The following is a 56,493-nucleotide window of genomic DNA, read 5'->3' as shown; positions in this document are numbered from 1 at the left end:
GAAAAAATATATCCGGTTGTGGGCATTTATCCTTTTTCTATTCTGAATGATTTAAAGAAAACCATCGAAAACGGAAACCTCAGAATGACGAGCTTTCTGGAACAACAAAACGCTCATTACATAGATTTTGAAGACAGTTTTGAGCATCAACTTTTAAATATAAATACGCCGGAAAATTTTAAAACTGCGGAAAAAATTATTAAATCTAAATTAAAATGAAACTAAAAATATTTGGAAAACTGGCCGATATTTTCCACGGAAACGAATACGATTTGGATTCTGAAAACGTAAAGTCTGTTTCAGAATTAAAAGTAAAACTCTTCGAAAAATTCCCGGAATTGAAAGAATCAACTTTTTTAATTATCGTAAACGGCGTGAAAGCAAACGATAGCAAAATCATTTCCATATCATCAGAAATTGCCTTGTTACCGCCATATTCGGGAGGATAAAATTTAAAATTATGATGAATTTAGAAAGATACAACAGACAAATCATCCTTCCGGATTTTGGAATTTCTTCGCAAGAAAAATTGTTGAATTCTTCTGTGTTGGTGGTTGGTTCGGGAGGTTTAGGTTGTCCTGCGCTTCAGATTTTGGTTTCTTCGGGAATCGGGAAAATCGGGATTGTAGATTTTGATGTGGTTGAAATTCAAAATCTACATCGCCAGTTTTTGTTTGATGAAAAAGATATTGGTTTCCCCAAAGTTATCGTTGCCGAAAAACATCTGAAAAACAGAAATTCCGAAACCGAAATTGAAATTTTTAATGAAAAAATAACGACCAAAAATGTCATTCATTTAATTGAAAATTATGACGTTATCGCAGATTGTACCGATAATTTTGCAACCCGATATTTGCTGAATGACGCTTGCTCTTTGATGAAAAAACCATTGGTCTATGCATCTCTTTTTCGAGATGAAGGTCAGGTTTCGGTCTTCAATGTGGAGAAGGAAGATCAAATGACCAATTATAGAGATTTATTTCCGGTTCCGCCCAATCAGAGTGAAGTTCCAAATTGTAATGAAGCGGGAGTTTTGCCTACGCATTCGGCTGTTATCGGAACTTTTCAGGCGAATGAAGTCATCAAGTTATTAAGCGGTTCAGCCGAGACTTTGATTCATCAGTTACTGATTTTTAATACCAAAAATTATCAATCAATGAAAATTAAATTTAATGAAAATCAAGAAAAAGCGGGACCAAAAACCATCGAAGAATTTCAAAATTTTGATTATGAAGAATTCTGTAGTCTTAATAAAAATGATGAAATAAATTCATTTTCAGAACTTCAATCGTTTTTAAATCATGACAAAAGCATTTTGATCGATGTAAGAGAAGAGGACGAACAGCCTAAAATTTCTGCAATGAAGATTTTAGAACTTCCATTTGGCACACTTGAAGAAAATTTAGAAAGATTGAATGGCTATACATCGATCTGTTTTGTATGTGTTTCAGGAAGCAGGAGTCAGAAAGCGGTAAAACTTTTAAAAAGTCATTTTCCGGATAAAGAAATAAAACATTTTAAATCAGGCATAAAATCAATTTTACAATGAAAAAAATCAAAGATATTTTTATCGAAGGTCCTATCAATCCAATATTCGTTGCTGAAAGCATTACCAAGCATACGGTCAAAACCACGATTGGCGGACACAGTATTTTTCTTGGTCAGATCCGCGAAGATATGATTGACAAGAAAAAAGTTCAAGCAATACATTTTACAGCTTACAAAGAAATGGCTCTTGAAAAGGCACATGAGATCCGTGAAGAGATTATTGCAAAATATGGGTTAACCTGTGCACATATTTACCATTCGTTGGGGGAAATCAAGGTGGGTGAAATCTGCCTCTTCGTTTTCACTTCAGCTGCGCATCGTAAGGAAGCCATCAACGCCTGTAATGAAATGGTTGATAGAATTAAGAAAGAAGTTCCTTTATGGGGCAAAGAAATACTGGAAGATAACTCTCACACTTGGAAAGAAAATAAACAATAAGTATATGGTTAATATTACTCATAAAAATAATACCCTCAGAAAAGCTATGGCTGAGGCTGTACTGAGCGTTAGTTCACAAGAAACGATTGATGCGATTGTCAACAATTCTGTTCCGAAGGGCAATGTTTTCGAGATGTCAAAAACGGCAGGATTATTTGCCGCTAAAAAAACCAGCGATATGATTCCCGATTGTCATCCGCTTCCTGTCGAATATGCTTCAATTCAGTTTGAAATCAGGAATCTGGAAGTTTATATCACATCTGAAATTCATACCATTTACAAAACCGGAGTAGAAGTAGAAGCGATGCATTCGGCTTCTGTAGTGGCTTTGACGATGTACGATATGCTGAAACCGATTGATAAAAATATCGAAATAAGAAACATCAGACTCATCGAGAAAAAAGGTGGGAAATCTGACCTCAAAGATTCTGGAGAAAGAATTAATGCTTCTGTGATTGTTTGCTCAGACAGTATTTTTGCCGGAAAAAAAGAAGATAAGGCAGGGAAAGCCATTATTTCATCTTTAGAAAAGAATAGTGTAACAATAAACGATTATGTCATCATTCCTGATGAAATTTCTGAAATTCAAAACAAAATAAAATTTGACATCGAAAACGGAATTTCATTAATTATGATTACCGGCGGAACCGGACTTTCAAAACGTGATGTCACTCCGGAAGCTGTACGACCGCTGTTGGACAGAGAAATTCCTGGCGTTGCCGAAGCCATCAGAAGTTACGGGCAATTGCGTACACCATATTCTATGCTTTCCAGAAGCGTTGCAGGAATGATTGGCGACACTTTGGTCATCGCACTTCCCGGTTCTACAAAAGGCGCGGAAGAATCGATGGATGCAGTGTTTCCCGGGATTTTACATATTTATAAAATTTTGAATGGTGGGAAGCATTAATTTGAACTGATTAATATCAGATTAATAAAATACTAAAACATCTTTTATTTGAATTTCAAACCTTAAATTTGTCAATCTAAAAAGGAAAAGAGAAAACCAAAACACTTTGGTTTTCTTTATTAAAATAAAAGACAAAAAGATATTAATATTTTATTAAAATTAGAATGGATAAAAATCAATTGAAGGCGGGGCATCCAGTTCATACGTATTTGGTGGAAGAGGAGCTGATTATTTCTTTGTTAGAAGAACTTACCAATACAAATCCTAACGAAGAATTTCAGAAATTTTATAATCTGTTTAATCATTTAGCGACGGTAGAAAGACGATTTGAAAGAAAAGAAAATCAGCTGTTTCCGTTTTTAGAACAAAAAGGCTGGACAGGACCTTCCCGAAATATGTGGTCTTTCCACGATACGATTCGGGATATTTTTAGAATTATTAGAAAGAATATTGATGAAAAAGATTTAGATTCCGCCAAACAAAATGTAGAATACGCTGGTCAGAATTTGAAAAACCTGATGGATGTTGAAAAACGGGTTTTGTTCCCAAATGCAATGGATATTCTTACAGACGAAGAATGGATAAAAATGCGTGAGGGCGAAGATGAAATCGGCTGGATGCTGAGCGAATCGCCTGCAAAATATCCCGAAGAAAGCCAATATGTACATCCTTCGGAAGACACCACTGTGAGAACTGACGTGGTTTATGATGAAAATGCATCACATTTTGACGAAGGTTATATGACGATTGAGCAAGTCAATCTTTTGTTTAGAACTTTGCCACTCGATTTGACCTATGTTGATGAAAATGACCGGGTTATTTTCTATAACCGAGGCGAAGAGCGCGTTTTCCCGAGAAGTGCAGGAATCATCGGTAGAGAAGTGCGTTTTTGCCATCCACCGAAAAGTGTAGATACCGTTTTGAAAATTTTGGAAGAATTTCGAAAAGGCACACAGAATGAAGCTTCGTTTTGGTTCAATTATCGGGATAAACTGATTTATGTGAGATATTTTGCAGTTCGGGATTCCGAAAAAAATTACCGAGGGGTGATTGAGATGTCTCAAGATATTTCCGAAACCAAAAAAATTGAAGGCGAAAGAAGACTTTTGGAGTGGGAATGATAATTGTCATTTAAAATAAAATACTAATTTGTCTTTTATTTCAAATTAGATTTATATCTTTGCTATATAAAAATAACAAATGTTTTCTAAAACCTGCGAGTACGCCATCCGAGCTTTGATTTTCATCGCACAGAAGACCAAGGACGGAAGTAGAATAGGAATCAAAGATATTTCATCGGGGATAGATTCTCCGGAATACTTTATCGCCAAAATATTACAAGATCTAAGTAGAAAGGGATTTGTACAGTCAGCAAAAGGTCCGAACGGCGGTTTTTATATGGAAGGGAAAAATCTTCAGCAATCTGTTGCAGATATCGTGAGAGAAATAGATGGAGACAAGCTTTTTACAGGTTGTGGTCTTGGTCTCAAAGAATGTTCAGAAGACCATCCTTGTCCTATTCATAACGATTTTAAGCATATTCGACAGGAAATAAAAGATATGCTCGACAATTCTAAAATCGAAATGTTTGTCAAGAATTTAGATTTAAAACTCACATTTCTAAAAAAATAAAATCAATATTATTGAATTAAAATATTTGAAAACAATAAAATTTCATTATAATAAAATATCTTTATTAAAATATTTTTGAAATTAAAACCAACTAAAAATCGTAAAAATTCTGAAAAAATGAAAAAATCACTCTTCCTTGCAGCTGTTTTGTCTGCGTTCATCGGGTTGAATTCCTGCAAACAAAACAATTCTACAAGCTCTGAAAATAATTCAGATACAGAGAAAATTAAAACGGATGGCTCCGTAGAAGAGCAAAAATCTGTAGCACCGCCCAATGTGCCGGCTCCTGTTGGAGATCGAGCAGCAAAGAAAGTTGTCGTTCGTCTCGAAACTATCGAGAAGACTGGCGAATTGGCAGACGGTACGCAATATAATTTCTGGACTTTCAACGGAACGGTTCCGGGAAGTTTTATCCGTGCAAGGGTAGGCGATGAAATCGAACTTCACTTAAAAAATAATGAAAACAATACATTCCCTCACAACATCGACCTCCACGCTGTTAATGGTCCCGGTGGCGGTGCAGAAGCCACTTTCGTAGCGCCGGGAACGGAAAAAGTTTTCAATTTTAAAGCACTGAATCCCGGACTTTACGTTTACCACTGTGCCACAGCTCCTGTAGGAATGCACATTGCCAACGGAATGTACGGTCTTATCCTCATAGAACCGGAAGGCGGACTGCCAAAAGTGGACAAAGAATACTACATTATGCAGGGCGATTTCTACACCAAAGGGAAATTTGGTGACAAAGGTCTTCAGGAATTCGATATGGATAAAGCCATTTCAGAACATCCGGAGTATGTAGTATTTAACGGAAAAACCGGAGCTCTTTTGGGCGATGGCGAATTGCAGGCAAAAGTAGGTGAAACTGTACGTTTTTTCGTAGGAAACGGTGGCCCGAACCTTACGTCTTCTTTCCACGTGATCGGGGAAATCTTCGACAGAGTGTATATGGAAGGCGGCAGCAAAATCAATGAAAATGTACAGACCACGGTTATTCCTCCTGGTGGAGCGTCTATTGTAGAGTTCAAAGCAACCGTTCCCGGTGAATATGTGATTGTTGACCACGCAATGTTCAGAGCTTTCAACAAAGGAGCTTTAGGCAAAATTAAAGTTACAGGACCGGATAATCCTGCAGTTTATAAAAAGAATCCATAATTTTTTTTCTTGTTTCATTGAGGTTTAGCAAATACAAAGCAATGAGAGTTTTTGTCATCATTTGTGCAGTCATCCTGAATTTGGGTTTAGCTTCCTGTTCAGAATCTCCCAAAAGTCATCAGAGTACGTCTGTAGCAGATCATCAGTTAGAATTCATTTCCAGTTCAAAAAAAATGATGAAAATAGACAGCGGATCGTACAGAGCTTTTATCGGAAAAGATTCTAACAATATTATTAAAGTAAAATCTTTTTATATTGATAACAGCCCGGTGACCAATGCAGAATATCTCACATTTCTGAAAGCTAATCCTCAATGGACCAGAAGCAAAGTGCTTCGGTTATACGCAGACAGCACTTACCTCAAACATTGGAAAGGCGATTATCAGCTTCCGGAAAAAATAAATCCCGACGCTCCCGTAACCAATGTTTCCTGGTTTGCAGCAGAAGCGTATGCCAAAAGTGTGGGCAAAAGGCTTCCAACAATAGAAGAATGGGAATATGTAGGACTTGCAGACCGCAGTTCTAAAAATGCTTCTGATAAACCTCATTTTACAGATTTTATACTTAGAGAATACCAACAGCGGAAAAGCAATATGAATAAAGTTGTAAGACAAGGTGAACCCAATTTTTACGGCGTTTACGATATGTACGGAATGGTTTGGGAATGGACGTACGATTTCAATTCGGTGATGATGAGCGGAGAATCCAGAAAAGACAATACCACCAACGAGTCTTTGTTTTGTGCCGGTGGTGCCATTACCGCTTCGGATCTTAGAAATTATGCTGCCTTTGTGCGTTATGCACTTCGCGGAAGTATCAAAGCTAACAACTGTCTCAACAATCTCGGTTTCCGATGTGCAAGAGATTTTAAAAATTAAAAAAAATGAAAAACTTACTTTATATTTTGTTGGCAATGGCAAGTTTGTCCTGCAGCAAAAAAAACGAAGAAATAAGTCCGGATTCCATTTATAATGTCAGTTCCAAATGGGAGAAACAGGACGGTAAAACCATTACGTTTTCTGATATGAAAGGGAAAGTTCTGGTTACTGCAATGATTTTTACATCGTGTAAAACCGCTTGCCCGAGACTCACTGCCGAGATGAGAACCATCTCCCAAAAAGTAGGAAAAACCAATCCGGAAGACATCCAGTATGTTTTGATTTCCATTGATCCGAAAAACGATACACCGCAGGTAATGAAAGCTTATCTGGATACCAATAAATTCGATGAAAAACAATGGACATTTATCCGCAGCAACGAGGATGATACGCGGGAACTCGCCAACGTAATGGCTGTTAAATACAAAGAAATTTCGCCGATAGAGTTTTCGCACTCCAATATCATCAGTGTCTATTCCAAAAAAGGAACTTTAGCTTATCAAAAAGAAGGTCTGGACTCCGGCGATGATGACCTTGTAAAAGAAATTAAAAAACAAATAGAATTATAATCCATAAAAATCTTTAGTAATGAAAAACTTATTTTTTACAGCAATTTTGCTCTCTCTTACCATCACTTCTTGCTCAGAAAAAAAAGACCAAGTAGCAGAACAGCAGCCCACAACAGAATCCAATACAATGATGGAGGAACCAAAACCTGCAGCATCTGCTGATACTGCTTCAACAACAGCCGCAGCAAAGCCCGAAGACGAAGGCAAAGCTCTTGTAGAAGGCGCAGACTGCCTGTCTTGTCACAAGGTAGATTCTAAATTGGTGGGACCGTCTTATCAGGACGTAGCAGCAAAATATACCGATGCCGATATCGACCATCTTGCACAAAAAGTGATTGATGGCGGAAAAGGTGTTTGGGGCGATGTACCGATGACGCCGCACGCCGGACTCAGTAAAGAGAATGCACAGAAAATGGTTAAATATATTCTGTCACTTAAAAAATAAGAAACCTGAGTATTCTTAACAAATAGATACTCAAAAAAAAATTAAAATAATAAAAGATAAAAAAGTATTTAATTATGAATATCAAGACAGATTTTATAGGAGAGATTGTAGCTGAAGATTTCAGAACGGCAGCTATTTTCAAAAAAAATGGTATCGATTTTTGCTGCAAAGGCGGAAGAACCATAGAAGATGCCTGCGAAAACAAAATGCTGGACGCCAACTCAATTTATGCAGAAATTGAAAATCTTCCTCAGGATAATGGCGGCTCCATCGATTTTAAAAGCTGGCCGTTGGATTTGCTGGCAGATTATGTAGAGAAAACCCATCACCGCTACGTGTATGAAAAAACGCCAGTTCTTCAACAATTTTTAGATAAGTTATGCAAAGTTCACGGGGGAAGTCATCCTGAATTGTTTGAGATCAAACAGCTTTTTGATGGATGTGCCCAAGATTTGGCTTCACACATGAAAAAAGAAGAATTGATGCTTTTCCCATTTATTAAAAATATGGTCAAAGCTAAAATTTCAAACGAAGCTATTCCGCAACCACCTTTTGGATCTGTAGAAAATCCCGTCAATATGATGAAGCACGAGCATACCATTGAAGGAGAACGATTGAGAAAAATCGCAGATATTACAAACGAATATACGCCTCCTGCAGATGCCTGTAATACGTATAAAGTGACATTCGCAATGCTTCAGGATTTTGAAAATGATCTGCATAAACATATTCATTTAGAAAATAATATTCTCTTTCCAAAAGCGATTCAATTAGAAAAAGAATTTTCAGTAGAACACTAAATTGAGAAAAGTATGACCACCAAAAAATTATGGACCTGGCTTGCAGCCGTCATCATAGGTTCTTTTGCCGTACTGATCTACTATGGCGTAGATATTTATAGGAAAATCCCGCCTGTCCCGGATAAGGTTGTTACTACTGACGGAGCAGTAATAGCTACCGGGCAGGACATCAAAGACGGTCAGAATGTTTGGCAATCTATCGGCGGACAGACTGTCGGTAGTATTTGGGGACACGGAGCCTATATTGCACCCGATTGGAGTGCCGATTATCTCCATCGTGAATCTTTGCTTCTTCTGGAAGAACTGGCTAAAAAAGAGGGGAAAGTCTATAAAGATTTACCGGATGACGAGCAGGCAAAATATCAGGTATTACTGAAAAAAGAACTTCGTAAAAATACCTTAGACGAAGCCACCAATACAATTGTGATTTCTCCTGAAAGAGCAAAAGTACAGGCAGAACTGGCAGATTACTACGCTAAAATATTTATGAATGCTCCGGAAATGGCAAAACTGAGAGATCAGTACGCCATCCCGAAAAATACGGTAAAAACTCCGGAAAGAATGGCAAAAATGAATGCCTTTTTCTCTTGGGCAGCCTGGGTTTGCATCACGGATCGTCCTGGTGACGATGTAACGTACACCAACAACTGGCCACACGATGAACTGATTGGAAATATTCCGCCGCCATCATTGCACCTTTGGTCGGGTTTCAGTGTATTAATGTTATTGGGCTGTGTTGGATTATTGGTTTTCTATCATGCTAAAAATAAAGAAGAAGAGATAAGCGAGATGCTGCCTTTGGAAGATCCGCTCAGAAATATGAAACCAACACCTTCTATGAGAGCAACGCTGAAATACATTTGGGTTGTCGCATTGTTAATTTTAGTACAAATGTTTGCGGGTGTCATCACAGCGCACTACGGAGTCGAGGGAAGTGGATTCTATGGTTTTCCTTTGGATGAATTTTTACCACAATCAATATCCCGAAGTTGGCACGTACAATTAGCCATTTTCTGGATTGCAACATCTTGGTTAGCCACTGGATTGTACATTGCTCCCGCAGTTTCAGGCTATGAGCCGAAGTATCAGGTTTTAGGTGTCAATATTTTATTTGGAGCATTACTGATTGTTGTTTTCGGTTCTTTAGCGGGACAATGGTTAGGAGTAATGCAGAAATTAGGATATGTAGATAATTTTCTTTGGGGACATTCGGGTTACGAATATGTAGAACTGGGTAGAATTTGGCAGATCTTATTGTTAGTAGGATTAATTCTTTGGTTAATTCTTATGGTAAGAGCACTTTTACCCGCATTGAAAAAGAAAGATGGTGACAGACATTTACTATTATTGTTCACACTTTCCGCAGTAGCAATTGCCCTATTCTATGGAGCCGGATTGATGTACGGAAGACAAACCCATATGGCCATTGCAGAATACTGGAGATGGTGGGTGGTTCACCTTTGGGTAGAAGGATTCTTCGAAGTTTTTGCAACCGTTGTAGCAGCCTTTTTATTTACAAGATTGGGATTATTAAGATTAAAGGCAGCAACTCATGCTGTATTATTTTCAACCATTATTTTCCTAGCGGGAGGTATTTTGGGAACGTTCCACCACTTGTATTTCAGTGCGACGCCAACAGCAGTTTTGGCTTTGGGAGCTACATTCAGCGCACTTGAAATTGTTCCTTTGGTTTTAATTGGGTTTGAAGCTTATCAAAATTATCAGATCAGTAAATCTACCAAATGGATCAAAGCATACAAATGGCCGATCTACTGTTTCATCGCCATGTGTTTTTGGAATTTCCTTGGTGCAGGTATTTTCGGGTTTGCCATCAATCCACCGATTGCATTGTACTATATTCAAGGACTCAATACAACCGCAGTTCACGGCCACGCCGCACTGTTCGGAGTGTATGGAATCTTGGGAATTGGTTTAATGATGTTTATGTTGAGAGGATTATATCCTGACAGAGAATGGAATGATAAACTCATCGGCTGGGCATTTTGGCTAACAAATATCGGATTGTTAGTAATGGTAACCATCAGTTTGTTGCCGATAGGAATTATGCAATCCGTAGCCTCTATTAAAGAAGGATATTGGTACGCTCGTTCCGCAGAATTTATGCAGACCGATATGATGCATACTTTACGTTGGCTGCGTGTTCCCGGTGACATTTTACTGGCGCTAGGAGAGATGCTGTTGGTAATTTTCATTATCGGACTGAAAACCGGCTGGTCGCTTAAAGAGAAAAGATAATCAATTATTTAATCATGAGAACTGTCATTGCTTTTGTAATGGCAGTTCTTTTTAAATTTTAAGTTATGAAAAGAAACGAAAATTTAATCCTGCTTTCCAGAGACCATCATTTTGGTTTGCTTTGTTGCTGGAAAATCCGTCAGGGCATCAAAAAAGAGGTTTCTTACGAACGCATCAAGAATTACATTAATTATTATTGGGAAAAGAATCTTCATAACCATTTCAAGACTGAAGATGATGTGCTTCCGGAATTGTCGAACGAGGGTTTACAGAACCAAATGGAGAAAGAACATCGCGAAATTAGCCGTTTAATTGGAAGTATCAATCAATCAAATAACCAACAGCTGCTATCAGATTTTGCTGATGCTTTATACAAACATATCCGTTTTGAGGAAAGAAGTGTTTTTCCTTATCTTGAAGAACATCTTTCCGATGAACAGATGGATACAATAGGTTTAGAATTAAGCCAACATCATCACAAAGAAGAAGATGACTATGCGGATGAGTTTTGGAAATGATCATCAATTTTAAAAAATAAATCAATGGAAATCGTATTAAAAAGAGTGTACGAAGATGCTTCTCCCGAAGATGGTTACCGTGTTTTGGTAGATCGGATTTGGCCAAGAGGAATCTCAAAAGAAAAAGCTGCTTTGGATGAATGGGACAAAGATCTTGCACCATCAACAGCGCTCCGGGAGTGGTTTCATCACGATCCTTTGCTTTGGGACGAGTTTTCCCGGAAATATAAAGAAGAGCTTTTGGAGCAAAATCCCGGAAAACCTTTCCTGGAAAAAAATGGACAACAGGAAAAAATCACGCTGGTTTATGCAGCAAGGGACGAAAAACATTGTCATCCTTTGGTTTTGAAAGACTATCTGGAACAATTGCTCAACAACAAATCAAAAAAATAACTTTGATATTAAATTAAAAACTTTAACTGAAATGAATCATACTTTAGGAGAATATCTTTATTTGGCGATGGGTAATTGCAACGGTCACAAAGTAGTTATGGCAGTCGGCTACACCTACGATTATGCCGACAAAAAAGCAAAACAGTTTGAAAAAGCCAGCTCCGGAACTGTAAAATATTTGGACGTTTCAGTGGTGAAAACTGGTGATAAAGAAAAATGCAAGACTTTAGAAAGACAAGTTTAAATCTTCATTTTTCGATCATTTGTTTTTGGATTTTCAATCGATAATCATACCTTTGAAAAGGATAAGAAAGTCTTATTTTGAATCTTTCTTTTCTCGTAATTTATGAGCAATTGGATTCATTTAAAACTGTTAGTCTGTACAATTTTAATGTCAGTTATGATGTTGAATTGTAAAAAAAAAGAACCAAATTCATCTGAAAAATCCACTCAAAATTCTTTCATTTCCGTTGCGGCGGCAGCTAATCTTAGGGACGTTTTAGAAGATTTAAAACAAATTTACATCAAAGAAAATCCTGATAAAAAAGTAGAAATTACTTTTGGTTCTTCTGGTTTGCTGGTTCAGCAGATCTTAAATGGTGCACCTTTCGATTTGTTTTTATCTGCCGATACTCAATTTCCGGAAAAATTAAAAAGTGCTGGAAAAAATTATGGAAATCCGAAAATTTACGCTTATGGAAAGGTCGTTTTGTGGAGCTTGAAAAAGAACGTTTCTAAAGGTTTGGATTTGTTGCAAAATCTAGAAATAAATAAAATTGCCATCGCAAATCCTGAGCTCGCACCATATGGAAAAAATACAGTCGAAGCTTTAAAAAAATCAGGATTATATTCCAAAATTGAGAACAAAATCGTTTGGGCAGAAAACATCAGTCAAGTCGCACAATTTGCGTCGACAGGAAACGCAGATGTAGGTTTCATCGCACTTTCCAATGCTAAAAATAAAGAAATGATGAGGCGAGGAAATTTCTATGAATTATCTGAAAAAGAATGCGCGCCGATTGCCCAAAGCGGAATCGTTTTGAAAGGCAAAAGCCAAACTGAAGCTCAAGATTTTTTTGATTTCATCAATTCGGAAAAAGCAAATGAAATTTGGAAACGTTACGGTTATCAAACCAAAATTTCAAAATAAATGCTCGACCAAGACTTCATTTACACCTTGCTCCTCACTGGAAAATTAGCGCTAATTACCACGGTAATTCTCATTCTCATTGGAATTCCGGTTGCGTATTGGCTTTCCTATTCTCGGTTTAAACTGAAATTCATTGCAGAAACTTTAATTTCAATGCCGATGGTTTTGCCACCAACAGTGATGGGATATTATCTTTTGGTAGCCTTCAGTCCGGAAAATGCTTTCGGGGATTTTCTTCAAAAATATTGTGATGTTCGGCTCGCTTTTTCGTTCCAGGGAATTGTGATTGCAAGTATCATTGCCAATCTTCCGTTTATGATTCAGCCATTGCAGAACGGGTTTTCGGCTTTGAATGATGATTTGCGACAAGCTTCCTACACAATGGGAAAATCGAAAATAGTTACTTTATTCAAAGTCCTTATTCCAAATATTAAAAAATCTGTTATCACTGGAATTGCGCTCACTTTTGCCCACTGTATCGGCGAATTTGGCATCGTGATTATGGTTGGCGGAAATATTCCCAAAGAAACCAGGATCGCTTCAGTTGCGATTTACGACCAGGTTCAGGCGCTCAATTTTGAGGCTGCTAACCGTTATGCATTCGTGCTTTTCATCCTTTCGTTTCTTATTTTATTGTTGATTTACAGCATTAACCGAAAAACTAATTTTACCACATTCCGATGATTGAAATTCAGATAAGACATCAAATTTTTACTTCGTCAGGAAATAAATTTCTTGAGGTTGATGAGCGGATTTCAGAAGGAAGTTTTGTGCACGTTTCCGGCGATTCCGGGATTGGAAAAACCACTTTTTTCAAAGTACTTTCGGGATTGGTTGTTCCGGATTTTGGTTTCATTAAATTAAATGATAAAATCTTGCTGGATACTGCCAATAAAATATTTCTACCACCTCAAAAACGAAATATTTCATTGATGTTTCAGAATTACGCCTTGTTCCCAAATATGACTGTGAAACAAAATATCGCTTTCGCACAAACGGAAAAAGACGAAAATATCGTTGATGAATTACTAGAAAAGTTTGCCCTCAAAACCTTCGAGAATACATCGCCTTCTAAACTTTCTGGCGGACAACAGCAAAGGGTTGCATTGGCAAGAACTTTAGCCCAAAATGCTGAAATTGTTTTGCTCGATGAACCATTTTCTGCAGTAGATATTGCAATGCGAAAAGTGATGTTAAATGAATTATTGGAGTTTAATAAAAACAATAATTCCACATTTTTTGTCATCAGTCATAGTGAAGAGGAATTTGAAAGTTTTTCAACATACAATTTGAATATCATTTAATTAAAATCATAATTTTCAGCTTTAGATTCCATTAAAAATCCAAGGATTTTAACAAAATTAATTGTTAAAAATTAAAATAATACAAAAATGTCTTATTTGTGATTTCTATCACGTCATTATTTTTATTCAGTATAAATAAAAACTATTTCTTTGTAAAAAAAATTTTTACTTATGAAAGTAAAATCACTTGTAGCTCTTGTATTGGGCTTATTCATTTTTAGTTCTTGTAACAGTAGTGATGATAGTGAAGAAGACATTGTAACAGCAGGAGAAATCAAAACGCATCAGGTTTTAGATGCCAGATCTTATACCAATTGGGTTTATTTTTCATTTTCAAAAAATGAAATTGTAACCGTTACCGATGTTCAAGCTGACAAAAATTGGGACATTATCGCTTACGAATTGGAAAATGGAGAAATTATTTATATCCCTGAGTAATTAATGAAGAATTTTAGTATTTGGTTAAAACTTTGCGTTTTCAATTTCTTTGTTGTGTCGGTTGTCGGCGTGATGATGAGGTACAATATGGCTTTTTCTTTACCAGGATTAACGCACAAATTTACGCAGGAAGCGCACTCGCATTTTGCTTTTTATGGCTGGGTTTCAGCAAGTATTTATCTTTTTGTTACGAAATATTTGAGTGAAATTTCCGAAAAAATAAACTTCAAAAAATACCAATATTTAATGATTGCTAACCAAATCGGTTCGTACGGAATGTTGTTTACATTTTTGTACGGCGGTTACTTTTGGTTGTCGATTGTATTTTCGTCAATTGCTTTGTTCACAGGGTTTGCGTATTTTATTTTTTTATTAATTGATACAAAATCAAATAGAAATCCTGAAATAATCTGGTTAAAATCAGGTGCTTTTTTTACCACAATTTCTGCGATTGGAATTTTTGGGTTGGCTTATTTTTCTTCCCGAAAAGATGAATTTGAAGTGCTTTTTAGAGCCTCAACTTATTTTTATCTGCATTATCAGTACAACGGATTTTTTCTGTTTTCGTGTGTCGGTTTGCTTTTGATTTCATTAAAAAAGTACGGCATTCAAATCTCAGAAAAATTGAATAAAACTATATTTTTCCTTTTATTCATCGGTTGTTTTTTCGGTTACGGACTTTCAATTTTATGGACAGAAATTCCTGATTTGTTGTATGGATTTTTTACCATAGTTTCACTCATTCAACTTTTAGGAGCGTGGAAACTTTGGAGTTTTGTTTGGAAAAATCGATCGAAATTCTCAGAAAATCATTTCATTCAAAAATTATTATTGGCAGTTGTCGGATGTTCTTTTTTAATGAAGTTTATCTTGCAAATTGCTTCTGCTATCCCGTCTTTAGGCATTTATGCATTCAACAGCATCAATATTGTCATTGCGTATTTGCATTTGGTTTTACTATTGGGAATTAGCCTTTTTTTGATTTGGAAAATAGTTGATTTGAATTATTTTGAATTAAATAAAATATTGAAATTCAGTATTTTATCAATGGTTTTCGGTATTGTTTTAAATGAAATCATCTTGTCATTGGCAGCTATTTTTTCCATCTTTTATATTCCGTTTTTGAGTGCAAAATATTGGTTGCTATTTGCCTCAGTTATCATTATGATTTCAATCGGTTCTTTTATCAAATCTTTAAAAGTAGACTAACTTTTTGGTAATTTCATAATCTTTTGATTCTCATTGATGTTATCGTCAATTTTCTCATATTATTTTTATTGAATTGTCGATGGTTTTGATGGTGAAATTAGTATGATATAAATCTTTTTTTCGTGCTTAAAAAATGTTGTTATTCTTGACATAACAACCTCTGAAAATCTTAAATTTGTTAGGACTTTCAGCACGGTTATTTTCTCTTGTAACTACTATGAAATCTCGGAACTGTAACAATCAATTCAATTTATAAATAATGAACAAAAAACCTGTACACAACTTTCATATTCCTGTGATGGGACTCGCTTACACAATCGATAGTCCAATCCGTGTTGCTCAATTTGGGATTTCATCTGTTGTTTCAATTATAGATGACGAAATTGTTGAGAGAATGCGAGATTTTTACAGTAAAAAATTCAATTTCGATTTTAAAGAAATTTCAATTAAATCCGAAGACCACAGAGCGGAGAGAATCACGGCTTATCTGGATATGATGGACGATATTGTGACCAAAAAGTTTAAGGATTTCAAAGAAGAAATTTCGAAAAATACAGAAACTCTCAAACAGTTTATAGGAATGTTGCCAAGCACTTCCGGCTTGAGAGATGGTTTGCAAAATATCCTCAATAAAAAAGATAATCTGGCGGAAAGCATCAAAAATTTCGTTGATAATCATTTTAATCCAGGTGAAATAGATGTGAATATTATGACGAAAGTAGACAAGGATAATTTTGTGAAAAATGTTCAGCTTCCGACTATTTATAATGATGCACACGCTTCTTTGCGAGGTTTTGCCAATAGCAAATTGTCGTCATCCGTCATTTTTTCTGCCGGAATGAATCCAAGATTGTATAGTTATCTGGAAGAGTTTGAAGATTTTTTTCCTAATGAAAATGGCGAATTGAAAAAGAAAATCATTCTTAAAGTCAGCGATTTTCGCTCTGCGATGATTCAGGGGAATTTTCTTGCGAAAAAAGGACTTTGGGTTTCAGAATACAGAATTGAATCTGGACTAAACTGCGGTGGACACGCCTTCGCAACCGACGGACTTCTTATGGGGCCAATTATGGAAGAATTCAAACAAAAGAAAAACGAGCTTCAAGCTTCGGCTTTTGCTCTCTGGAAATCAGCCTTGGAGCAGAAAGGGAAAATGACAACTTCCGAACCTTTGGAAACCAGAATTTCTGTGCAAGGTGGTGTTGGAACTTCTGAAGAACACGAGTTTCTTTTGACCACATATAATGCGGACAGTGTGGGTTGGGGTTCGCCATTTTTGCTGGTTCCAGAGGCAACTTCTGTGGATCAGGAGACCAGGAACCTTTTGATAAATGCAAAAGAAGAAGATTATTACCTGAGCAATATGTCGCCATTGGGAGTTCCGTTTAACACAATCAGAGGCACGAGCAATGATGAAATCAAGGATATGAATATTTCAAATCAAAAATTTGGGAGTTCTTGTCCAAAGAAATTTTTGGCGCTCAGCAAAGAATTTACACCTAAAGGAACTTGTACGGCTTCCAAAAAATATCAGGATATAAAACTGAGTGAATTGAAAACTAACAGGTTAAAATTGACTGATAAACAATACGAGAAACAGAAGCAAAACATTACAGAAAAATCTTGTCTTTGTGTTGGACTTGCAAATTCTGCATATTTGGAGTTAGATATCCCGGTAAAAGGGGAGAAGCAAGGTGTTGTTATTTGTCCGGGACCGAATCTTAGTTTTTTTGATAAAGAGGTTTCACTTTCGAAAATGGTTCGTCATATTTATGGTTATGAGAATGTTTTATCAGATGATCGCCGTCCTCATTTATTCATCAATGAATTGAAACTGTATGTCGATTATTTTAAGAATGAAATTCTGGAATTCTCTGAAGAAATCACCAAATCTCAGGTGAAAAAGTGGGAGATTTTCAAAGGAAATTTGCTGAAAGGAATTGCTTATTACGAAGAACTTTTTGCCGAAACCAATTATTTCAAACCAAAATTAGATTCTATTTTTTCTGACTTAAAATCTTTCAAACTGAAATTGAATCAAATCAAAATTCCTCAATTATAATAACTGAATTCATAAATCACTTGGCACACCCATCATCTGCATCACGCTTCCAAGATCTTTTAAATCTTTGATTTTGTACTCGAACATAATCAGTACCTTTTCTTTTACTGCAACCGCAAGATGGTGGATAGGGCAAGGGTTAACTCCATTACACTGTTTAAGTCCTAAGAGGCAGGAAGTAAAAACTTCTTTTCCCTCGAAATTTTCATAAATATCTTTGATTGTCAGGTTTTCAAATTGTTCATCAGTCAGAAAAAAACCGCCCCCTTTTCCTTTTCCTGAAGAAATCAATTGTTTTTTGGTCAGCTGCTGCAAAATTTTTGAAGTAAAATAAGTGGGCGTTCCTATTTGTTCTGAAATATCAATAATTCCTATCTTTTTCCTCTCGGTTGCAAGGACTATACAGGCTTTAATTGCGTATTGACAAGTATTGGAAAATATCAACATTGATTTTAATTAATAATTTAATCTAGACCCTCAGATTTATTACTCTGAACAGAATAGAATGTAAAAATACAAAATCGTTATCTATGATTTTCCTTTTTGTTAGATATGAGTAAAGTTTTAAACCAATTGAACGAATCTTCAGCATGTTTAACATTATTTTAATTCCGCATATAATTTCGATGTTAAGAATGTGATGATAAATTTATATATGGATCTTAAATCGATATACTAGATAACAAAAAAATCAACCAAAACTTTTGGTCGATTTTTTTGTTGAAAAAAAGGAATGTAATAAAGGTTATTTCAGCCTGAAATTCGGTGCAATCTTCAAACCGATCCAAGTCCAGGTTTGTAAGTTTTTTGGTTCCGGAACATTTTTAAGAAACTTCATACTTTCTCCTGAAAACATAAACGAATGTCCTAGATTAGCTGTGATGACTTTCCCAACTTTTTGCGTGAAAACCAAATCTAATTCGGTTCCTACATAATTGGAATATTTTTCTCCCAAATTATTTAAGCCCAATTTTCCATTGGATGTAAATGCGTGAAAATTGGCTTGAAGATTAGAATTTGAGTTAAATTTATAAGTAGATTTCAGATAATAATCGTTCAAGCCAAAACTGTTGAAATAATTTGTCCCGAAATAAAAATAATCCATAAAACCATTATAAAGATGATTAGTTCCGTACAGAGGACTGAAAGATTTATTCTTGCCGGCTTCCGTATCAAAACTTCTTCCGGAAAGCCATTCTGTTCCCAAAACCACATTAAATTTCGGTATGATGATGAAGTCTGAATTTACAGAAAATTGATAAGCAGATTTACTTTGAGCGGCTGTATTTTTTCCGGTTTGATAATAAGCAGAACCAAAAAAACCGAAATTTTCAAAATATTTTTTTGAGTTAATTCCTACGGTCAACATATCGTAATGTGTACCAGACGGGTTTTGTAAAACCTGGTTCAAAGCGATTGCGGAGAACTGTAACTTGTTTTTTCCTGTGTATTGGTAATGGATGATTTGTAGAGATTTTGTGATTTCTCCGGCTTCTGTAATATTATAAACTTCTTTGTCGGGAAGGTCATTCGCGTCATTGTCGTCATTATTGTAAGTAATAACGGTTTCTAATTTTGAACTCGGAGTTAATTTGAAAATACCTTTTAAAGCATCAAAACTTCGTCCCTGCATTGCCCAATCCAATGCCCCAATTAATCGTTCGTTGTCGTAAGAAAGAATTTGCCGTCCCAATTTTAAGGCAAATCGTTCTGAAAATTGATAATTGGCCCAAGCCTCATTCAGAATGAAATTCTGATTTTTACTTGCAGTAGAAGAGGTTTCACCCCAAGTTCTTACGTCTTGTGCAGAAATGTAAACTTCCAGATTTTTATAGTAATAATCAATTCCGAAACGAGCTCTTGATACAACCGTCGTTTCTGCTGATTTTCCTTTTGGGATTAGCGTTCTTGCTCCGTTATCCAGTTCGGCTCTTGTTCTGAGGTCAATATTCATTTTCAGGCTGTCGACTTGTGCATTTGTGATTCCAAAAGCAAAGACCAGAAAGCTGATGGCGATTTTAGTTTTATACATCTTCTTATTATTTGGTGGTTATTTTATAGGTTTTATGACACGCAACACAGTTGTTGAGCAATTGATTGAGCTTTTCCTGAGTTAGTTGGCGGTCGTATTTCTTTTTTGCCATTTTTGCCATCACATCAAAAAGTTCGTGAGTTTGAAAGCCCATTTGTTTAAATTCAAACGGTAAAGATTTTACAAGACCTTGTGGCACGGCATCCACTTTGCAGGTTCCGGATTGTTGTCCGACTTTTGCAATGATTTCAGGATCATTTTTAGCAATTCCTTCGTTGATCTTTTGGACGCTTTCCAGAAAACCTCTCATTTCTGCCATAACAAACTCCCGGTTTTCTTTGGTCATTTTGATTTCAGATCTTCCATCTTTTGCAGGAACTACCTTTTCACCCTTGTAAAAAAATTGATAAATCAATCCCACATTCAGAGCGATAGATATCAACAGTAAAACTGAAGTTATTTTCTTTTGCATTACAATTTTTTAAATTAATAACCGAGCTTAAAGGAAATACTAGCAAGGTCTTTCACATCCTTTTTTTGTATAGAAATGCCAGTTGACGGCGGTTGCACAAACACATCCTACCACCAAAAACCAAAAGAATAATCTTGAATCTCCAGTCAATGCTCTGGATTGTGTGATCAAAATATTAAATACGAAAGGACCAAATGCAGCCACTGCTGCTGTCCAGCCGATAACACCTGCTGCTTTTCTCGGTGATTCTGAAAAAATAACTGGAAACTGTTTGAAAGTCGCTGCATTACCTATTCCTGTGAAGAAAAATATGGCTAATACTATGAGAAGAAATCCCTGAAATTGATCCGGTGAAGTTGGGGTCAGATAACCGCCAAGAATCAATGTGGAAATTAAAATTATCAATGATATTCCCGTGAAGTGAGTCAAATATGCACCACCTATCTTGTCTGCCACTTTCCCGAAAATCACTCTGGATGCAGAACCGATTAGGGGACCGTAAAATGCAAAATGTAAAGGGTCAATGTTCTTATCTAAGGGTGTATAGAGATTTTTTATCATCAGGGGGAAGGCCGCAGAAAATCCTGCAAAAATTCCGAAGGTCATTATGTAGGTCATCGTACAATACAAGGTGTGACGGTCTTTGAAAATATCCAGCTGCTCTTTGAAAGAAGCTTTTACGGGAATACTTTTTAATGAAAACCAAGCCCAAATTCCAACGATCAATAAAGGAATCACATAGATAAATGCAGTATTTTCCAGGTAGATCGTTTTTCCGGTTTCCACGATGATTTCACCGCCGCCTAAAAATGAGAACAGTGTAAGACTCATAATCAAAGGAGAGAGTAGCTGTACCAGACTTACCCCAAAATTACCGACACCTGCCTGGATTCCGAGTGCTGTTCCTACCTCCTTTTTAGGGAAAAATAATGAAGTAGACGGCATGAAGGATGAAAAATCTCCACCTCCAATCCCTAATAAGAATCCTATCAGCATAAAATAAGTGAATGATGTTTGGGGATTCATCACAGCAAATCCTAACATTAAAAGAGGAATTATTTTGATCAGTGAACTGATGGAAATAACTTTTCTTGTTCCGTATATGGGAATTAGAAATGTATTGACGATTCTTAGAATACCACCCGCCAGTCCGGGCATAGCGGCCATCCAGAAGAGCTGGTCATCTGTGAATTGAAAACCGATTTGCGGAAGTTTGATAACGATAACACTGTAAAGAAACCAGGTTGCGAAAGAGAAAATAAGTGCAGCTGTGGTGATGGCCAAAGTTTTCCAAGCTATCTTTTTCCCACTGCGTTTCCAAAATTCTTCATTTGACGGATCGTAGTCCGTTAACCAATTTGACTTGTTCATATTGTAGTAATTTATTCTTTTAGTTTATTTTAATCTTTGTTGTTGTTGACGTGCTCAATTCTGTCTTTAAGATGCGGTGCAGCATTGTTTGTCATTTTTTTAATAACCTGATTCATCCAGAACAATGAGATAGCGGAAATGAGAAATACGAAAATCCATGAACTGGTCCATAACCCTGAAAAATCTAATAAATATCCAAAAAGGATAGGACCAATAAATCCGCCTAGACCACCAATTAATCCAACCATTCCGCCGACAACACCGACTTCATTCGGAAAATATTCAGGGATATGTTTATAAACTGCTGCTTTACCGATTCCCCACATAATGCCGATGAGAATCACCAGGATTGAGAAAACCCAGATGTGTGCTTCAAATTTGATCAATGTGACACCTTGTGCCAAAAGCTGCTTTTTCTGTACGTGCTCGTTTTGTTTTACTAAAATTTCCTGCCATGAAAAGGATTCGGGTAATACTGAAGTTTGTTGGGGAATCTCAGGTTTTGCACTGATAGCAAATTCGGCATTATCAAGAATGATCTTTTCATTTCCAAAACTTTTTACGATTCCTGTTTTTTTTGCTGTGATGCCTTTTCCGGGAGTTAGAATCTCCATTTTCGGAAGCATCAGAAGTCCGCTTAAAATCAGTGAAGAGTATAAGACCCAGTACATCACTTTTCTAGCACCGAATTTATCTGAAAGATAACCGCCAAAAGCGCGGATAACGCCGCTGGGTAAGCTGAAGGCTGATGCCAAAAGTCCTCCTAAAACCAATGAGGTTTTGTAAACACTCACATAGTAAGGCATCAGCCACTGAGAGAAAGCGACAAATAAGCCGAATACTAAAAAATAATAAAGACCAAATCGCCAGACTCTCATGTTCGAGAGAGGTTCGAGAAGTTGTTTTGTGGACTTGTTTTGTGCGGTAACTTTCTTATTTTTCACAAAGAGTAGAAAGATGCATCCTATGATGACCAATGTAATTCCATAGAGTATGGGAAGCATTCTCCATCCATTCTCGGGGTCTTCGGCAGATAGATAATTGAGTAGAGTGGGGGCAAAAAATGTGGTTAAGGCAGCGCCTGCATTTCCCATCCCAAATATTCCCAAGGCACGTCCCTGCCATTCTTTTGGATACCAAGCTGATGTAAAGGCAATTCCTACGGCAAAACCTGTCCCAATCATTCCGAATAAGGCACTTAGCAGAAAGTAGATCCAATAGGAATCTGCAAAATAGAGTAGGAACAATGGAACACTGCAAAGAAGTAGTAGGGTTGAAAACACAGGTTTTCCACCGTATTTATCAGTTAAAATTCCCAAGGGTAATCTCATAATGGAACCCGTAAGAATGGGAATTCCGAGCAGCCAGCCAGTTTCGACGACTGACCAGTTGAAAATATTATTATCTACGAGATAAGTTACGAGAACTCCGTTCAATGTCCAGCAAGCAAAACAAATGGTAAAAGCCAGTGTATTTAATACTAGAATTTTGTGAGCGGAAGATAAATTTGCATCCATTGATTGTCTTTTTTTAGATGTTTATTATTTCTTCAGCAAAGATATTATAAATAAGACATTTTTGTCTTATTTTGATTTTTCTTTCTATTTTTGTGTCATAAATCATACTGCTCGTTATCCTACAGGAAGCTGATACAGGATTTTGTTTATTGTGTAATGTCTCCATTAAAACTTTAAATATGAAGCAAATCGTCGGAATCGAAATCATACTATATGTACAATGATCAAAAAAGAAGCACAGAATTCTATACTGCCTTATTTCGAAGGAAGCCTCATATTAATGTTCCGGGGATGACAGAATTTATCCTATCTGATCACTGCAAATTAGGATTGATGCCCAATGATGGTATTGTAAAAATCCTGAAGGATTTTATGCCTCATCCTGATAGGGGAAATGGTATTCCACGCTGTGAGCTATACCTGCGAACAACTGGTGTAACTGCCGAGTATGATAACGCTTTACAGATTGGAGCAAAGCTCATCAGTGTTGTTAAAAGTCAGAACTGGGGAGATGATGTCTGCTATTTTGCAGATCCTGACGGACTTATTATCGCATTTGCACAAACAACAAATGAGACCAGCAGGCATGAATAAATATTATACGGGTATTTTTTTGATTATGATGTTGATCTATGTTTTTTATAATAAAGAGATCTATACCGAAAAGTCTGATTATGATAATTTCAGACTTTCAGAAAAAGCCTTGAAAGGAGAGAGGCTGTGGCTTGAGAATAATTGTAATGCCTGTCATCAGCTTTACGGATTAGGAGGATACTTAGGCCCTGACCTTACCAATGTAACTTCGAATGCCGGTAAAAGCAGTGAATATCTAAAAGTGATGATGATCAGCGGTGTCAGGTCAATGCCGAAGTTTGAATTTTCACCTCTGCAACAAGATCAGATTCTTCAATTTCTAAAAGAGGTAGATAAAACAGGGTATTATCCCAACAAAAAAGCCGTGGTTAATTACAGCGGATGGGTACAATACCAGAAAAAAGTAATAAATGAAAAATAATCATTATCCTTTCTATTACATTTTAATCGGACTTATTAGCTTGGCAATGTGTCTATTGGTTGGCTTTTTATCCGGTGTACAGTATATTGTTCCTGACTTTATAAAAACGATAGTTCCGTTTACTGTTCTTCGACCTCTCCATACATTGTTTGCGCTTTCATGGATCTTTATGGCATCAATCGGCGGCATTTTCTGGTACATCAATAATGAAAAAGGTTCTAAAAATGTTATGAAATGGCAATTTTGGATCTTCACTGTTACTGGTGTATTGATTACCATTTGTTATTTGTTAAAAAAATTTGAAGGAAAAGAATATCTTGAGTTTCCGCACATTTTTTACATACCTATTGTTTTAGGATGGATCTTTTTCGGCATCTATTATTTTCAGGTTATGTGGAAAAGTTTTTTCAATTGGCCAGTTTATTATTGGATGTGGGGTACAGGTATTCTCTTGATGGTATTCCATTTTACAGAAGCTCATTTATGGATACTGCCGTATTTCAAGGAATATTATACTCAAAACCTTACGATGCAATGGAAAGCCGGGGGTGCATATGTCGGAGCGTGGAACATGCTTGTTTATGGTACTTCGATGTATGTGATGGAAAAAAGCAGTGGAACTCCTCATTACAGCCGTTCTAAAACAGCTTTCTTTTTCTTCTTTCTTGGACTTGTGAATGTCATGTTCAATTGGGCTCATCACGTTTATCCGGTTCCGAATGCAGAATGGATACGCTATGTGGCCTATTCGATCAGTATGACCGAATGGATTATTCTTTTACGAATTATTTACCTTTGGAAAAAAGATATGTCAAAAGCGAGGAAAAAGCGTTTCTCTGTTTTGTTCAGAATTCAAGTTGAGAACGAATATCTTTTTGTAAAAAAGTAGAACCAGAAATTATTTTCACCTGTTGGAGAATGTTATAAAACATTACCCGGTTCAGAAAAGATTTACGAAAAATTAGAGGTTAGACTGGATAGAAAATTTGAAACAGAAAAAGGAATTGCTAAAAATGATTTGAGAGTGTATGTAAAAGGTAAGAATGTAATAGAATTTTTTAAATGGTATGATTCAAAAGAAGATCGAGAAACTTCTCCTTGGAGAGAATTTTGTGAAGAGCTTCTTACAACGAAAATTTTACCAGGATGGGAATTCAGATATATAGATTATAAATTTAAAAAAACAATTAAAACCCCAATAATAGATTTGAATATGAAGGGGAAAGGAATGTTTGTTTATGATGTTTGATCTGGTAATTAATAATGAACAATTACCTATTTTAAAAAAACTGAAAGAAAATTCTTCCGAGAATTATATTTGGGTTACAGATGAAATTATTCAAGGTTTGGGACATGATGCAGGTGCAAAAGGATTCAAGTATGAAATTGCTCCTCACACCAAGTATGCCCAAAATCTAAAATGGAATAAATAAAACATCAACTATCATTTAAATAGAAAAACATTTAAATACTAGGTAGTGTCCTACTAACTGTGTAAGTAGAAAAGTTATTCTGAAAAATTTTGAGCCCTCAAAGCTCAAAAAATTTTTCGGAAACCTAACGAAGTGGTTCGGCGAAGCCAAATAACTTTTTACTATTTTTAAACATTATACAGTTATGACCAGTAAAGAAGATTTATTAAACAACAAGGATTTCTACAAATCCTTCAAAAACGGAGAAGATTTAACCTCGTTCTTCAAAGAACTGCACAAAAAAGCAGTAGAACATATGCTGGATGCTGAATTAGACAGCCATCTTGACAATGAAAAACACGAAAAAACCACCAATGGAAACTACCGAAACGGACACGGAACTAAGAAGATAAAATCATCATTTGGCGAATCCGAAACCTAACGAAGTGGTTCGGCGAAGCCAAATTAAAGTTCCTCGTGATAGAGAAGGGAGTTTTGAACCTGCTTTAGTTCCCAAAAGACACAATATCATCGATGGTTTGGAGAATATCATTATCTCGTTTTATGCTAAAGGAATGAGCGTTTCAGATATTGAGGAACAGATTAGGGATATGTATGATTTTGAGGTTTCTACGTCAACAATTTCTCGAATAACTAATGCTGTTGCCAGTGAAGTCGTTGCGTGGCAAAACCGACCTTTAGACGAATTGTATCTGATTGTTTGGATGGACGGAATTGTTTTTAAGGTTCGTGAGAACTCCAAAGTCATTAACAAAACCATTTATTTAGCCGTAGGCTTGAACCGTGAAGGCAAAAAAGAAGTTCTTGGAATGTGGCTTGGAAAGAACGAAAGTTCCAGCTTTTGGATGAGTGTTTTAACCGATTTAAAAGCTCGTGGTGTTGAAGATATTTTGATTACCGCTACCGATAATTTAAATGGATTTACCCAGACCATCCGCTCCGTTTTCCCTGAATCCCAAACCCAAATCTGCGTAGTCCACCAGATAAGAAATGCTTGTAAATACGTGGTTTGGAAGGACAGAAAAGCGTTTTCTGCCGATATGAAACACATTTATACTGCGCCTACAAAAGAAGCCGCCAAAGCAGCCCTGGAAGATTTTGCAACCAAATGGGAAAGTAAATATTTGTACGCCATTCAATCCTGGAGAAACAATTGGGACGAACTCACCGTATTTTTTGATTTCCCAATCGAAATCCGAAAAATCATTTACACCACCAATTTAATTGAAAACCTCAATGGAAAAATCCGAAAATACACTAAAAATAAAATGTCTTTCCCTACGGATGATGCTGTTTTAAAGTCGGTGTATCTTGCTCTAAAAGAAGCTACCAAAAAATGGACAATGCCTATCCATAATTGGGGATTGGTTTTAAACCAATTTATGCTTATTTTTGAAAAAAGGCTCAGATTATAAAATCCAAGCCTAACTTTTCTACTTACACACTTTACGGGATAGTGTCTTTTTGAGGTTCTTTAACTAAGTCAATACCTATAATTTTTCCCATATCTTGTAATATTTTATTTGTTAATACCCAGTTTTATCACTTAATTTATAATGAACTTAAGTGCTACAGCAACAATGATATCATTATGACATTTTTATTTGGTAGAAAAATGCCATATTGCCGGTTTAGGGGCTGACAATATCAATTATCCGAAAAATCCATAAGTTCATTTGTTTTAAGAATAAGTTTTTCAAAGGATTGAACATCCATATCTTGATTTACCTTATTATCTAAAATATCGTTTCTTATTTCAACCGAAACCATTGACATTTCATCTAACAAATCATCCAGGTCTTTTTCAGAAATCTTTTCATTTTTCGCCAGCCTAACAAACCGGATAACAAACTTATTGAACGCAACCAAAACATTTTCACCAGCAATAAAAATCATTCGTTGGCTTAAAAGCCTTAATTCTATTATATCCTCGTGGGTAATCTTTTCTTTACGCACAATATCTTCCAATTGCCTTATAAGTTCCTGGTAAATGGTCGTTTTTAAAGTTAAAAAACGAATACGTACCTCTTTGTTAAGCTCATTTTCGGTTTGTTTCCCCAGCAACGACCAGGTTGTTAGGGCAGTTATTGTGAAACCTATAATGGCTGCAAATATCTCGTATGTAAAAGGTTCTGTCTTTTCACTATTTAAAACCATACGCAAAATCAAATACCCAAAAAAGAGTATAAGAGCTATTATTATCAGTTTTTTAAATGTGTTCATTTAATTTGGTTGTTTTTTTTCCGCATTAATACCCTTGACGGTTTTTTGAAAGAAAGTATTATTTGGTACGTTAAAGATTCCATCATCATCTTCTAATTCAGTAAACATCAGATTTATATTTACTACTGTCGCTTGTACTTCAGGGTCATACGGCTTTATTTTCGAACCTATTTTGAAAGGATTGATTATAAAAATAAATATTCCTGAAATAATATTGCTTAAAATACTCCATACAGCAAACAACCCAATTGCTACAACAGAGAGAAAACCACCAAGATATACCCAAACATTATTTGGGTTTAACCCCCAAATGATAAGCGTTAAAAAAATCAAAGCAATCCAAAAAGCTATAGCAATCGTTTTTCTTACCAGAGATAGACGATGTGGTTCATATGAATAAATTGCAGAAAGCTTAATAAGTCGTTTTTTACTTAACGCTTTCAGAAGGAATACAACTATCACCAAAATAATGGTTAATCCCATCTTTATGAAATTTGAGTTCATGGAATTGAATAAGTCTGGGTTTAAATGGAATCCATTAACATCAGATAATTTAGTTATGAGATAATTTAGGGAGCTTATAAATGAAATTTTGTATTATCCCTATCCAAACAGAAGTTATCATCATGGTAGCAGTTATTACAGCTAAGGTCATTTGATAACTATAATCGCCTATTACCCCCAGGGAAGCAGCCGCACTAACAAGAACAAAACTAAATTCGCCAATCTGAGATAACAAAGCTCCGGCATATATACTATCATGCCATGTACTGCCCATGCCTTTAAATATCATGGCATTTATTAAACTATTAATAACCATAACTGCAAGGGTGATTAACGATATAACACCAATGTTTTGGTATGCGAAGTGCAGGTTAAGTTGCAAACCAACTGCTAAAAAGAAAAAGGCTAAAAAGAAAACTCGAAAAGGGACCAGGGCATGATCTAACCATTGGGTGGACTTATCCTGTCCGACCAATATACCTGCCAAAAGCGCCCCCAAAGCAGCCGATAACCCAAACCAATGACTTACCTGTGCCATGCCAAAACACAAAACAAAACCCAAAAATACTTGCAAGTCGTGGTCTCGTATCAAATCTTGCCTGAATGGAATTTTTATTAGTTTTTTGCGAATGGCGAAATGCATAAAAATCAATATGGCCAGACCGCCAACTACTGTTCTTGCTAACTCAATGGTCTCCAATTTACCTTTGGCCATAAAGTTTAAGGTAAGCATCATTGGTACGATGAGTATATCTTGCATGATTAATACTCCGGATGTTAACAGCCCTATTTTACTTTTAATTTGCCCAGTGTTTGATAAATATTGAAAAATAATGGCAGAACTACTTAAACTGATGACAAAACTCAAAAGTATAATTACCTGCCAGGACCAATTTAAAATTTGACCTGTTATAACCATGAAAGCAAAACTGAGCAGCAATTGCGATAATGTACCCAGTAACGGTTTTTTAAAACTTTTAGAAAAGTCGGGCAGGTTAATTTCTGCTCCGATAAAAAACATGAGTAATATTACACCAAGTTCTCCAATTTCGTTAATCGTTGGTGAATTTGAAATAACCCCGAACACCTCAGGCCCCAGAATGATTCCCGCTATGATATAGGCAATAAAATAAGGTTGTTTCGCCTTTTTTAATAAAAGTGCTAAAAATAATATCGTAAGCGATACTATAAACAGTCCGTTTAACAATCCATGATTCATTTCAAATAAAAGTTAAAGTTACCAAAGTTTTATTTTTGCACCATTTTCTGATGTTTTTTTTAATTTAAAACCCAAAAAGAAATAAGTCATTGCCGATAGAAACGCATTAATTCCAAGCAACCAACCCGAAGCCAACAATACATTTTCAGGTTGGGTTATAAACATCCAGAGGATGATAGCTCCCAATATAACTGAGAATAATCCGCTTAATATCATCCACAATTCTCCTTTGATTTCTTTGCGAAGCCGAAAGGCTGTTATTATTTCTGATATGCCAACGAATATTGACCAAAAACTAATGCTGGCCCATAAAAAGCTGGCAATTGCAACAGTGGCAATAAGTGGAGAAACAATAACAGCAATACCTGCCAGTATACTTATAATAGCGCTAAAAATAAGCCATCCCCACCGCTTTCCCTTCCTGATTTTCCGAACCGATGCAATAATGCCAAAAATACCATCAGCTAAGGCAAATGCACCAAAAACAATTGCCAGGGCAAGTATGGCTGTAGCGGGCATAATAAAAGCCAACACAGAGAATATTAGCGCAAGGAAGCCTTTAATGATGAAAGCCCACCAGTTTGAGGAAATACTTTTTATTCCCTTTTGTTCGTCTTGAAATTCATTACTAATTGTTGTCATTTTTATTGTTTTTTAGTTTAAAAGTTTGAAACTATTTATTCCCTCGAATATATTTTTAATTAGACATCTGCTTTTTAAACACTAATAATCGTCAAAATTGACTTTAGCACTTCTATTTCCGTGGAACCCTCTTGTTTATTGCCTTTGGCGAGCTCGCAAGCTCGGTTCATGTCCTTGTTGTGGACGGCAGTGCATAAGGGTTTCATTAAGAAATAAATCAGACCATTTTTTTTAACAACTCCCATTGAAAACGGCCAACTAAAGGATTGTCTGGGTCGCCATTAATCATGGTTAGGAAATACGCCGTTTTAGACATTTGCCAGTCAATCTTTAAGTTATGCGAATCGCTGTTAGAAACGTACCTTTTGCTGAAGTGCTGCTCAAGCGGAAACCCTAAATTCCTGCAAATAGCCATTGCCCGTTTAATAGCCATCCCCAACTCCTTATCTGATTCGAAAAAATGCTCCATGGATGCAGCATTGAAGTGCATTTCCAATTGTTCTATGGCTTCAATAAAAGCCCCAATATGCAACGGCACATTTTGGTTGTACGGAACTATTGTTTCTATCTTTTTCATACATTTTTATTTTTTAGTTTTGATACAATACTGAATGTGATATCATCAATGATATTTTCGACAGCTTCAATTTGCATACGCATCGATTTTGCAATCTCATTAGCAGTCATTTCATGTAGCCAGAACAGTTCAAAAGCCCGTTTAGCATTTTCATCAACATTAGCCAAAACCTCGTTTACAACGGGTTCTATTTCAATATCGGCAGGGAGTTCATTTAGCGCATCGTTGTTGAGAATCTCATTGCCTAATTTTGTGTTCTCGTAAGAAATATCATCCAAATCTTCCTGCATGATAAGTTCTCCGTCTGCATCAGCGGTAAATTTTTCTTCCATGCTTAAAAGTTCTTCTTCAGCCAGCTTATCGAACGAAATATGTGCGTTTTTTGTGTAATGCTTTGTCATAAAACTTTCCAAAGTTTCGCGGGCAATTTGAAAACTCCATGGGGAGAACTCTTTGTCATTTTTAGGTCGTTCTTCAAATCTTTCATAAAGAGCAAGGTATATCTCATCCACCAAATCATCAATTGTAAACCCGCTGGGAACTTTTGTTTTGCTATACGAAAGATACCTGGCTACAAACCCGCGGATAGCAGGCAAAAGTTGTTTTATAAGGAAGTTAAAGTGTTCTTTATCCTCTTCGTTTCTTAGCTTATTAAGTTGGGATAAATGCTTGCTTGCTATGTTAAGTCTTGTTTTTTTTTGTGAAGCTATAAATTGCCTTAAAAACCTGGATTTAAGCCGGGTCATTATCTGTTCAGCTAAGATCGCCGGTTCAGTGCCTTCAGCTTCTGCAAAAACCTGGTTAGCTCCTTGTTTTAAATAAAAAGTTGCTTTTATCCCCTTATTGGTTTCTGTTAAATAAACATCAAGTTTATTGGAATTAAGAAGAACATTCATGCGGTCAAACCATTTATTATGATTTTTTATGACCTCTCTAAACTGACTTGCCAAGTTGCTATCTTTCAATAAATGTTTGTTATGAATTGTTGTTTTCATCTTATTTCATTTTAAGGCACCGGTTTTTTTTGAAATATAAGCGGCATAACGTAGTGCTTTATCTGTGCAATCAGAAAAATCGGTAGGTACAATTATTGTTTTCATTTTAATTGGCTATTAATTTTTGATTCTTATTTGATTAAACTTTTTTCATATTTAATTTGGTCATTTTCAATCAACGATTTGTTTTCTGAACACTGTCTCTCAATTTCATAACCAGTTCTTTTTGTTCCGGGGTCAATTTATCCGGTAGCTTCACCTGAATTTTAACATATAAGTCACCATGCGAAGATGTACCATATACAGGCATACCCTTTCCTTTAAGCCTGAACTGTTTGCCGTTTTGAGTACCTTCAGGAATTTTCATGTTTATTCTGCCTGACAGGGTTTGGATTTCCATTTTGCCACCAAGTAGTGCTGTAAACAAATCCACAGGCATGTTCATATACAAGTCGTTTCCTTTGCGCTCATAATCCGGGTGAGGGGACACGTTGATGGTGATGTAGAGGTTGCCTGCCTTTCCTCCCTGGGCTTTCTCTCCTTTTCCTTTTGCGAGGAGTTTTAATCCAGAGTAAGCTCCAGGTTTTATTTTCAGCTTAATCTTTTCACCCCCCAGGTCAATAATGCGTTCGGTACCTGTGTAGGCTTCTTGTAAAGAAATAGTTATTTCTCCTGCCAAGTCGTTACCGGGTATATCTGCACCGAACCCGGAAAACCCGCCGGTTCCAGAGAATCCTTTCCCCTGTCTGGTTCCTCTTCCAAAGAGAGACTCAAAAAAGTCGGAAAAACCACTGCTACCATCTCCAAAAAACTCAGAAGGGTCGCCTTCAAACTCATGATAATATTGCCCCCCGGGTGCACCCTGTGAATATCTTGCTCTTCCACCAGCGGTTGATGGGTCATAGCCAGCATCCCGGTATTGCTTCCAATTGGAGCCCAGTTGGTCGTATAGTTTTCTTTTTTCCGGGTCACTCAATACTTCATTCGCCTCACCAATTTCCTTAAATTTTTCTTCTGCTTCCTTGTTCCCGGGATTTTTGTCCGGATGGTATTTTACCGCCAGTTTGCGATATGCCTTCTTTATTTCATCCTGAGAGGCTTTCTTATCAACACCCAGTATTTTATAGTAATCTTTGTATTCCATATTCTTAAATAGCTATTATTCATCACTATGTCCAAGCAAAGCAAAGAAATAATAGAGTAAAGTAGCAAGCAAAGACAAAGCAGCAATTATATTAGTTTAAGCTGCCGAACGCAATGCTTTTTCAGCCTTTGAGTGTGAATAATAATCGGTTATTCCGGTACATTGAATCCATGCTAATGCCCTGCTGCTTGCATCAAATTCAACTGGTAGTTTAATAAATGCAAAAAGGGTAAAAAATCCATAACATGCAACAATTATTAAAGGTGCCGTTTGCATGGAGAATAAACTTCCGAGTAAAAACAAGCAGAAAAACATTCCAATAAAAATCATATTTAAAATAGTTGCGCTGATATTTTGTAAAGGCACAAGCGCTGAACGCAGGCCTAACCAAGCATAGGCATTAGCATGTTGCGCGGCATGGCCTGCTTCGTGAGCGCCAACGGCAGCTGCCGCTACATTTGTACCATAATAAACATCTTGGCTAAGATTTACAGTTTTGGTTTGCGGATTGTACTGGTCGGTTAAAGTTCCTTGAACCGGCGTAATATTAACATCATAACAACCATGGTCGTAGAGCATTTTTCGGGCAACTTCGGCTCCGATCATGCCGTTGGCAGTAGGAATTGCTGTATATTCCCTGAATTTGGATTTTAGTCTGCTTCCCGCAATCAAAATTAAAATAAAAAATATCCCGAATATCAACCAAAGCATCATAATGTTAAAGATTTTAAGATTAAACAACTACTTTTTTCTACACAATCTGCAATTATGAAAATGTAACATTTCTATACGCTTCTTTTCACTATATTTTAATACAATTTTGTACCTTTCAGATGGTTCTTTTTACCTGATGTCATGAAACGGACATTTCTAGGCAATTTCGTCTTTTAAGGGGCAGCCGAATATTAAACCCAAAATACTATATTTGTCAATATCATCCATTTTCTCAAGAATTACAGTTATTTGATGTTTATAATCTGTAACCCTATTTACTCAGGAATACCGATTTATAGTGAAATAATGTTATTCATTCTTTCCTTTCTCAGAAAATTGTTCCATGGAAAACTTGTTTTTGATAGAGTCCATTTCCCAAAATAGTCTTTCCATTTGTTGCATATTATTCTTAAAACGTTTGTGAAAAAAGTCGTTTTTGTAAAAATCATACTTCAACAAGCTGTCTTCGGAAAACAAATCATTGAAATATGGCGTTGTTGAGAAAGAATAATTGTCTTCAAACATATTCCGGAAATTATTAAAAATACTGTCGGCAGCAATTTCATCTCCTTCAATATTTGAATAGTAATAGGTATAAGTAGAATCATAACGGATTAAATTTCCATTCTCATCGTACTCTTTATTTACCTTAATATCTTCTTTAGGTTGGTTACCCAATATTAAAGTAGTATCAGACTCATTATTATTCTTTTCCTTTTTTTATTTCCTGTACATTGCATGACGAAAAGGTTATTGAAAAAGCATTGAACAAGGCTATGTAATTCGCTTTCATGTTTGCACTGTTTTGGAATTATTAATCAACATTTTTAAACTTTCGAAATATTATTCCGGCTTTTATTGCCTAAAGGGGCTGCATGTTATTTAATATTTTACAGCCCCGGTTAATTTAATCTAAAAGTTAAGAATAAATATTGTTATGAAGCTATTCTTTTCTTAAAATCAGCAAGTTTTGTTTTAAATTTCTCAAACAATGCCTGAGAATCACCATCATCTTTCACTGATTTTTTCAATTCTTTAATGGTTTTGTTTAGTTCTTTATATTCACGGTCGCGGTCGCCATAACCAAGCTCTTCGGCCATAATTAACTGGTATTCTGCATTGTCAAGAAGTGCGAGCACCTCTTTCTTTTTGTCTTCATTGGAAGCATCATCGGTTATGGCCTGTGCGATAAGCGCCTGTGCCCTTAGTATAGGCAAAGGAATGCGTTCTTCGCTTATAACTAATGTGTTAATAGCTGTGTATAGCACTACTTTGGCTTCATCAGTTTTCCCTTTGTCAATTAAAACCGCTGCTGATTTCATGGCTTCGGGAAAAGTTGCTAAAGGTAATTCAACTTTAGTAACCTGCAATTCACTGGCCAGTTTTGCTAATTCATCGCGCAACACCTGGAAATAGTCCTCTTTTAAGGCCTGTCTTGCTGCTCTTTTTATATTCCTGATTGTTTCAAGGTCGGTCACCAGATCAACGGTTTTAACCGATACCTCAATAGGTACCAGTGCCAAATCGGGTTTACGGGCCAGTAAAATATTTAACTTGCCGGTTGATTTTTCAAGCGCTACCAGAGCTCCTTTGGTATCCTTTGCTTCGAGGGCGTCAAGCGCCACGTAAACTTGTCCGAGAGCTTCTGAGGCTTCTGCCACTATTTGGTCATTCAATGATTCAACAGCATCAATTGCCTGCTCCTGAACCTTACCTGCAAGTGAATCGGCATTCATACCCAACTCATCCGGTTTTTTCATTCGGATTTCTTCCGTTTGCGCGACACTATTTTCTTCGCTTTTGTTTTGGCTTTTATCTCCGCAACTTGTTAGTAAAACTATTGCCAGAAAACTATAAAGAATTTTATTTAATATTTTCATAATCATTTAATTCTGTGGTTACTATTTAATTTCTATTGCCTTTTTGTTTTCTTCTTTACCCTTTATTTTACCAACTTTTATTTTCAATACCCCGTTTTTCATAGAAGCATCTATATATTCAGGGTCGGCATTCTCGGGTAATTGAAACATTCGTTGGAACGAGGCATAACCATATTCACGGCGCATCCAGTTGCCTTCGTTTTCTTCTTTTTCGTATTGTTTTTCAGAAGAAACAACTAAGCAATTGTCCTTAACTTCAAGTTTAATGTCTTTTTTATCCATTCCCGGCACGGCCAAAGAAACTTCAAAGGTGTTGCCTTTATCGTTGATGTTCACTGCGGGTACGCTGGCGATTTCTTCCGAACCCGAGGCCTGGTCGTCAATTTTTTTACCAAAAAATTTCTCAACAACATTTGGAAATTTTGGTTTAATGTTTTTTGTCCATTTAATTAAGTCCATATCAGCCTATTTTTTTTTTAAGTTTTACAATTAAATTCAATAACAGGGCATCGCAATTTTTGCGATGACCTGTTATAATAAATTACGAAATTTCAATGCTTTTTGGCGGTTTAGGCTTAGCTTCTTCCTTTTTTGGAATAGTAACGGTTAAAATACCATCGTTGTAAGAAGCGCTGACTTTATCAGCATCGGCGCTATTGGGCAGGGTAAAGGAACGGGTGAAAGCCTGGTAGGCAAATTCTCTCCTGGTGTATTTTTCACCTTCGCCCTCTTTTTGTTCTTCCTGCTTTTGCGAAGAAATTGTAAGCAGGTTGTTATCAACGTTAATTTTAAAATCGCCTTTTTTCATACCCGGCGCAGCCATTTCAACTACAAACCCATTTTCGTCTTCCTTAATGTTTACTTTAGGAAGTGTGGTGTTGGTAGCCGAATAGTTTTGGTTTCTCCAATCGGCCAATTCGGTGCCAAAGAAATCATCAAAAAGATTTCCGAATAATGGAAAATTTGTTTTTACTAGTGCCATAATTTTTAAGTTTAAAGGTTAAAAAAGAATAATTTAAAATGATTCTAGTCAAAGTTATGTATTTTAGAAATGCTTTTCCTTGATTCAAATCAAGACACTGAAAAAATTTGTTCAATCGTTCATATTTGATATTTTAAATAATTTGTCTTTTCTTAAAAGTTCAATCATTCCGTTTATAGATTTAATAAGTCCGAATTCCTGAAACCTGGTTAAATACCTGCTAAGCGTTTCAGGGCTAATGTTTATTATTTTAGCCAAATCTTTTTTAGGTAAACGAATCAGGCTGTCATCATGCACAGGGCTATTTTCAGATGCCTGTTCGAGATCTAATAATAAAGTAGCCAACCGTGAATCAATTTTCTTTGAATGCAGGTTCACAATTTTTTTTTCACTGCTCCTTATCTCATTACACAACATTTGAATAATTGACCTGGTAAAATCATAGTTCTCATGTATAAGTGTGAGGAATACATTTCGGGGAAAAAAGTATAGCTCGCAATATTCTAATGCCTGGGCATTGTCAGGGTATGGTGTATCTTTTACTAAAGATACATAACCAATAAATTCGTTATGCCCAAGCATCCGCAATATAACCTCATCACCTTCATTGCCACCCCTAAATATTTTAACCCACCCATATTTCATAAAATACATACCTTTAGGCTTATTACCTTTTCTGTATATAAATTCTCCTTTTTTAAAAGTCCTTATCTCAAAGGAGCTATTTATTTCATTGCTGAAACGGTTGCGAAGCTCTGCAAAAAGTTTGTTCGATATGTTTCTTTTTTCACTCATTTTTGTTTCCTTGTTTACAACACTTTCATTGAACAGACTATTACAGAGGCGAAATTTCAAGAAAGCATTAAAATTGATAGATGCAATTTACGTATTATTATTGGCAATAATTTAAGTGTTTTCCCGCAGTAATTCTTCCAATAATAAATCAAGGTTTACCGATGCAAAAGACGATGCATAGTCACTCATGGCATAGGGGATGATGAGTTCATTGTTGTGGACGATTGCCCCGCATGTGTAAACTACATTTGGGACATAACCGGAACGTTCATTTTCGTCGGGTAATAAAGTGGTTCTTTAAATCTTCCTATAACTTTTGTAGGATCTTTCAAATTGGAATTGCAACTTAAAATAGGAGACTTTTTTATGCTGCCAATCTTTCTTTATCCAGCAGCATCTCTTCGATCTGCTTGGGGGTTTTACACCCCAGTGCAGAATGTGTTCTTTTGGTATTATAAAATCCCTCAATATATCCAAAAACCTCTAATTTAGCCGCCTGCTGATCCATGAATTTCCTCTGATAAACCATTTCCGCCTTTAACGTCTTGAAAAAGCTCTCAGCCACTGCATTGTCCCAACAATTCGCCTTCCTGCTAATGCTTTGAAGTATCTTGTTTTCTACAATTACCTCGCTGAATTCATCGCAGGCATATTGGATCCCTCTATCCGAATGGAAAATAAGCCCACCTTTGACACCCCGGTTTACAATACCCATTTTGATGGCTTCTACAGAAGTGTTTTTAGCAGTCATATCGGTACTCAAAGACCATCCGATGACTTTTCTGTCCTCAAGATCGATGACTGTTGTTAGATAGAGCCAACCTTTGCCAGTATGGATGTAAGTGATGTCTCCAACCCATTTTTGCGAGAGGGAATCCGCTGAAAAATCTCTTTGGAGGAGATTTTCAGCTATCCCATAACTATGGCTATACCAATACGGTAGCCCGTGAAGTTGCCAGCTCTGGTGTTACGGTTAATGCGATCTGTCCTGGAATCGTAGGGACAGGTATGTGGAGAGGTGAAGACGGAAGGGCAAACAGAACCAAACTGGAAGGCGAAACTGAAGAGCAATCTTGGGAAAGAAACAAAAAGTTTTACATACCTCAAGGCGTAGAGCAAACACCTGAAGACATTGCCGATGGTGTACTATATCTTGCAGGTGCCAAACATTTAACAGGACAGGCACTTGCTGTTGACGGTGGTACAACCTTATAGATTTCAATAACTTAAACAGGCAATAGGAATATTCAACGATATCCCTATTGTTTTTGGTCATCAAAAAATGAGAATAGCCATAATAAGTGAATTATTATGCATAATTTAATAAAAATTACAGTTAATTATACATTTTTAGCAGTTACCTGAGCAATCTATTGTCCAATCATCCGCATCATTTTCATGTACTGCAATTTTACTGATGATCTCGTCTGCTTCGGTGTCCGTGTAGGTCCCGTAACCATTCACAAATACACCTTTAGCCCCATCACTCTTATTGTGCATAGCGTAAAGGATGGCTTCATCATCCGGATCGTTCTGCCCGGTAAAACGGTAGATCTTATCAATGACCAGATCATTGATGTTGATGCAATGTTTGTCCGGCGTATAGGATGCGGAAACCTCCAATAGGTTGAAGTCTTCGGTATAGCCCCGCTGTCTGAGGATCTCCATAACTTCCGATAAAGTTTTCTCTGTTGTGATCATATCTGTTCGTTTTAAATTATTTGCGTTTTTTCAGCTATTCTTTTGACCGTTTTTAACGGCAGCAATTCTTTTACCTGTGCCAACCCCTTATCAACGATAAGTGCACAGTGTTCGCTTTCCACATCTTCCAAGGGTAGATAGATGATCCCAATTTTATTATCAGTTGCCATATTCTGCCTGCTTTAATTTACAATACAAAATTGGCTATAATTAGTTTTAACAAACAGTGTGGTCATAAAGTATTTAGTAACAAATTCGGGATTTCTTAATTAGTTTAACCATTTTATAAAATGGTTAAACTATACAAATATAATTAACTAGATAATACATCTGTTCACAGTTCAATCGGTTAAACTTTTTTTACCCCAAACTAGACGGTGAGTATACAGTACTGGGCGGACAAGTAATTTGATGAAAAATGGTGAAGAAAATAGAACAAATCCATTATTATTTGCAGTATATCTTCAACAAAAAAATAGCTGTAAAAACTATTCCACACATTATTGCGAATGAAGCTCCGAGCCAACAGATGGTTAGCCTATAGATGTCTCAAACTTATTTGGGAATTGGTACAGTAATGGTATTAAGAGGGGATTTCTTAAATAACAAAATGAGTTATACTAACAAATATTCGCATGCGTTCGAAGTCGTTAGCAGCATCCTGAATTTGGAGTGCATGAATTGGATTGATTTGCTGTTAATTTGTAAAGGTTTTTGTTTTGTTTTTCAGAAGGAATTCCGCAAGTATCCTGAGCCAAGCAAGCAGTCGCTTTATTTTTCAGTACAAATGTATTTCCATTGAAATCCAAATCGTATTTACCAATAGTATCGCTTTGATATTCCACTTCTATCTCCGCATCTTCAATTCCTAATTTATTTTCTGAAAGTTTAATTATACTTAATAGTTTTCCTGGTTTCAACCTGTGCTCATAATCATTGGCATTCCACAATTGAAAGTTGACTACTTTTTCCTTACGGATTACTCCGCCACAATCAATAAAATTTTTGATTATTTGTATTTAAAGGTAACTAAACTTCAAAATTGATACATTAGCATTATTAGTAATTATTGTTCGATAATTTGATTTTACAAAAGGTTTTAAAAAAAAGTATCTGCTAGTATTTGTTTTTTAATATTTATTAAGTGATGATACTTGAGCAAGTTTATTCAAATCTTCTATAAATGTGTTCGAAAAATGAACCTCCGGGGTCACTTTTTTAAGGCAAATCAATATTTATGATTTGCCTTTTTTATTGAGGTTAAAATTACGAAAAAAGGCTGTCTCACTTTGGAAACAGCCTCTTTTTGTAATATCATATTGTAATTACTCAACAATAAACTTGGTATTCAGTTCTCCTGTTTTTAGGATATACACGCCTTTTGGCAAGTTTTTAAGAATAATAGTATTCCCGTTTTGAAAAGGGTTTTCTACCGTTTGTACGTTTTGGCCGGTCATGTTGTAGATCATAGCCTTATTGAATTGTTTAAGATTATTCCCGCTGACGGTAATTGTATTTCCTTTCACTGGATTAGGTGCAATGCTAAGGTTTTTTGAAAATGAAGCATCATCCACGGCTAAAGGTGATTTGCCCCAAATTGATTCTATCCATTCCGGATGGTCGATGTATGGGTTTCTGTTTCCTTGAAACGTATAGGCTGCATTATTTCTGTCTATTTCTTTTTGAGAAACAGGATCCTGTTCGCTCCATTTCAAAAGAATATTAAGATACCAGGTCTGCAAACCTTGTCCGGTTGTCCCATTAAATGGTGAAAAACTGCCATTTGTAATAGTGGAAAATGAAGGTAATTGTGATTCATATCTTGTGATAAAATAAAGAGTCATCCTCGCCAGATCCCCTTTGAATTCATTAATAGGTTCAAAGACGGTACCATTATAACCGGGAACTTTGCTTGGGCCAATCTTAGTACCATTACTAAATAACATTGTAGACGTAGAAACTTCTCCATACGGCATATTTTCCCGACTTTTGTTGACATAATAGTCTGTAGGGATTACAAAATGTACGTCATGAGACATTGGGACCGCATTGATTCCGCCAAAGTAAACTTTAGGCAAAGAGTGCTCTCTGTTATAACAGAATCCTTCATTGTTTTGGTTAGCACTTCCACATTGATTACCGCCAACCGAAGTTTGACCCCATTTGTATTCATAGGCATCATTGCTTACACCCGATGCATTGGCAGCCGGATTTTCAGAATACATATCCAGGATGGTTCCGTCGTTTTCATAATATTTGTCAATATCCGTGGTTTTATATGCAAGCCATAAACCACCTGTACCACTTCCATAACCCATGTCTTTATGCCCGTTTGTAATAATTTGGGACAGTTTTGACTTCAAATCATAACCAGTAAGATTAGAGGTTCCGTCGTAGTAACCGTTTGGTATTTGCGCATTTACAATACTTGCAAGTGTTACAAATAATAAAATAATTTTGTTTTTCATTACTGAATAAAATTAGAGTGCAAAATTACTTCATAAAAGCGTTGATTATGAGATATTAATAAATTTTAAGTAAAATTTAAGATGTGTTAATAATAAGTACTTCTTTCTCACAGAATAGTCTAATTGCTTTCTGTTAAGTATTTTTTATTAACCTTAGAAAAGAGCCATGCGATTGTAACACCGAAAAACAGGGCGATAGCCGATACAATAAAATAATTAAGTAATTCTATCCTCACCGGGAAAGGCAAACTTTCGCTGGCTTTGAAAAGTCCAGTACGTATCTGGAGGAAGCATACTGCAGATCCAATAATAAGACCGCAGAATATACCCAGTAAAACAATCAGTATACCCGTGAAAAAGTAGATAAAACGCAGATTGGTCAGGTTAAAACCTAAGGCAATAAGAGATTTAGCCTGATCTTTTTTGTCCAGTTGCAATATGGTGATAGCGCCGGCCAGATTAAAAGTGGTGATAAAAATAACCAAACCGAAGATCAGATAAATCATGAGTTTCTCTGTATTGATCATTTTCCAGAAAGCGGCATTTTCTTCAGATTTTGTATTAATAATGATAGTTTTGCCCAGGCTCTGATAGAGGTTGTTTTTTACCAGATCTGCTTTTGCAGGATTTTTTAATTTGATAACAATCTCATAACAAGCGGTTTTTGGCAATCCCAGAAGCTGCTGTGCAAGTTCCAGTGGCGCAATGATGTAGTTGTCAAGCTGCTCGTTGCCGGGAAAAATACCACTTACATAGATGTTTTTTTTATTAAAAATATCAGTTTCCTGCTGGATAATGCCTTTGCCTGGTTTGGGCATGAGAATGGTTGCAAAATCCTGGCTTGAGTTCACTGGCAATGCGAGCCTGTTGTCCAGGCCGTTCTCCATAATCACCTCATTACTGTATTTGAAATCAGGGTATTTACCGTAAAAGATATTCTCGTTGATCGGATTCACGCTCGTGTAGGCGGAATCTACAGCGCGCAGATAGGCAATCTCGCCATTGTCTTTGTAACCCAGATAGACTTTCTCTTCTATCAGTTTAGAAAAATGAAGGATATCAGGATTGTTCTTTAGCGTTTTATCAATTTTACCAATGTCTGCCAGCACTTTTCCAGAACTGCTGCGGATGGTAAGATCTGCGTGCAGATTGGCAATCATTTCCTTATTAAGTTCCTCCAGCCCCGAGAAAACTGAAATAATGATGAACATGGCGGCTACCGCAGCTATCATAGCAAAAGCGGCCAGCCAGGTAATAAAAGTGACGGCCGTACTGCCTTTTTTGGCAATCAGGTAACGGGATGCTATGTAAAAAGCATTTTTCAAGGGCTGGATTAATTACAGGATTGGATTATCACCTTCGCCTTTCAGCTCGCGCTCTATGCGTTCTACATCATCCAGACTTGTGTCTAAATAGAAAACAAGTTGTGGGATAATGCGCACCTGTTTAGACATTTTTTGTCCCAGATAATTGCGGTAAAACGAATTATTTTCATTAATCTCCTTCATTATCGGTTGGCGCAATTCTGCAGGAAAAATACTCAGGTATATCTTGGCGATTCCCAAATCGGGTGTTACTTTAACATCTGAGACTGATACCAGAAAACTGTTTTTTTGGCTCTCTGATGCCTGCTTGCGGAAGATCTCCGCCATATCTTCCTGAATAATCTGTGCTACTTTTCTTTGTCTGTTACTTTCCATAAGTTTTGCAAATTTAGTGTTTTTGTTTTGATTTTTATCGTAGGCTTTACATTTATAAGGCCTTTGCGGTATTGTTAAAGACTATTTGACTAATTAATCCTGTTTTTAAGAAAATTTTACCTTTACAAAGACCGATTGAAATAGATATGTTTCGTAAATTTGGGACGCATTAATTGATTTCCTTCAGAAGAAATCTAATTTAAAAATTATATTTGTAATGACAACAAAATACGAGCAAATCCCCAATTCACTTTTCGTGAAAAACAGGAAAAAATTTGCAGAACAGCTTTTACCAAAATCCTTAGCGGTTTTTAACTCCAACGATATTTATCCTATCAGTGCAGATTCCACGATCCCATTTCAACAGCACCGTGATATTTTTTATCTAAGTGGTGTAGATCAGGAGGAAAGTGTGCTTGTTATCTTCCCTGATGCTTATCTGGAGGAGAACCGGGAGATTTTGTTCCTGAGAGAAACCAACGAGCATATCGCAGTTTGGGAAGGGGAGAAGCTTTCCAAAGATCAGGCTTGCCAGGTTTCCGGAATCAAAACAGTTTATTGGCTAAGCGATTTTGACAAAGTTTTTAATGCGTTGATGTATGAGGCGGAGAACGTTTACCTCAACAAAAATGAGCATTACAGAAACTCTGTGGAAACCGAAACCCGCGAAGACCGTTTTATCAAAAAAGTTCAGGCCGATTTCCCGATGCATACTTATAAAAGAAGCAATCCTATTTTGCAACGTTTGAGAAGCATCAAGGAGCCCGAAGAATTAGCACTCATTCAGACCGCCTGCAATATTACGGAAAAAGGGATCAGAAGACTGTTAAAGTTCGTAAAACCCAATGTCTGGGAATATGAGATAGAGGCAGAACTGATTCATGAGTTTCTGATGAACCGAAGCCAGGGCTTTGCTTACACGCCAATTATTGCCAGCGGAAAAAATGCCAATGTGCTGCATTATATTGCTAATAATCAGCAATGTAAAGAAGGTGAAGTCATATTGCTGGATGTAGGAGCAGAATATGCAAATTATTCCAGTGATCTTTCCAGGACCATTCCCGTAAGCGGAACATATACTGAAAGACAGAAGGAAGTTTACAATTCGGTACTCAGATGCAAAAGAGAGGCGGAAGACCGCTTGGTTGCAGGAAATAACTGGTATCAATTCCATAAAGATATGGGTGATGTTTACACCGCAGAATTATTGCAGTTGGGTCTAATTGATAAAGCGGATGTACAGAACCAGGATCCAAAATGGCCGGCTTACAAAAAGTATATGATGCACGGGACTTCCCACCACATGGGACTGGACACGCATGATTACGGAATCTTAACAGATGATTTTGTAGAGAATATGATCTTTACAGATGAACCGGGTTTTTATATCCCGGAAGAAGGTTTTGGTGTGAGGATTGAAGATGATTATGTTATTCAGAAAGCGGGTAAACCGTTTAACCTCATGGGGAATATCCCAATAGAAGCTGATGAAATTGAGGATCTAATGAATTCTTAATTTTAGCTTTCAGAGGACATTACTTAATTACATATTTATAAAATCAGTTTGCCTCATTGCTTTTATAGGTTAATCAGTTTCCTAATTAAGGATCTGCAATCCAAATAAATCTGAAAGTATAGTATGTAAAACAAAGGTTCTGACCTTAGATAGTTTATAAAAAATCCCAATCATTTTACTGATTGGGATTTTTTATGTCAAATGAAAATTTTCAGTTTTATTTTCTGAAGAACTCCATCAGATCCATATAGTTTTTTTGATTAACGCCATGCCCGTTCATATATTCCCGAAATGAGAAATAAGCACTCAGGTCATAAAGGATCTCAGCAGCTTTGCGGCCCCAGTCCAGCGGTACCACGGCATCGTCTGTACCGTGCGAAATAAAGAACCGCAGATGTTCCAGTTTCTTCTTATCTTTTACAATGTTTCTCAACATCTTCTCTTCCGGATAAGAACTGAGGATGGCAACTTTTGAGAAAAGCTCGGGATATTGCAGTGCCAAAGCATAGCTAATCATCCCACCCTGGCTGAACCCAACCAGGTGAGTAGGGTTGTTGGTAAGACCATAGCGGTTGCTGACTGCCATTATATTTTCGATAACGGTTTTTACAGCTTCATTGGCTTCGGCCTCATCAATAAAATTATTTGGATTATTAAAATCGATGTCAAACCAGGCATACCCGCCATAGTTGGAATTTTTAGGAGCCCGGAAACTTATGACCAGCCATTCTTCCGGCAGCGTCTGCACAAAGCTAAAAAGATCTTCCTCATTACTGCCATAGCCGTGCAGCATAAAAAGGACAGGCGTTTCCGCTGTGATGTGTTCCGGTTCTCTTACAAGATATTGTAAATCCATTTTTTTATATAATTACGATTGAATAATTACAAATTACTGCGTAATTCGTGATTGATAATCCGTCATTTAGATTATTGAAACAATAAAGTAGTTTTTCTTACCCTTTTGCAGAAGCAAAAATTTCCCGTCGATCAAATCATTTTCGGAAACTGTAAAATCTTCGCTAACTTTTGTTTTATTCACCGAGATCGCATTACCTGTCAGTTCTCTTTTAGCTTCGCCCTTAGATTTTAGAAAACCTGTTTTTTCGGAAATAAGATCAATAATAGGGCTTCCCAAAACCTCTGCTTTTGGTAATTCTTTTTGAGGCACACCATCAAAAATCTGAAGGAATAATTCCTCATCAAGGCTTACAAGATCTTCTGCCGTAGACTGTCCAAAAAGGATTTGCGATGCTTTTAACGCTTTCTCATATTCTGCATGCCCATGTACCCAAACGGTCACTTCCTCAGCCAGTTTTTTCTGAAGCTTTCTCTCGTGTGCGGCCAGTTTATGCTCTTCTATTAATGCATTAATTTCATCTTGTGATAAAAAAGTATAAAACTTAATGAACCTTTCTGCATCATCGTCGGTGGCGTTGAGCCAAAACTGATAAAATTTGTAAGGTGATGTTTTCTTGGCATCCAGCCAATAGTTTTCACCGCTTTCAGACTTCCCAAATTTAGAACCATCCGCTTTTGTGATAAGAGGAACCGTCAAAGCATAAGCTTCGCCCTGTGCTTTTCTTCTAATTAATTCGGTCCCGGTTGTAATATTGCCCCATTGGTCAGAACCACCCATCTGTAGTTTGACCCCTTCATTCTGGTAAAGATGAAGGTAATCATAGCCCTGAAGCAACTGGTAAGTAAATTCTGTAAAACTCATCCCGTCTACGCCGGAATCCCCGGAGAAACGTTTTTTTACAGAATCTTTGGCCATCATATAATTGACAGTAATGTGCTTGCCGATATTTTTTGCAAAATCAAGGAAGGTAAAATCCTTCATCCAGTCATAATTGTTGACAAGAACCGCTTTGTTATCACCATCACCATCAAATTGAAGGAATCGAGACAATTGGTTTTTAAGACAATCCACATAATAGAGCAGCGTTTTCTCGTCCAAAAGATTACGCTCGGCAGATTTGCCGGAAGGATCTCCTATCATGCCTGTTGCGCCGCCCACCAGTGCAATCGGCTGATGGCCGTGCTGCTGGAAGTGAGCCAGGATCTTAATCTGGATGAGACTCCCGATATGCAAAGAATCTGCAGTGGGATCAAACCCAATGTAAGCTTTGGTCATCTCTTTATCCAGTTGATCTTCCGTACCCGGCGTCATGTCAGAAAAAAGTCCGCGCCATTTTAGCTCTTCTATAAATGCATTCATTGTCTTAAAATTTGTGTGCAAATATAGGAATTACAACGCAAAATATGATGAGCGGCTGCAGCTTAATCCAGTTTGACAAGCAATCTGTCGCAGACGGTTTTGCTGAGTGTCTCTACCTGGTTATTATACCGTACCTGCATAGACTGGTCAAAATCCTCTTTTCCCAAAACAGTAATGCTGGTACCAAGAATCAGTTGCCTTTTGTTCAAAAAGTTGAGAAAATCTTCAGAAGAAGTGGTTACAGAACTTAGTTTTACCAGATCATTGGCTTTGCACTGGCTTAGTTTCTTAAGGTCTGGTTGCACCACATGGCCGTCTTTATCCGGTATCGGCTCACCATGCGGATCCACCTTGGGGTAATTAAGAATCTCATCCATTTTATCAAAAAATATCTCAGAATGGATATGCTCAAGCTGCTCGGCGATCTCATGCACGTTTTCCCATCCAAAACCCATTTTCTGTACCAGGAACATCTCAGTCAGCCGATGCTTTCTCACGATTAATGAGGCCTCTTTTTTACCGGTTTCGGTAAGTCTTACCGGCTTATAAGATTCATAGATGACCCATTTTTTTTCTGCAAACTTTTTGATCATACTGTTTACAGAAGGCATTTTGATATTCAGGTGGCGGCTGAGATCGTTAACGGTAACCTCGTCATGCTCGCCAGCCAGGTGATAAAGTGCTTTAAGGTAATTTTCTTCGGTTAAAGAATTCATAGCCCAAAGATAAGTAAAAGTTAGATTTTATAATATTTTGATCTAACAATTTTTTGGGCGTGCCCCTTTATCCCGAATCACGCTTTTATTGTAAAACCAAGCTCCTAGCGGGCTAAGCGGGTCGGTCTACGGGCAGTCGCTGTTTTTGTTTTTATGGCGGTTGTTTTTCATTTTTTGCTTTCAAATAAAACAAAAACGATCTCCAACAATGCCCTTCGCCCTCACGCAAAATGCGTAACTTTGAGGCTTGAAAAAAAATAGAGACTGATGAAGAAGTATTCCTTCAAAAATGATTATGCCGAGGGTTGCCATCCTAATATTTTAGCAGCATTATCTCAAACCAACCTGGTGCAACAAAACGGGTACGGCGAGGATGAATATTCTGCTGAGGCTAAGCGCTTGATTCAGAAAAAGATCAATAATGTTGATGCCAGTGTTTATTTTGTAAGTGGCGGGACACAGGCTAATCTGTTGGTGATTTCTTCGGTCTTGCGGCCGTACGAGAGTGTAATCGCTGCCGAAACAGGCCATATTTTTACCAACGAAACAGGCGCTATAGAAGCAACTGGGCATAAGATCCACAGTGTACCCACTGCAGATGGCAAACTGACACCAGCTCATATTCAGTCAGTTTTAGATAACCATGCCAACAAACCTCATCAGCTAAAGCAAAAGCTGGTATACATCTCCAATTCTACGGAAATAGGGACTATCTACAGCAGGAAGGAACTGCAGGAATTATCAGATTACTGTAAAGATCATCAGCTATACCTCTTTATGGATGGTGCCAGATTGGGCCATGCATTGACGAGTGAAGCCAATGACATGAGCCTGGAAGATGTGTCTGCACTCACCGATATTTTTTATTTGGGCGGTACAAAAAACGGCGCGCTTTTAGGCGAAGCTATTGCTATTAATAATCCAAAACTTCAGTATGATTTTGATTATAACATCAAACAAAAAGGTGCTCTGCTGGCAAAGGGCAGGATACTGGGAATCCAGTTTCTGGAATTAATGAAGGATGACCTCTATTTTGACCTGGCTCGTCATGCCAATACTCAGGCGATGCGTATAAAAGCAGCATTCAGGGAAAATGGAATTACATTTTTATCTGAGACGTATACCAATCAGATTTTTCCAATACTTACAAATTCCCAGATAGAGAAACTCCAACGTGATTTTGATTTTTATATATGGCAAAAAATCGATGAAACTCACTCTGCCATTCGCCTGATTACCTCGTGGTCTACCAATTCTGACAGAGTGAATGAATTGATACACCAGATTAAATCTTTGTAAGATTAATTTCTTAAAATCGGCTATAATAAAAATCCCAACTTTTAATTTTATACTTTTGGCAAAAAAATTGTCTTAGTATTTTTATAAACAGTTATTGATGAAGCATTTTCTTTTCATTGTCGCTATTTTTTTTTCCGCAACAGCATTTGGGCAATACGACAATATCAACGCAGGCGAAGTTTTGAATTACAGAATACATTATGGTTTTATAACCGCAGGTAGTGCAACCTTGGCCACCACCAAGACCTCATATAAAGGCCAACCGGCTTTTTACATTAGAGGCACTGGCAGAACAAGTGGTGCAGCTAAGGCTTTTTTTAAAGTGGATGACCTCTATGAAAGTTATGTGAACGAAAACAAGGAACCGTTATTTTACGTCAGGAATGTCTCCGAAGGCAGTTATACTCAGCATCTGCAAAGCACTTTCAATAATAACAGAAATACGCTGGTTTTAGTAGATAAAAAACATACAGATCGTCCTGCGAAGACCGTTAGAGTACCGGGTGATGTGCAGGATATGCTGTCATGTTTTTATTACCTAAGGAGCTTGCCGGCAGATCATCTGCGGGTTGGCAGTGTTATAAGAATGAATGTCTGGGTAGATGATGAGCTTTTCCCGTTTCAGTTAAAAGTGGCTGGCGTGGAAAAGATCGCTACAAAATTCGGTAAAATACAATGTCTGAAAATTATCCCGTCTGTAATAAGCGGCAGGGTTTTCAAAGAAAAAGAAGGCGTTACCATGTGGGTTTCCAATGACAGCAATAGGGTTCCTATTCTTATTAAGGCTGAACTTGCCGTTGGTTCTCTCAAAGCGAGCATAGACAGTTACAGCAATGTGAAAACTCCTTTAAGTTTTGCTAAATAAACCGGTGGATTTTAATTTTAACATGGGTTAGATTTTTTTATAATTTTCTAGCTGCGACCTAAGCATTCGTTCGTAATGCATTTGAGATAATCATACCATCAAAATAAAAATCCTCTGATAACGGTTGTTTCAGAGGATTTTTTTAACATGTAATTTAGAAATCTTTATTATCTAATTTTTATTTTTAAATAAAATATTTCCAGTTATATTAATAATGTAATTATGATGTCATCAGGATATTATTTATCTTTAGAAAATGGGTTTTAACCAATAAAACTATTTATGAACGAAAATATTTTGGGAATTATTGCAGGCGTTTTCACCTCCATATCAATGATGCCACAACTCATCAAAGTTATTAGAGAAAAAGACGTGTCTAATATTTCTTTGGGCATGTTGCTCATTCTAATCACCGGGTTGGCATTATGGGTTGTTTACGGAGTTTTAAAGACGGAATGGCCAATTATTTTGACCAATGCGCTTGCGGTTACACTTAATACGATACTTTTGATTTTCTACTTCAAATTCAAATAAAATCCGCCTGAAGCATAGATTTAAAAATTAATTTTATCAAGCCCGTCAAAATCCGGATTCATCATATATAATAGTAACAAGTATACGTCTCCAAAGTCGTATCATGTAAGATTTGTGTGATGACGGCTAAGTTCTGGGAACGCTTTTTGTTTGTGAGATTATATCATAAATCAAATCCTATTAAGAACTATGAAAAAAAATGAATTTCCGGATCAAAAGCTGGAACAGCTGACAGATCATACGACAGATAATGCTTCTCAGGCGCTTACAACAAATCAGGGGTTAAAAATTAATAATAATCAGGACTCTCTGAAAGCGGGTGAAAGAGGACCAAGTTTACTTGAAGACTTTATCTTACGCGAAAAAATCACCCATTTCGATCACGAAAGAATACCTGAAAGAATTGTCCATGCACGCGGTTCAGGTGCTCACGGCACTTTTAAACTTAATAAGAGTTTAGCCAAATATACCAAAGCTAAATTCTTAAATGAAGTAGGAAAAGAAACACCAGTGTTTGTTCGTTTTTCTACCGTGGCAGGAAGTGCGGGCAGTACAGACCTCGCAAGAGATGTAAGAGGTTTTGCAATTAAATTTTATACAGAAGAGGGTAACTATGATCTTGTTGGAAACAATATTCCTGTGTTTGTTATTCAGGATGCTATAAAGTTTCCGGATTTTATACATGCCGTTAAGCCAGAACCGGATAATCAGATTCCGCAGGCAGCCTCAGCCCATGATACATTTTGGGATTTTGTTTCTTTAATGCCTGAGAGCATGCACATGATTATGTGGGCCATGAGCGACAGGGCCATTCCGAGAAGTTACAGAATGATGGAAGGGTTTGGTGTCCATACCTTTAAATTTATTAACGAAAAAGGGAAGATGCATTTTGTAAAATTCCATTTCAAACCAAAATTAGGAGTACATTCTGTCGCCTGGGATGAAGCGACTAAAATTTCGGGAAAAGATTCGGATTTTCACAGGAGAGATCTTTGGGAAGCTATTGAAAATGGCGCATTTCCGGAATGGGATTTTGGCGTGCAGATTATTCCCGAAGAAGATGAGCATAAATTCGACTTTGACCTGTTAGATCCAACTAAGCTGGTTCCTGAGGAGGAAGTACCAGTGGAATTAGTAGGAACTTTAACACTGAACAGAAATCCTGATAACTTTTTCGCAGAAACAGAACAAATTGCCTTCCACCCCGGTCACTTGGTACCAGGAATTGACTTTACCAATGATCCACTGCTACAAGGCAGATTATTTTCGTACACCGATACGCAACTATCAAGATTGGGATCACCCAATTTCCATGAGATACCAATAAACCGTTCCATCAATACCGTTCATAATAATCAGCGCGACGGACATATGCGCCAGCAGATTGTCAAAGGAAAAGTTAGCTACGAACCTAATAGTATTGGTGGTGGTTGTCCGTTTCAGGCGATGCTAAAAGACGGAGGATTTGCCTCTCAGGAAGAAAGAGTAGACGGCAGAAAGATCCGGGCGAGAAGTCAAAGTTTCGTGGATCATTATTCTCAGGCAAAACTTTTTTATAACAGCCAGTCCGAACCGGAAAAAACACATCTTCAAAATGCATTGATTTTTGAATTATCAAAAGTGACAATCCCGGCGATCCGTGAGAGAGTTGTAGGACAATTGAATTTTATCAATAAAGAACTGGCAGCGTTGGTCGCTAAGAAGGTTGGGGTAGATGTCACTAAACTGAAACAACCCAACGGAAGTATTCCTGCGGATGCCGACCCGAAAACTCTACAAAGCCCGGAAAAGGAGCCTTCCACTACAAGCTCTGATGCTTTAAGTATGAAAAATACAGTTAAGGATACTATAAAAAGCCGTGTTATTGGCTTCATACTGGAAAACGGTGTAGACGGTAAGGATACAAGCAATTTGAGATCAAAGTTGGAAAGGGAAGGCGCCGTAGTACAGATTATTGCTGGAAGTCTGGCACCGGTAACAGCTGATGACGGAACTGTTTTTGAACCTAAACATTCTCTGACAAGCACGGCAAGCGTTTGTTTTGATGCATTATATATTGCGAGCGGTAAAAAATCTGCAGACAATTTATTAAATGAAGATAATAGACCTGGCACTCTGCTCTTTGTAAACGAGGCGTATAAACATTGTAAGGCGATCTATTTCGGGAAACAAACGGATGAAATTTATAATTTAAGCAATGTTAAAAATAAAAAGCATGAGGATCCTGCGATTATTACTGCGGACAAAAAAGACTCAGGCAACGCATTCATCAAAGCGGTAGCCAATCACCGTGTTTGGGAACTTGAAAAAGAGAGAAATAATCCAGCCTAAATATTATCAGCAATTTTAAATTTAAGACAAAAAGATCGGGAATCCGGTCTTTTTTTGTTTATTCATCGTTAATGGACAATCATTTGCTTATTATAAAAGGTATAAAATTAACGTAACAAATTGTTATCGTAATTCTTAGAAAATAAAATTTTGAAAAAAAAGTACGGAACATATAGCAGAGCCAAATTGTCAGAATTGGTAAAATCTTCAAAACGCATATGTGCAATATCTCTGGAGGAAGCCGCGATAACAGATTCTGTCAAATCGTTTCCTAAAAAAACTTTAGTTAATCTAAAGTCACATCATATTTTAACGGCAAGTATACCTAAGGAATATGGTGGTCATAATTTAGGGTTAATATCTGGTACGAATCAGGCAATGTTGACGATTCTAAAAAATATTGGAAAAGGGAACCTTGTGATGGGTAGGATTCTGGAAGGGCATATCAATGCACAACTATTAATCAATCAGTATGGTTCTGAGAAGCAAAAGAGACTGTTTGCAAAAGATGCATTTGATGGCAGGCTTTTTGGCGTCTGGAATACACAAGCTGACGACGGTACTTTTCTCTCAAATACTGGAGAATCTACTTATCAATTAAGCGGATCGAAAACGTTTGCAACCGGAGCCGGCTACGTTACCAGGCCTATTGTAACTGCATCCACCAAAAAAGGTGCTTGGCAAATGTGTATTGTACCCCTTGATAAAGCTTCTGTAAAAATTAATTCAAGCTGGTGGGATCCTATGGGAATGAAATCAAGCAGGAGTTTTAAAATATCTTTCTCGAAAACTGTAATTTCAAAAATTAATTGGCTTGGTAAAGCAGGCGAATATTATCAGCAGCCATACTTCGGTGGTGGCGCAGTAAGATTTGCTGCGGTGCAGCTGGGAGCTGCTGAATTGCTTTTAGATGAGACGGTAACATACCTGGCAGGTTTGAAGCGCACCCACGACCCCTTCCAAAAGATGCGGGTAGGACAAATGGCAATCGCAGTGGAGACAGGAAATCATTGGATTACCGGTGCAGCGTTACGGATGGATCAGTATATGCAGCGCCCAAATAAAAACAATGCAGAGCAGCTCATCTTTTACGCTAATATGACGCGGACTGCAATTGAACAGATCTGTACTGAAGTAATGCAGTTGTGTGTAAAATGTATTGGGGCTAGAGGCCTTAATAAACCATATCATTTTGAACGAATCATTCGTGATCTCACAACCTACTTAAGACAACCATCACCTGATGCTGTGTTAGCAGATGTTGGTAACCATGCACTTAATTCTAAAATAAAATCTTAAATCTTTATAATTAATAATATGAATCAAATAAATTTGGATAAGATTCCTGTTGCGCCTGAACAATGTGTAAAAGGATTTGGTACAACGTTAATTGTTGCCCCACACGCTGACGATGAGAGCTTGGGATGCGGTGGCATGATATCTCTCCTTCGAAAATATGACCAGGATGTTTATATTTTGTTATTAAGTGATGGGACAATGTCTCACCCGGGCAGTAAAGAATATCCGGCAGAAAATCTCCAATTGTTATTTTCTTTTACATATAATTTCCATTTTGCATTAGAAATTTTGGCTTTATCTTCTTGCCTATATGTTTTTGAAATGTTATAGTGTCCAACTTCTCCAAGTTTTAGGGCTTTTGAACCTGTGATTTGTGCGATACCTTTCTTTGCCATAACCTTTTTATTTAAAATCGCCTAAATCTTGTTTTTCGATATCATTAACAAACTCCTTAAAATTAAAAAAAGGATTGATGAATTGCATAAATTCAACGTCAGCGTTTCTCACATTGGCTTTTGTTAATTCACTTTGCTGTCCATGATTCATTACAGTAATTTTTCCTCCAGTTGCACACATGAGTTCTGAGATTTCTGTAAGACAGCTTTTGTCCATTACTTTAACTTTTTCATAAGTTTTAGCCCATTTTCCTGATGGAGCAAAAGCACAAGGATTTCCATTTTTTACAGAACAATTTCCAAATGGCATAGCAGGAGGATTGAAAATTACATCATCTTCTGTTGCAGCAAGATAATCATCTTGTCCATCAGCATCGTTCCAATAATGTTTTTTATGGCTTGTTATTTTAAAATTAGGAAACTTTGTTCCTTTATCACACATCGCTTTTCCTTTTTGGATAACAAAATGTTTATCATTATGTTTGGAATTTGACATTATTTTGTGTTTTTGTGTCTTACGAATATAAAAAAATACTTTTATAGAATAGTGAAAAAATACTGAAATTTTGATGAGTTACCTTAGTGTTGTTTTATGGTGGGGAAAATTAGCTCTTTTGCAAAATAGGGGACGGATTTGAAATGGAAAGATTTTGCAAATGTGCTAATGTGGGCTGGAAAAAAAGGTGCTGGAAAAAGAATAAATTTTGCGTTGGGAATGTAAAAATATTATCTACGAAAATAATTGGTATGAAATTATAGTAAATTATGAAAACCGTTCTCGCAGCATTGAATATAACGGTTCTCGACTATATTTAGTTGCGGACTTAAAAGCACCAAACTTTCAATTTAGTAATAACTTTAATAAATAGAACAAATGTCAAATTTAGCACAAACCCCGCAATTGAATATAGCTGATGTTGAACTAAACCTTCGGTAGCTTTCTCAGCGCTATATTTAGTTACTTTGTAAAACTAATTAAAAATCAGTAAAATGGCAACAAAAAAAAGAGTGTAGAAGAGCTTAGAGAAAACAAAATCATCAATCAGGCAAAGCGCGAAGTTCCGGGATTTGCGGAGCTTTTGCAAAGGTTTGAACGTACGGTTTCTGTATTGGGAAGAAGCCAAAGTACCTTTCAAAATTACTCCAGACACGTCGCTGCGGTGTCACTACATTTCGGAAAAATTCCTACAGAATTGGATCCCGAGCAAATTCACGATTACCTTTTTTATCTACAGAAAAAATCTAAATCTCCATCGCAATCGTATTTTAAACATACCGTTTACGGGCTTCGGTTTCTGCTAAAATCGGAAGGTTTAAGTTATGGTTTTTTGAGTCTTCCGGAAATTAAAAAAGAGAAAAAACTGCCTGTAGTTCTTAGTAAACAGGAGGTTTGGCAGATGTTGTCCGGCTGTAAACTTCTGAAACATAAAATTTTGATCAGCATTCTTTACGGCTGCGGATTGCGATGTATGGAAGTTCGAAATCTCCGTTTGTGCGACTTAGATTTTGATCGAAAACAACTCAAAGTGGTTCAGGGAAAAGGCAAAAAAGACCGCTATTTACCACTTTCCGAACATCTGATTCGTGGGCTCAAAAAGTATATCGAAGCGGAAAAACCAGAAGATTATCTCTTTGGAATGCCACGAGAAGGAAGAGCTGGCGGAGAGTTCGATTCCCGTTACTCCCAGCGCGGCGTTCAGTGGGCGGTAAAACAGGCATCAAGAGCTGCAAACATCTTGAAAGAAGTGAGTGTCCATACGCTTCGTCACAGTTTTGCGACGCATCTTCTGGAAGATGGGATGGATATTTTGAGCATCAAAAATCTCCTCGGCCACGAAAGTATTGATACGACGCTGGTTTATCTTCAAATTGCCCAGCTTTCAACCCAAAAACTCTTCTCTCCGCTCGATACCCTTTTTTCAGAATTTGGGAAGAAATGAGAGGTTTTAAAACCATAAAAAAACAGCCAACTCAACCTCAATCTCGATCTCAATATGAAGTCGCCGATGTTTTAAATATTTTAGGTTCAAAATTGGAAGATTTAGGATTAAATTCCTGGCAATTAAGAACTTTATTTGCATTAAAAAAGTGCAGAACTTCGGCTTTGGGCGGACATATCGATGCTTGCGACGAATGCGGAAATATCAGCATCAGCTACAACTCCTGCCGAAACCGTCATTGCCCGAAATGCCAAGGACGGAACCGAGAAGATTGGATACAAACACGGGAAA

63 protein-coding genes and 4 pseudogenes (1 of these 67 only partly in view) are annotated in these 56,493 nt (G+C 36.9%); 37 read left to right on the top strand and 30 right to left on the bottom strand.

Features of this window, described 5'->3' with window-relative positions; all coding sequences use genetic code 11:
* From B0B05_RS01140 to B0B05_RS01035, 22 genes are all read left to right on the top strand, one after another.
* A protein-coding gene (locus B0B05_RS01140; RefSeq protein WP_076781655.1) for a molybdenum cofactor guanylyltransferase crosses the window boundary here: on the top strand, positions 1-219 show its end. Its footprint begins 348 nt before the window's first position; the window shows 219 of its 567 coding nt (coding positions 349-567); the start codon falls outside the window, past its left edge; the stop codon is at positions 217-219.
* Positions 216-449 (top strand): MoaD/ThiS family protein, encoded by a 234-nt coding sequence (locus B0B05_RS01135; RefSeq protein WP_076781653.1) that lies wholly within the window; start codon positions 216-218, stop codon positions 447-449. Before B0B05_RS01140 ends, B0B05_RS01135 begins: the two co-directional genes overlap by 4 nt.
* 11 nt (positions 450-460) lie before the next feature.
* Positions 461-1,549, top strand: a complete 1,089-nt coding sequence (locus tag B0B05_RS01130; protein WP_245799147.1) for a HesA/MoeB/ThiF family protein — start codon at positions 461-463, stop codon at positions 1,547-1,549.
* Entirely contained in the window at positions 1,546-1,986 is a 441-nt protein-coding gene (locus B0B05_RS01125; RefSeq protein ID WP_076781651.1) for a molybdenum cofactor biosynthesis protein MoaE, read from the top strand. The genes B0B05_RS01130 and B0B05_RS01125 overlap by 4 nt, the downstream gene beginning before the upstream one ends.
* 4 nt (positions 1,987-1,990) lie before the next feature.
* A complete protein-coding gene (moaCB, locus tag B0B05_RS01120) occupies positions 1,991-2,896 on the top strand; it encodes a bifunctional molybdenum cofactor biosynthesis protein MoaC/MoaB (RefSeq protein ID WP_076781649.1) in 906 nt (301 codons plus the stop codon).
* Positions 2,897-3,060: 164 nt separating this feature from the next.
* The gene (locus tag B0B05_RS01115; protein ID WP_076781647.1) at positions 3,061-4,017 is read left to right on the top strand and encodes a DUF438 domain-containing protein; all 957 of its coding nucleotides are present in this window, start codon (positions 3,061-3,063) and stop codon (positions 4,015-4,017) included.
* Positions 4,018-4,096: 79 nt separating this feature from the next.
* Positions 4,097-4,528 carry an RrF2 family transcriptional regulator gene (locus B0B05_RS01110; protein ID WP_076781645.1) on the top strand — a complete coding sequence of 144 codons (432 nt, stop codon included), beginning with the start codon at positions 4,097-4,099 and terminating at the stop codon, positions 4,526-4,528.
* Positions 4,529-4,645: 117 nt separating this feature from the next.
* The gene (gene nirK, locus B0B05_RS01105; protein WP_076781643.1) at positions 4,646-5,683 is read left to right on the top strand and encodes a copper-containing nitrite reductase; all 1,038 of its coding nucleotides are present in this window, start codon (positions 4,646-4,648) and stop codon (positions 5,681-5,683) included.
* Positions 5,684-5,724: 41 nt separating this feature from the next.
* Positions 5,725-6,561 (top strand): formylglycine-generating enzyme family protein, encoded by an 837-nt coding sequence (locus B0B05_RS01100; RefSeq protein WP_076781641.1) that lies wholly within the window; start codon positions 5,725-5,727, stop codon positions 6,559-6,561.
* A 5-nt stretch (positions 6,562-6,566) separates the two neighbouring features.
* Positions 6,567-7,130: an SCO family protein gene (locus B0B05_RS01095; protein ID WP_002978662.1), complete on the top strand. Its 564-nt coding sequence runs from the start codon at positions 6,567-6,569 to the stop codon at positions 7,128-7,130.
* A gap of 19 nt (positions 7,131-7,149) precedes the next feature.
* Positions 7,150-7,575, top strand: a complete 426-nt coding sequence (locus B0B05_RS01090; RefSeq protein WP_076781639.1) for a c-type cytochrome — start codon at positions 7,150-7,152, stop codon at positions 7,573-7,575.
* A 74-nt stretch (positions 7,576-7,649) separates the two neighbouring features.
* Positions 7,650-8,375: an iron-sulfur cluster repair di-iron protein gene (gene ric, locus B0B05_RS01085; protein ID WP_076781637.1), complete on the top strand. Its 726-nt coding sequence runs from the start codon at positions 7,650-7,652 to the stop codon at positions 8,373-8,375.
* A 12-nt stretch (positions 8,376-8,387) separates the two neighbouring features.
* Positions 8,388-10,631, top strand: coding sequence for a nitric-oxide reductase large subunit (locus B0B05_RS01080; protein WP_076781635.1), 2,244 nt, complete (start codon positions 8,388-8,390; stop codon positions 10,629-10,631).
* Positions 10,632-10,696: 65 nt separating this feature from the next.
* Positions 10,697-11,149, top strand: a complete 453-nt coding sequence (locus tag B0B05_RS01075; protein WP_076781632.1) for a hemerythrin domain-containing protein — start codon at positions 10,697-10,699, stop codon at positions 11,147-11,149.
* A 24-nt stretch (positions 11,150-11,173) separates the two neighbouring features.
* Complete coding sequence (locus tag B0B05_RS01070; RefSeq protein WP_076781630.1) at positions 11,174-11,542, top strand: DUF488 domain-containing protein; 369 nt, start codon at positions 11,174-11,176, stop codon at positions 11,540-11,542.
* 31 nt (positions 11,543-11,573) lie between these two features.
* Positions 11,574-11,786 carry a hypothetical protein gene (locus B0B05_RS01065; protein WP_076781628.1) on the top strand — a complete coding sequence of 71 codons (213 nt, stop codon included), beginning with the start codon at positions 11,574-11,576 and terminating at the stop codon, positions 11,784-11,786.
* A gap of 102 nt (positions 11,787-11,888) precedes the next feature.
* Positions 11,889-12,692 carry a molybdate ABC transporter substrate-binding protein gene (gene modA, locus B0B05_RS01060; protein WP_245799145.1) on the top strand — a complete coding sequence of 268 codons (804 nt, stop codon included), beginning with the start codon at positions 11,889-11,891 and terminating at the stop codon, positions 12,690-12,692.
* A complete protein-coding gene (gene modB / locus B0B05_RS01055) occupies positions 12,693-13,376 on the top strand; it encodes a molybdate ABC transporter permease subunit (protein ID WP_076781623.1) in 684 nt (227 codons plus the stop codon). It begins immediately after the preceding gene.
* Positions 13,373-13,996, top strand: coding sequence for an ATP-binding cassette domain-containing protein (locus B0B05_RS01050; RefSeq protein WP_076781621.1), 624 nt, complete (start codon positions 13,373-13,375; stop codon positions 13,994-13,996). The genes modB and B0B05_RS01050 overlap by 4 nt, the downstream gene beginning before the upstream one ends.
* A gap of 171 nt (positions 13,997-14,167) precedes the next feature.
* On the top strand, positions 14,168-14,434 hold the full coding sequence (locus B0B05_RS01045) for a hypothetical protein (RefSeq protein ID WP_076781619.1): 267 nt from the start codon (positions 14,168-14,170) through the stop codon (positions 14,432-14,434).
* A gap of 276 nt (positions 14,435-14,710) precedes the next feature.
* On the top strand, positions 14,711-15,643 hold the full coding sequence (locus B0B05_RS01040; RefSeq protein WP_143745922.1) for a hypothetical protein: 933 nt from the start codon (positions 14,711-14,713) through the stop codon (positions 15,641-15,643).
* 259 nt (positions 15,644-15,902) lie between these two features.
* Positions 15,903-17,705, top strand: a complete 1,803-nt coding sequence (locus B0B05_RS01035; RefSeq protein WP_076781615.1) for a hypothetical protein — start codon at positions 15,903-15,905, stop codon at positions 17,703-17,705.
* Between the two features lie 9 nt (positions 17,706-17,714).
* On the opposite strand, the gene B0B05_RS01030 is transcribed toward B0B05_RS01035, so the two are convergent.
* From B0B05_RS01030 to B0B05_RS01010, 5 genes are all read right to left on the bottom strand, one after another.
* On the bottom strand, positions 17,715-18,152 hold the full coding sequence (locus B0B05_RS01030; RefSeq protein ID WP_084173842.1) for an Rrf2 family transcriptional regulator: 438 nt from the start codon (positions 18,150-18,152) through the stop codon (positions 17,715-17,717).
* A 298-nt stretch (positions 18,153-18,450) separates the two neighbouring features.
* Entirely contained in the window at positions 18,451-19,737 is a 1,287-nt protein-coding gene (locus B0B05_RS01025) for an alginate export family protein (RefSeq protein WP_076781613.1), read from the bottom strand.
* Positions 19,738-19,744: 7 nt separating this feature from the next.
* Positions 19,745-20,209, bottom strand: coding sequence for a hypothetical protein (locus B0B05_RS01020; protein ID WP_076781611.1), 465 nt, complete (start codon positions 20,207-20,209; stop codon positions 19,745-19,747).
* Positions 20,210-20,248: 39 nt separating this feature from the next.
* Positions 20,249-21,580: an MFS transporter gene (locus B0B05_RS01015; RefSeq protein ID WP_076781609.1), complete on the bottom strand. Its 1,332-nt coding sequence runs from the start codon at positions 21,578-21,580 to the stop codon at positions 20,249-20,251.
* 29 nt (positions 21,581-21,609) lie between these two features.
* Positions 21,610-23,097 (bottom strand): MFS transporter, encoded by a 1,488-nt coding sequence (locus tag B0B05_RS01010; protein ID WP_076781607.1) that lies wholly within the window; start codon positions 23,095-23,097, stop codon positions 21,610-21,612.
* A 213-nt stretch (positions 23,098-23,310) separates the two neighbouring features.
* Here B0B05_RS01010 and B0B05_RS01005 point away from each other — a divergent pair, with 213 nt between their 5' ends.
* From B0B05_RS01005 to B0B05_RS00980, 5 genes and pseudogenes are all read left to right on the top strand, one after another.
* Positions 23,311-23,691, top strand: a complete 381-nt coding sequence (locus B0B05_RS01005; protein ID WP_076781606.1) for a VOC family protein — start codon at positions 23,311-23,313, stop codon at positions 23,689-23,691.
* Positions 23,684-24,112, top strand: coding sequence for a c-type cytochrome (locus B0B05_RS01000; RefSeq protein WP_159435805.1), 429 nt, complete (start codon positions 23,684-23,686; stop codon positions 24,110-24,112). Before B0B05_RS01005 ends, B0B05_RS01000 begins: the two co-directional genes overlap by 8 nt.
* Entirely contained in the window at positions 24,102-25,001 is a 900-nt protein-coding gene (locus B0B05_RS16885) for a heme-copper oxidase family protein (RefSeq protein ID WP_076781604.1), read from the top strand. Before B0B05_RS01000 ends, B0B05_RS16885 begins: the two co-directional genes overlap by 11 nt.
* Positions 25,002-25,061: 60 nt before the next feature.
* A pseudogene (locus B0B05_RS17160) lies at positions 25,062-25,545 on the top strand (SMODS-associated NUDIX domain-containing protein).
* 184 nt (positions 25,546-25,729) lie between these two features.
* Positions 25,730-26,960 (top strand): annotated as a pseudogene (locus tag B0B05_RS00980) (IS256 family transposase).
* Positions 26,961-27,192: 232 nt separating this feature from the next.
* Here B0B05_RS00980 and B0B05_RS00975 read toward each other — a convergent pair.
* From B0B05_RS00975 to B0B05_RS00905, 14 genes are all read right to left on the bottom strand, one after another.
* Positions 27,193-27,768 (bottom strand): hypothetical protein, encoded by a 576-nt coding sequence (locus tag B0B05_RS00975; RefSeq protein WP_143745920.1) that lies wholly within the window; start codon positions 27,766-27,768, stop codon positions 27,193-27,195.
* The gene (locus B0B05_RS00970; protein WP_159435803.1) at positions 27,769-28,251 is read right to left on the bottom strand and encodes a mechanosensitive ion channel family protein; all 483 of its coding nucleotides are present in this window, start codon (positions 28,249-28,251) and stop codon (positions 27,769-27,771) included. It abuts the gene before it with no gap.
* Between the two features lie 70 nt (positions 28,252-28,321).
* Entirely contained in the window at positions 28,322-29,491 is a 1,170-nt protein-coding gene (locus tag B0B05_RS00965; RefSeq protein ID WP_076781593.1) for a cation:proton antiporter, read from the bottom strand.
* 18 nt (positions 29,492-29,509) lie between these two features.
* A complete protein-coding gene (locus B0B05_RS00960; protein ID WP_076781589.1) occupies positions 29,510-30,133 on the bottom strand; it encodes an HdeD family acid-resistance protein in 624 nt (207 codons plus the stop codon).
* A 217-nt stretch (positions 30,134-30,350) separates the two neighbouring features.
* The gene (locus B0B05_RS00955; RefSeq protein ID WP_076781587.1) at positions 30,351-30,710 is read right to left on the bottom strand and encodes a hypothetical protein; all 360 of its coding nucleotides are present in this window, start codon (positions 30,708-30,710) and stop codon (positions 30,351-30,353) included.
* Positions 30,707-31,705 (bottom strand): sigma-70 family RNA polymerase sigma factor, encoded by a 999-nt coding sequence (locus B0B05_RS00950; protein ID WP_076781586.1) that lies wholly within the window; start codon positions 31,703-31,705, stop codon positions 30,707-30,709. Before B0B05_RS00950 ends, B0B05_RS00955 begins: the two co-directional genes overlap by 4 nt.
* A 175-nt stretch (positions 31,706-31,880) precedes the next feature.
* Entirely contained in the window at positions 31,881-32,849 is a 969-nt protein-coding gene (locus tag B0B05_RS17080; protein WP_076781584.1) for a DnaJ C-terminal domain-containing protein, read from the bottom strand.
* 96 nt (positions 32,850-32,945) lie between these two features.
* On the bottom strand, positions 32,946-33,563 hold the full coding sequence (locus tag B0B05_RS00940; protein ID WP_245799141.1) for a zinc metallopeptidase: 618 nt from the start codon (positions 33,561-33,563) through the stop codon (positions 32,946-32,948).
* Positions 33,564-33,872: 309 nt separating this feature from the next.
* Positions 33,873-34,241: a hypothetical protein gene (locus B0B05_RS00935; protein ID WP_076781581.1), complete on the bottom strand. Its 369-nt coding sequence runs from the start codon at positions 34,239-34,241 to the stop codon at positions 33,873-33,875.
* 257 nt (positions 34,242-34,498) lie between these two features.
* A complete protein-coding gene (locus B0B05_RS00930) occupies positions 34,499-35,443 on the bottom strand; it encodes a YfdX family protein (RefSeq protein WP_076781578.1) in 945 nt (314 codons plus the stop codon).
* A gap of 21 nt (positions 35,444-35,464) precedes the next feature.
* On the bottom strand, positions 35,465-35,902 hold the full coding sequence (locus B0B05_RS00925; protein ID WP_076781576.1) for an Hsp20/alpha crystallin family protein: 438 nt from the start codon (positions 35,900-35,902) through the stop codon (positions 35,465-35,467).
* Between the two features lie 82 nt (positions 35,903-35,984).
* Positions 35,985-36,425: an Hsp20/alpha crystallin family protein gene (locus B0B05_RS00920; RefSeq protein WP_076781574.1), complete on the bottom strand. Its 441-nt coding sequence runs from the start codon at positions 36,423-36,425 to the stop codon at positions 35,985-35,987.
* A 111-nt stretch (positions 36,426-36,536) separates the two neighbouring features.
* Complete coding sequence (locus tag B0B05_RS00915; RefSeq protein WP_143745918.1) at positions 36,537-37,220, bottom strand: Crp/Fnr family transcriptional regulator; 684 nt, start codon at positions 37,218-37,220, stop codon at positions 36,537-36,539.
* A 364-nt stretch (positions 37,221-37,584) separates the two neighbouring features.
* Complete coding sequence (locus tag B0B05_RS00905; RefSeq protein WP_084173839.1) at positions 37,585-38,133, bottom strand: IS3 family transposase; 549 nt, start codon at positions 38,131-38,133, stop codon at positions 37,585-37,587.
* Between B0B05_RS00905 and B0B05_RS16280 the strand changes: the two genes are divergently transcribed.
* Entirely contained in the window at positions 38,079-38,435 is a 357-nt protein-coding gene (locus B0B05_RS16280) for an SDR family oxidoreductase (protein ID WP_084173838.1), read from the top strand. The two genes, B0B05_RS00905 and B0B05_RS16280, sit on opposite strands and share 55 nt — an antisense overlap.
* A gap of 135 nt (positions 38,436-38,570) precedes the next feature.
* Here the strand turns inward: B0B05_RS16280 and B0B05_RS00895 are convergent, their stop codons facing one another.
* From B0B05_RS00895 to rbfA, 6 genes and pseudogenes are all read right to left on the bottom strand, one after another.
* Positions 38,571-38,921, bottom strand: coding sequence for a hypothetical protein (locus tag B0B05_RS00895; RefSeq protein WP_076781566.1), 351 nt, complete (start codon positions 38,919-38,921; stop codon positions 38,571-38,573).
* Positions 38,922-38,932: 11 nt separating this feature from the next.
* The gene (locus tag B0B05_RS16510; protein ID WP_159435801.1) at positions 38,933-39,091 is read right to left on the bottom strand and encodes a hypothetical protein; all 159 of its coding nucleotides are present in this window, start codon (positions 39,089-39,091) and stop codon (positions 38,933-38,935) included.
* Between the two features lie 480 nt (positions 39,092-39,571).
* Positions 39,572-39,937, bottom strand: a pseudogene (locus tag B0B05_RS00890) (DUF6428 family protein); the annotation flags it as partial.
* Between the two features lie 309 nt (positions 39,938-40,246).
* The gene (locus tag B0B05_RS00885) at positions 40,247-41,389 is read right to left on the bottom strand and encodes an endonuclease (RefSeq protein ID WP_076781562.1); all 1,143 of its coding nucleotides are present in this window, start codon (positions 41,387-41,389) and stop codon (positions 40,247-40,249) included.
* A 119-nt stretch (positions 41,390-41,508) separates the two neighbouring features.
* Positions 41,509-42,714, bottom strand: coding sequence for an ABC transporter permease (locus tag B0B05_RS00880; RefSeq protein ID WP_076781560.1), 1,206 nt, complete (start codon positions 42,712-42,714; stop codon positions 41,509-41,511).
* Positions 42,715-42,726: 12 nt separating this feature from the next.
* The gene (gene rbfA / locus B0B05_RS00875) at positions 42,727-43,089 is read right to left on the bottom strand and encodes a 30S ribosome-binding factor RbfA (protein ID WP_076781558.1); all 363 of its coding nucleotides are present in this window, start codon (positions 43,087-43,089) and stop codon (positions 42,727-42,729) included.
* Positions 43,090-43,306: 217 nt separating this feature from the next.
* Between rbfA and B0B05_RS00870 the strand changes: the two genes are divergently transcribed.
* Complete coding sequence (locus B0B05_RS00870; RefSeq protein ID WP_076781556.1) at positions 43,307-44,605, top strand: aminopeptidase P family protein; 1,299 nt, start codon at positions 43,307-43,309, stop codon at positions 44,603-44,605.
* Between the two features lie 217 nt (positions 44,606-44,822).
* Here B0B05_RS00870 and B0B05_RS00865 read toward each other — a convergent pair whose 3' ends face one another.
* From B0B05_RS00865 to B0B05_RS00855, 3 genes are all read right to left on the bottom strand, one after another.
* Positions 44,823-45,461, bottom strand: coding sequence for an alpha/beta hydrolase (locus B0B05_RS00865; RefSeq protein ID WP_076781554.1), 639 nt, complete (start codon positions 45,459-45,461; stop codon positions 44,823-44,825).
* Between the two features lie 66 nt (positions 45,462-45,527).
* Positions 45,528-46,823 carry a tyrosine--tRNA ligase gene (tyrS, locus tag B0B05_RS00860; protein WP_076781552.1) on the bottom strand — a complete coding sequence of 432 codons (1,296 nt, stop codon included), beginning with the start codon at positions 46,821-46,823 and terminating at the stop codon, positions 45,528-45,530.
* 62 nt (positions 46,824-46,885) lie between these two features.
* Positions 46,886-47,539 (bottom strand): metal-dependent transcriptional regulator, encoded by a 654-nt coding sequence (locus tag B0B05_RS00855; protein WP_076781550.1) that lies wholly within the window; start codon positions 47,537-47,539, stop codon positions 46,886-46,888.
* 267 nt (positions 47,540-47,806) lie between these two features.
* Here B0B05_RS00855 and B0B05_RS00850 point away from each other — a divergent pair, with 267 nt between their 5' ends.
* From B0B05_RS00850 to B0B05_RS17155, 6 genes and pseudogenes are all read left to right on the top strand, one after another.
* Positions 47,807-48,838 (top strand): threonine aldolase family protein, encoded by a 1,032-nt coding sequence (locus tag B0B05_RS00850; RefSeq protein ID WP_076781548.1) that lies wholly within the window; start codon positions 47,807-47,809, stop codon positions 48,836-48,838.
* 97 nt (positions 48,839-48,935) lie between these two features.
* Positions 48,936-49,703, top strand: a complete 768-nt coding sequence (locus tag B0B05_RS00845; RefSeq protein WP_076781546.1) for a DUF3108 domain-containing protein — start codon at positions 48,936-48,938, stop codon at positions 49,701-49,703.
* A 282-nt stretch (positions 49,704-49,985) separates the two neighbouring features.
* On the top strand, positions 49,986-50,237 hold the full coding sequence (locus B0B05_RS00840) for a SemiSWEET transporter (protein ID WP_076781544.1): 252 nt from the start codon (positions 49,986-49,988) through the stop codon (positions 50,235-50,237).
* 189 nt (positions 50,238-50,426) lie between these two features.
* The gene (locus B0B05_RS00835) at positions 50,427-52,568 is read left to right on the top strand and encodes a catalase (RefSeq protein WP_076781542.1); all 2,142 of its coding nucleotides are present in this window, start codon (positions 50,427-50,429) and stop codon (positions 52,566-52,568) included.
* A gap of 150 nt (positions 52,569-52,718) precedes the next feature.
* Entirely contained in the window at positions 52,719-53,867 is a 1,149-nt protein-coding gene (locus tag B0B05_RS00830) for an acyl-CoA dehydrogenase family protein (protein ID WP_084173837.1), read from the top strand.
* Between the two features lie 18 nt (positions 53,868-53,885).
* Positions 53,886-54,032 (top strand): annotated as a pseudogene (locus tag B0B05_RS17155) (hypothetical protein); the annotation flags it as partial.
* 38 nt (positions 54,033-54,070) lie between these two features.
* Here the strand turns inward: B0B05_RS17155 and B0B05_RS16860 are convergent.
* Together B0B05_RS16860 and B0B05_RS00820 are read right to left on the bottom strand one after the other, a co-directional pair.
* Positions 54,071-54,262 carry a hypothetical protein gene (locus B0B05_RS16860; RefSeq protein WP_245799140.1) on the bottom strand — a complete coding sequence of 64 codons (192 nt, stop codon included), beginning with the start codon at positions 54,260-54,262 and terminating at the stop codon, positions 54,071-54,073.
* A gap of 7 nt (positions 54,263-54,269) precedes the next feature.
* A complete protein-coding gene (locus B0B05_RS00820) occupies positions 54,270-54,758 on the bottom strand; it encodes a DUF4280 domain-containing protein (RefSeq protein WP_076781536.1) in 489 nt (162 codons plus the stop codon).
* 583 nt (positions 54,759-55,341) lie between these two features.
* Here B0B05_RS00820 and B0B05_RS00815 point away from each other — a divergent pair.
* Positions 55,342-56,202 (top strand): tyrosine-type recombinase/integrase, encoded by an 861-nt coding sequence (locus B0B05_RS00815; protein ID WP_245799139.1) that lies wholly within the window; start codon positions 55,342-55,344, stop codon positions 56,200-56,202.
* A partial coding sequence (locus tag B0B05_RS00810; RefSeq protein ID WP_173786318.1) for a transposase zinc-binding domain-containing protein occupies positions 56,199-56,493 on the top strand: 295 nt, incomplete at its 3' end. The genes B0B05_RS00815 and B0B05_RS00810, both read left to right, overlap by 4 nt.

Origin of the sequence: Epilithonimonas bovis DSM 19482 (genome assembly GCF_900108115.1) — a bacterium.
GTDB lineage: Bacteria > Bacteroidota > Bacteroidia > Flavobacteriales > Weeksellaceae > Epilithonimonas > Epilithonimonas bovis.
The sequence above is the reverse complement of the archived record's forward strand: the minus strand, read 5'-3'. Positions and strand labels throughout refer to the sequence as shown.

Excerpts from the sequence above, each read along its gene's own strand:
- B0B05_RS01135 (WP_076781653.1), top strand. The coding sequence starts at position 216 with ATGAAACTAAAAATATTTGGAAAACTGGCCGATATTTTCCACGGAAAC.
- B0B05_RS01130 (WP_245799147.1), top strand. The coding sequence starts at position 461 with ATGATGAATTTAGAAAGATACAACAGACAAATCATCCTTCCGGATTTT.
- B0B05_RS01125 (WP_076781651.1), top strand. The coding sequence starts at position 1,546 with ATGAAAAAAATCAAAGATATTTTTATCGAAGGTCCTATCAATCCAATA.
- moaCB (WP_076781649.1), top strand. The coding sequence starts at position 1,991 with ATGGTTAATATTACTCATAAAAATAATACCCTCAGAAAAGCTATGGCT.
- B0B05_RS01115 (WP_076781647.1), top strand. The coding sequence starts at position 3,061 with ATGGATAAAAATCAATTGAAGGCGGGGCATCCAGTTCATACGTATTTG.
- B0B05_RS01110 (WP_076781645.1), top strand. The coding sequence starts at position 4,097 with ATGTTTTCTAAAACCTGCGAGTACGCCATCCGAGCTTTGATTTTCATC.
- nirK (WP_076781643.1), top strand. The coding sequence starts at position 4,646 with ATGAAAAAATCACTCTTCCTTGCAGCTGTTTTGTCTGCGTTCATCGGG.
- B0B05_RS01100 (WP_076781641.1), top strand. The coding sequence starts at position 5,725 with ATGAGAGTTTTTGTCATCATTTGTGCAGTCATCCTGAATTTGGGTTTA.
- B0B05_RS01095 (WP_002978662.1), top strand. The coding sequence starts at position 6,567 with ATGAAAAACTTACTTTATATTTTGTTGGCAATGGCAAGTTTGTCCTGC.
- B0B05_RS01090 (WP_076781639.1), top strand. The coding sequence starts at position 7,150 with ATGAAAAACTTATTTTTTACAGCAATTTTGCTCTCTCTTACCATCACT.
- ric (WP_076781637.1), top strand. The coding sequence starts at position 7,650 with ATGAATATCAAGACAGATTTTATAGGAGAGATTGTAGCTGAAGATTTC.
- B0B05_RS01080 (WP_076781635.1), top strand. The coding sequence starts at position 8,388 with ATGACCACCAAAAAATTATGGACCTGGCTTGCAGCCGTCATCATAGGT.
- B0B05_RS01075 (WP_076781632.1), top strand. The coding sequence starts at position 10,697 with ATGAAAAGAAACGAAAATTTAATCCTGCTTTCCAGAGACCATCATTTT.
- B0B05_RS01070 (WP_076781630.1), top strand. The coding sequence starts at position 11,174 with ATGGAAATCGTATTAAAAAGAGTGTACGAAGATGCTTCTCCCGAAGAT.
- B0B05_RS01065 (WP_076781628.1), top strand. The coding sequence starts at position 11,574 with ATGAATCATACTTTAGGAGAATATCTTTATTTGGCGATGGGTAATTGC.
- modA (WP_245799145.1), top strand. The coding sequence starts at position 11,889 with ATGAGCAATTGGATTCATTTAAAACTGTTAGTCTGTACAATTTTAATG.
- modB (WP_076781623.1), top strand. The coding sequence starts at position 12,693 with ATGCTCGACCAAGACTTCATTTACACCTTGCTCCTCACTGGAAAATTA.
- B0B05_RS01050 (WP_076781621.1), top strand. The coding sequence starts at position 13,373 with ATGATTGAAATTCAGATAAGACATCAAATTTTTACTTCGTCAGGAAAT.
- B0B05_RS01045 (WP_076781619.1), top strand. The coding sequence starts at position 14,168 with ATGAAAGTAAAATCACTTGTAGCTCTTGTATTGGGCTTATTCATTTTT.
- B0B05_RS01040 (WP_143745922.1), top strand. The coding sequence starts at position 14,711 with ATGTTGTTTACATTTTTGTACGGCGGTTACTTTTGGTTGTCGATTGTA.
- B0B05_RS01035 (WP_076781615.1), top strand. The coding sequence starts at position 15,903 with ATGAACAAAAAACCTGTACACAACTTTCATATTCCTGTGATGGGACTC.
- B0B05_RS01030 (WP_084173842.1), bottom strand. The coding sequence starts at position 18,152 with ATGTTGATATTTTCCAATACTTGTCAATACGCAATTAAAGCCTGTATA.
- B0B05_RS01025 (WP_076781613.1), bottom strand. The coding sequence starts at position 19,737 with ATGTATAAAACTAAAATCGCCATCAGCTTTCTGGTCTTTGCTTTTGGA.
- B0B05_RS01020 (WP_076781611.1), bottom strand. The coding sequence starts at position 20,209 with ATGCAAAAGAAAATAACTTCAGTTTTACTGTTGATATCTATCGCTCTG.
- B0B05_RS01015 (WP_076781609.1), bottom strand. The coding sequence starts at position 21,580 with ATGAACAAGTCAAATTGGTTAACGGACTACGATCCGTCAAATGAAGAA.
- B0B05_RS01010 (WP_076781607.1), bottom strand. The coding sequence starts at position 23,097 with ATGGATGCAAATTTATCTTCCGCTCACAAAATTCTAGTATTAAATACA.
- B0B05_RS01005 (WP_076781606.1), top strand. The coding sequence starts at position 23,311 with ATGTACAATGATCAAAAAAGAAGCACAGAATTCTATACTGCCTTATTT.
- B0B05_RS01000 (WP_159435805.1), top strand. The coding sequence starts at position 23,684 with ATGAATAAATATTATACGGGTATTTTTTTGATTATGATGTTGATCTAT.
- B0B05_RS16885 (WP_076781604.1), top strand. The coding sequence starts at position 24,102 with ATGAAAAATAATCATTATCCTTTCTATTACATTTTAATCGGACTTATT.
- B0B05_RS00975 (WP_143745920.1), bottom strand. The coding sequence starts at position 27,768 with ATGAACACATTTAAAAAACTGATAATAATAGCTCTTATACTCTTTTTT.
- B0B05_RS00970 (WP_159435803.1), bottom strand. The coding sequence starts at position 28,251 with ATGGGATTAACCATTATTTTGGTGATAGTTGTATTCCTTCTGAAAGCG.
- B0B05_RS00965 (WP_076781593.1), bottom strand. The coding sequence starts at position 29,491 with ATGAATCATGGATTGTTAAACGGACTGTTTATAGTATCGCTTACGATA.
- B0B05_RS00960 (WP_076781589.1), bottom strand. The coding sequence starts at position 30,133 with ATGACAACAATTAGTAATGAATTTCAAGACGAACAAAAGGGAATAAAA.
- B0B05_RS00955 (WP_076781587.1), bottom strand. The coding sequence starts at position 30,710 with ATGAAAAAGATAGAAACAATAGTTCCGTACAACCAAAATGTGCCGTTG.
- B0B05_RS00950 (WP_076781586.1), bottom strand. The coding sequence starts at position 31,705 with ATGAAAACAACAATTCATAACAAACATTTATTGAAAGATAGCAACTTG.
- B0B05_RS17080 (WP_076781584.1), bottom strand. The coding sequence starts at position 32,849 with ATGGAATACAAAGATTACTATAAAATACTGGGTGTTGATAAGAAAGCC.
- B0B05_RS00940 (WP_245799141.1), bottom strand. The coding sequence starts at position 33,563 with ATGATGCTTTGGTTGATATTCGGGATATTTTTTATTTTAATTTTGATT.
- B0B05_RS00930 (WP_076781578.1), bottom strand. The coding sequence starts at position 35,443 with ATGAAAATATTAAATAAAATTCTTTATAGTTTTCTGGCAATAGTTTTA.
- B0B05_RS00925 (WP_076781576.1), bottom strand. The coding sequence starts at position 35,902 with ATGGACTTAATTAAATGGACAAAAAACATTAAACCAAAATTTCCAAAT.
- B0B05_RS00920 (WP_076781574.1), bottom strand. The coding sequence starts at position 36,425 with ATGGCACTAGTAAAAACAAATTTTCCATTATTCGGAAATCTTTTTGAT.
- B0B05_RS00915 (WP_143745918.1), bottom strand. The coding sequence starts at position 37,220 with ATGAGTGAAAAAAGAAACATATCGAACAAACTTTTTGCAGAGCTTCGC.
- B0B05_RS00895 (WP_076781566.1), bottom strand. The coding sequence starts at position 38,921 with ATGATCACAACAGAGAAAACTTTATCGGAAGTTATGGAGATCCTCAGA.
- B0B05_RS16510 (WP_159435801.1), bottom strand. The coding sequence starts at position 39,091 with ATGGCAACTGATAATAAAATTGGGATCATCTATCTACCCTTGGAAGAT.
- B0B05_RS00885 (WP_076781562.1), bottom strand. The coding sequence starts at position 41,389 with ATGAAAAACAAAATTATTTTATTATTTGTAACACTTGCAAGTATTGTA.
- rbfA (WP_076781558.1), bottom strand. The coding sequence starts at position 43,089 with ATGGAAAGTAACAGACAAAGAAAAGTAGCACAGATTATTCAGGAAGAT.
- B0B05_RS00870 (WP_076781556.1), top strand. The coding sequence starts at position 43,307 with ATGACAACAAAATACGAGCAAATCCCCAATTCACTTTTCGTGAAAAAC.
- B0B05_RS00865 (WP_076781554.1), bottom strand. The coding sequence starts at position 45,461 with ATGGATTTACAATATCTTGTAAGAGAACCGGAACACATCACAGCGGAA.
- tyrS (WP_076781552.1), bottom strand. The coding sequence starts at position 46,823 with ATGAATGCATTTATAGAAGAGCTAAAATGGCGCGGACTTTTTTCTGAC.
- B0B05_RS00855 (WP_076781550.1), bottom strand. The coding sequence starts at position 47,539 with ATGAATTCTTTAACCGAAGAAAATTACCTTAAAGCACTTTATCACCTG.
- B0B05_RS00850 (WP_076781548.1), top strand. The coding sequence starts at position 47,807 with ATGAAGAAGTATTCCTTCAAAAATGATTATGCCGAGGGTTGCCATCCT.
- B0B05_RS00845 (WP_076781546.1), top strand. The coding sequence starts at position 48,936 with ATGAAGCATTTTCTTTTCATTGTCGCTATTTTTTTTTCCGCAACAGCA.
- B0B05_RS00840 (WP_076781544.1), top strand. The coding sequence starts at position 49,986 with ATGAACGAAAATATTTTGGGAATTATTGCAGGCGTTTTCACCTCCATA.
- B0B05_RS00835 (WP_076781542.1), top strand. The coding sequence starts at position 50,427 with ATGAAAAAAAATGAATTTCCGGATCAAAAGCTGGAACAGCTGACAGAT.
- B0B05_RS16860 (WP_245799140.1), bottom strand. The coding sequence starts at position 54,262 with ATGGCAAAGAAAGGTATCGCACAAATCACAGGTTCAAAAGCCCTAAAA.
- B0B05_RS00820 (WP_076781536.1), bottom strand. The coding sequence starts at position 54,758 with ATGTCAAATTCCAAACATAATGATAAACATTTTGTTATCCAAAAAGGA.